Here is a 53,211-nt window from a genome sequence, read left to right as displayed (position 1 = left end):
CCGTAGTGGCCACCGCTAGAATGACCGCCGCCGTAGTGCCCGCCGGCCAAGGCCGGGGAACCGGCGATCGCCGCCGCGGCGCAAGCTCCGATCAGAAGTATCGCGCGCATGGCGCCCTCCTTGGCTCCGAGCGCTCCGATGGCGCACGGATTCCATCATGGTTAACAGATCGTATCGATACGCCTTTGGAAGGCCGCCGTCCGCTCTTTCAACCCGCCGGTGAATCGCCAGCCGATTGAAATGGGCGCGGCTGCTTCACATATTCGGGCAGTCGCTCGCCTCGCGCCGGATTCCGGGCGGGAAGGGCGGACACCAAGTCGCTTGGAAGAGGACTTTGGCGATGACGACACGCACCCTGGTGTTCGACAGCCCGTTCCTGCTCGGTTTCGAGCATACGCGCGCGCTGGTCGAGCGGGCGGCCAAGGCCGCCACCGAAGGCTATCCGCCCTACAACGTCGAGCAGCTCGCCGACGATAGGCTGCGCATCACCATGGCGGTGGCGGGCTTCTCGCCCGACCAGCTCCAGATCACCCTGGAGGATCGCCAGCTCGTGGTGCTCGGCCGACGTGACGGCGCGGACGGCGCCCAGGCCGCCTACCTGCATCGCGGCATCGCCGCACGCGGATTCCAGCGCACCTTCGTGCTGGCCGACGGCATGGAGGTCGAGGACGCCTCGCTCGAACACGGCCTGTTGCACATCGACGTCGTCCGGCCCGAACCTCCGCGGCAGGTGCGAAACATCCCTATCCGTACGGTCGGCTGAACTTGCGGCCGTTGCGGACGTTAATCCTTTAAGGAGGCGGTCATGCAGACGCACTCTCTGACTTTGAGCCAAGAAGCCTTCGCCGCCCTGGGGGCGCCGAACCTGGTCTATGTCCGGCCCGTGAAAGCGGAGGACGTGATGGCCAGCGTGGAGCCCGACGCCCTGGCCGAGGCCCACCTCTCGCCGAACCAGACGCTTTATGCGGTGCATAGCGCCGACGGGTCTCGTCTGGCGGTGCTGGCCGACCGGGATTCCGCCTATGCGGCGGCGAGGGCTTACGAGCTTGCGCCCGTTTCAGTCCATTAAGAGCGCGCTATCGGAGCCTCGACGCCCTGGGTGAGCGGTCACGCAGCCGAAGGCGCGGCGTCTCGAACCAACAACGCGTGTAGGGCGTCCGTCGTGCGCGCCTGGCGCAGGTGCTGGCGGACATCGGATCGCCGTAGCGCCCGCGCCGCCCGCGCCAGGGCGCGCAGGTGCTCGGTTCCTGCGCCTTCCGGGGCGAACAGGGCCAGCATCAGGTCGACCGGCTGATCGTCCACCGCGTCGAAGTCGACGGGCTTTTCCAGGCGAACGAACACCGCCCGCATCGCGGTGAGCGCCGGCAGGCTGGCGTGGGGAATGGCCACGCCCGACCCGACGCCCGTCGAGCCCTGGGCCTCGCGCGCCAGCAGGGCGTCGAGGATGTCGGCCGCCGGCATGTCGATCACGCGCGCAGCAACCTCGGCCAGGGCCGCGAGGGCTTGCCGCTTGCTGTCCGCACCGAGCCGCAGCGCTATGGCGCCCGGCTCAAGCCATCCACCGATGTCCATTCGTGAGGGTGTTCCCCGATCTTATTCGCAGACATGCCGCCCCACCTTAAGGAGTGAGGCGGCGCGTCGCATATCACATCCGCGCGCTTTGCGCGGCTCCGGCGGCGTCAACGCGCGAAGTTGGCGTCCGCTCGGGGTCGATCCAACCGATATTTCCGTCGGAACGGCGATAAACCACCGAAAGACCGCCATGGGCGGCGTTGCGGAACAGCAGAACCGGGCAGTCCGCCAGGTCGAGCTCCATCACCGCCATCGACACCGTCTGGGTCTTCACCAGGGTCTCGGTCTCGGCGATGATCACGCCGGCCGGCGCGGCGCTCCCGGCCGAGCCGTCGGAGCCCCAGTCATCGTCGTCGGCCTCGTCGTCCCCGTCCGGCGCCCTCAGCACCACCACCGAGGCGAACTCCGGATCGGCCTTGTCGACGCTGGCGTGGTGGTTCACCAGCCGTCGTTTGTAGCGTCGAATCCGGGTTTCCATTTTTATGAGCGCCGCGTCGAAGGCGGAGTGGGCGTCGCCGCCCTCACCCTTGGCCACCAGCTGCTGACCGGTCGGAAGCACCACGACGATGTCGGCGCAAAGACTGTGGCCGTTTTTTCGCACCACCACCTCGGCGCTGCCGCCCTGCCCGAAATACTTGCCGATCCCCGCCTCGAGCTCCCCGGCGATGCGACTGCGCAACGCCTCCCCGACGGCCATCTGGTGGCCGGCCACCTGAACGTTCATCTGAGCGGGAGCAGTGTTGAGGGTCTTGGAAGCCATTCGCGTCCATCCGTAAACTGAGGGTTTCGGGTAGGACGGCCCTGCGGTCGCCCCACCAAAGCGGAACGCCTCTCAGGGGCTGAAGTTCAGACCTGGCCCGGAGCCGAAAGTCCGGTCGGGACGAATCCGATCGAGGTTGTCAGAAGGCGGCTTGCGCGAGACGGCGACGCTCGACCGAAGAGGGAATGCGCATGGCTTCCCGATACTTGGCGACCGTACGACGCGCGATATCAACGCCCGTCTCCTTCAGGATCTCCACGATCCGATCATCTGAGAGCACGCCATCGCGGTTGTCGAGTTCCGAATCGATCATCACGCGGATGCGATGGCGGATCGCCTCGGCGGAATAGGCTTCGCCGCCGTCGGTGGCGGCGATCGAGGAGGTGAAGAAGAACTTCAGCTCGAACACACCGCGCTGGGTGGCCATGTACTTGTTGGAGGTGACCCGGCTGACGGTGGACTCGTGCATGCCGATGGCGTCGGCCACGGTCTTCAGGTTCAACGGGCGCAGATGCTCCACTCCCAGCGCCAGAAAGGCGTCCTGCTGGCGCACGATCTCGCTGCTGACCTTCAGGATGGTGCGGGCGCGCTGGTCCAGGCTCTTCACCAGCCAGTTGGCCTGGGCGAAGCAGTCCGAAACAAAGGTCTTCTCCGCGTCGCTGCGCGCGGCGCCCGAGACGCGGGCGTGATAGCGCCGATCCACCAGCAGCTTGGGCAAGGTGTCGGCGTTCAGCTCCACCTTCCACAGGCCGAGTCCATCCTCGCGCACGAACACGTCGGGCGTCACGCCCTGCACCGGTTCGGAGCCGAAGGCGGCGCCGGGGCGCGGGGTGAGGGCGCGGACCTCGGCGATCATCTCGCGCACGTCCTCCTCGTCTACCCCGCAGACGCGGCGCAGGCCCGACAGGTCGCGGCGGGCGAGCAGGTCGAGGTTGTCGAGCAGCGCCTGCATGGCGGGGTCGAGCCGGTCGCGCTCGCGTAGCTGCAGCGCCAGGCACTCGCGTACGTCGCGGGCGAACACGCCGGTGGGATCGAAGCCCTGCAACCGGCCGAGCACGATGCAGGCGCGCTGCGGATCGCAGCCCAGCCGTTCGGCCACTTCCAGCAGGTCGGCGCGCAGGTAGCCGCCCTCGTCGACCGCGTCGATCAGCACGCTGGCGATGGTGAAGTCCGGGCCGGTCAGCCCCAGCATGGCGAGTTGGTCGCGCAGATGCTCGTGCAAGGTCTTGTCGCGGCTGAGACCGGCGGCGAAGTCTTCGCCATCGGTTTCGAACGAGCCGCCCTTGCTGGCCTTGGACCAGTCGGTCATCGCGCCTGCATCTGCGCCGGGGGCCGTGGCCTCTCCGGCATCGCCGGTGGCGCGGTCGCCGGGGGAGGCGTCCACGTAGATGTCGTCGTGCCGGACGTCCATGTCGGCTTCGGCCGCGCCTCCCGGCTGGTCGTCGGGAGTGAAGCCGGGTTCGACTTCGGGGGCGTCGTCCGAACCGCGATCGGCCGTATCCGCCTCGGCGTCCTCGCGCGACAATAGGGGATTGCGCTCGAGCTCACCGTCCACGAAGGCGTCGAGCTCGAGATTGGAGAGCTGCAGCAACTTGATCGCCTGCTGCAGCTGGGGCGTGATGACAAGGCTCTGGCCTTGCCGGATCTCTAAACGGGGACTGAGCGCCACTGGCCCACCCTCCCTGGCCTGAAACTTGCTTCAGACTAGGCCGGTCATCCCCACCGATTGGTTAATGCGGTGGATTTTTCTCAGTTTTCGCTTTGACCGCCCTGCCCGCCATAGCCGCCGCCGTCGCTGCGACCATAGTTGCGGCGCGAGCGGGCGTGATAATCGCCGCCGCCCTCGGCCTCGCGCGCCTTCTGCGCCGCCCAGTAGGCCTTGCCTTCCTGCGGCTTGAGGATGGTGCGCGGCGCCCCGTCGCGGGTGAACACGCCGAACAGGTTGGCCTTGGGGTCGTACATCAGCCGGTCGCCGTTGCTGCGGGTGATGATCTCGGTCCCGTGGGGTGGGTGATCTCCGAACGCATGCACCTTGGTCAGGAAGTCGTCGAGCGTCCGCGCGCCCAAGGACTGCCCATCGCGTCGGAAATGGTATTCGGCCTGATCGCGGGCGTCATGCTCACGAGTCTGGCTCCACATCGGTTCGCCATGGAACATCGGGACCGGCGGACGTGGACCGTCGTCGCCATATCCACCACCCCCGCTGGAACGGTTGGCGTGGCGATCCGCGGCGTAGGCCTGGCCGCCATTGCTGGCCGAGGCGGCCTCGTTGCGATTGCATGCCGACAGCGCCCCCGCCGCAAGCACGCCCAACAAAGCCGCACAGCTCGCGGCGCGAAGAGATACCATTTCACAGCCCCAGGTTTGATATATGCCCCGGCGACCATAACTTGAGATTTCGCCTCCTGCATACCCTTTTTGTTCTCATTTGCCCGCGAAGGCTGACGGCCGCCCGGGAACGCGGTAATCAGCGGACCATGGACGAGGGATTCGGCCGATGAGCGCGCAGCGTGTGCTGCTGATCGTGGGGGGCGGGATCGCCGCCTACAAGGCGCTGGAACTGACGCGCCTGCTGCGCAAGCAGGGGATCGAGGTGCGCCCGATCCTGACCCGCGCCGGCGCCCAGTTCATCACGCCCCTGTCGCTGTCGGCCCTGTGCGAGGACAAGGTCTACACCGAGCTCTTCTCGCTCACCGACGAGGCGGAGATGGGCCATATCGAGCTGTCGCGCTCGGCCGACCTGATCGTGGTGGCGCCGGCGACCGCCGACCTGATGGCCAAGGCGGCGCACGGCGTGGCCGACGACCTGGCCTCGACCACCCTGCTGGCCACCGACACCGCCGTGCTGATGGCGCCGGCGATGAACGTGCGGATGTGGACGCACGCGGCCACCCGGCGGAACCTGGCGACGCTCAAGGCGGACGGCGTGAGCTTCGTCGGTCCAGACGAGGGTCCGATGGCCTGTGGCGAGTTCGGCGAGGGTCGGCTGGCCGAACCGCCCGCGATCCTGGACGCGATCCTGGCGGCGTTGAAGCGCGGGACCCGAGGTGCGCTGAGCGGCCGCCGCGCCCTGGTCACCGCCGGCCCGACCCGCGAGCCGATCGACCCGGTGCGCTACATCAGCAACCATTCCAGCGGCAAGCAGGGCTACGCCATCGCCGAGGCCTTGGCCGACCTGGGCGCCGAGGTGACGCTGGTTTCCGGCCCGACCGGCCTGCCCGCTCCGATCGGCGTGCGCCGGGTGGACGTAGAGACGGCGAGCGAGATGCAGGCCGCCTGCGACGCCGCCCTGCCAGCGGATGTCGCGGTGCTGGTGGCGGCGGTGGCCGACTGGCGGCCGGCGAGTTCGGCCCACCTCAAGATCAAGAAGGGGGCGAGCGGACCCGAGCCGATCGCCCTGGTCGAGAACCCCGACATCCTCGCCGCGCTGTCGGCGCCCGGCCCGACCCGTCCGAGGCTGGTGGTCGGCTTCGCGGCCGAGACCAACGACCTGGAAGCCAACGCCCGGGCCAAGCTGGCCCGCAAGGGCTGCGACTGGATCATGGCCAACGACGTCGGCCGCTCTGGGGTGTTCGGCGGCGACGACAACGAGATGGTGCTGGTGACAGCGTCTGGGATCGAGCCCTGGGGGGCGGCGTCCAAGACCGTCCTGGCGCGCCGGCTGGCGCAACGGATTGCGGAGATGTTTGCTTGACCCTGAAGATGGCCCTGTTGCGCCTGCCTCATCACGAGGGGCTGGAGACGCCCGCCTACGCCAGCACGGGGGCGGCCGGCATGGACCTGCGCGCCGCCGTGCCCGAGGACGCGCCGATCACGCTGAAGCCCGGCGCCCGCGCCCTGATCCCCACCGGCCTGCAGATCGCGGTGCCCGAGGGCTATGAGGCCCAGGTGCGCCCGCGTTCCGGCCTGGCGCTCAAGCACGGGATCACCTGCCTGAACTCGCCCGGCACCATCGACAGCGACTATCGCGGCGAGGTGGGCGTGATCCTGGCCAATCTTGGTCAGGAGGACTTCGTGGTGCGTCGGGGCGAGCGCGTCGCCCAACTGGTCGTCGCCGCCCACGCGCGGGTGGAGTGGCTGCAGGTCGACGCCCACGACGAGACCGGCCGCGGCGCCGGCGGCTTCGGCTCCACGGGACGCTGAAGGCCGCGTCTCCGGTCGGCTTTGCGCCCAATCGCCGGATAGCCTAGATAGGGGCCATCCTCCCCCTGTCACGTCGGAGACCGAGCCCACGGCTCGCGTCCCGGCGCGCGCTTACCTGGTTCCCTCGTGGCCTCCAAACCCAAGACCCTCGCTCGCCCGCCGATCGCTGCGCTGAAGGACGTGCGGCTAGCCGATGGGCCCATGCAGCTGTTCGAGGGCGTCGACCTGGCGCTCGAACCGCGCGTGCGCGCCTGCCTGGTCGGGCGCAACGGCGCGGGCAAGTCGACCCTGATGCGCATCCTGGCCGGCCTGGTGCAGCCCGACGACGGCGAGCGCTTCCTCCAGCCGGGCGCGCGGATCGCCATGGTGCTGCAGGAGCCGGAGATCACCGGCGAGACCCTGCTCGACTACGCCACCTCCGGCGGGGCGCTGGATTACCGCGCCGAGACCGAACTGCAGACCTTCGACCTCGACCCGACCAAGCCGACCAAGGGCCTGTCGGGCGGCGAGACCCGGCGCGCGGCGCTGGCCAAGGCGTTCGCCGAGGAGCCGGACCTGATCCTGCTCGACGAGCCGACCAACCACCTGGACATCTTCGCCATCCAGACCCTGGAGCAGGAGCTGTCGTCCTGCCGCGCGGCCGCCCTGATCGTCAGCCACGACCGCGCCTTCCTCAACCGCGTCACCCAGCGCTGCTTCTGGCTGTCCAACCGCAAGGTGCGGACCCTGGACGAGAGCTTCGCGGTGTTCGACGCCTGGGCCGAGAAGGTCGAGGCGGAAGAGGCCGAACAGCTGCGCCGCCTGACCAAGGCCATCGAGCGCGAGACCTACACCTTCTATCGCTCGATCACCGCGCGCCGCAGCCGCAACGAGGGCCGCGCACGGGGGCTGGAGGCCATGCGCGCCACCCGCGCGCTCGCCATGCGCGACCAGCCGCGCGAGCTGCAGATGGCGATGGACGCGGGTGAGAGCTCCGGCCGTCTGGTGGCCGAGGCCAAGAACGTCTCCAAGGCCTGGGGCGACAAGGTGGTGACCAAGAGCTTCTCCACCCGCATCCTGCGCGGCGACCGGGTGGCCCTGGTCGGGCCCAACGGCGCGGGCAAGACCACCATGGTGCGCGTGCTGCTGGGCGAGATCGCCCCGGACGCGGGCGAGGTGCGGCTGGGCTCCAACCTACAGGTCGCCTACCTGGACCAGACCCGCGCCGACCTGAACGAGAACACCACCCTGTGGGAGGTGCTGGCGCCGGGCGGCGGAGACAGCCTGCTGGTGCGCGGCGTCAGCAAGCATGTGGCCGCCTACGCCAAGGAGTTCCTGTTCAAGGACAGCCAGCTGCGCCAGCCGGTGCGGACCCTGTCCGGCGGGGAGCGCAACCGCCTGCTGCTGGCCCGCGCCCTGGCCACGCCGGCCAACCTGATGGTGCTCGACGAACCGACCAACGACCTGGACATGGACACGCTCGACCTCTTGGAAGAGCTGCTGGCCGACTATGACGGCACCCTGATCCTGGTCAGCCACGACCGCGACTTCATCGACCGGCTGGCCACCTCGACCATCGCGCTCGACGGGCGCGGCAACACGGTGGAGACGCCCGGCGGCTGGCAGGACCTGCTGCGGCAGAACCCGGACTTCTTCAAGGGCGGCGGCTCTCCGGCGCGCGCCTCGTCGTCCGCCGTCCCGGCCAAGGGCGCGGAGCCGGTCAAGAAACTCGCCAAGCTGTCGTTCAAGGACCAGCATCGGCTGGGCGAACTGGAGGCCCTGATCGAGCGCCTGCCCGGCGAGATCGTCAAGCAGGAGGCCGCGCTCGCCGACCCCGGCCTGTACGCCCGCGACCCCAAGGGCTTCGACGGGCTGATGGCCCAGCTCGACAAGGCCCGCGCCCAGCTGAGCGCGGCGGAGACCGAATGGTTCGCGCTGGAGGAGAAGCGGACGGCCCTGGTAGGGTAGGCCTGAATGCGCCCTTCGAGACGCCCCTTCGGGGCTCCTCAGGATGACGCAGGTTTTTGCATTCCGCTGAACTTCGTCATGCTGAGGAGCGCTCTATGAGAGCGCGTCTCGAAGCACGCAAGGAACCACCTCACCCCAGCATGATCGCCGACAGCAGCCGGCCATAGTCGCCCTCGCTGCGCTTCACCGCGCGGCGGTTAGAAAAGAAGAGCGCCTCCTCGGCGCAGGTGTCGTGGCCGATCCAGCTCGTCTGCCCCACCTTGGCGCGCGCCAGCCGGTCGAGCACGAAGGCCGGCAGGTCGAACATGCGCTTGTCGTTGGTCGCGCCCGGGCGGAAGCAGGCTTCGGCCTCCGGCGCCTTGGCCATGAAGGCGTCCAGGAAATCCAAGCCGACCTCGTAGCTCGCCGGGCCGATGCAGGGGCCGACCACCGCGGTGATCCGCGAGGGCTCCGCGCCCGCCTCGACCATCTTCTCCACCGTCGCCTGCACGATCCCACCCAAGGCGCCGCGCCAGCCGGCGTGGCAAGCGGCGACGACCCGCGCCTCCGCGTCGGCGAACAGCACTGGCGCGCAGTCCGCCGCCAGCGCGCCGCAGACCAGGCCCGGCGTGGTGGTGACAACCCCGTCCGCCTCGTGCTTCGCCGCGCCCCAGGGCGCGTCAGCCGACACCGCGATCGTGGAATGGATCTGGTAGCAGGTCAGCAGGTGGCCCACCTCGGCGCCGAAATGCCCGGCGGCGCGCGCCCGGTTCTCGGCCACCGCACCCGGATCGTCCCGCGAGCCGCGCCCGACGTTCAGGCTGGCGTAGATTCCGGCCGACACCCCGCCCTGGCGGCTGAAGAAGGCGTGCCTCACCCCCGGCAGGGCGTCGAGGCTGGGGTGGGTCAGGACGGGAAGCGGGTTCACGGACCCTCCTCGAAGCCGGGAACGGAGAGCCCGTTCTGATGGATCGCCAACGCCTTGAACAGGGCGCCCATCTGGTCGTTATCGATCAACCGGGCGAGTTGGCGGCCGATGCGGTCCTCCAGGTCCGGCCGCGCGCGGATCAACGCCGCCGCCCGCAGCTCGATCCCGAGCCGGCGCAGCAAAGCGCCCTGGCCCAGGATCGGGCTTACCTCCGCACCGGCGGCCAGGGCCGCGGCGACCACGGTGGGGAAGTCGGCGTACACGGTGATGTCCGCCTCGCCGGGGTCCGCCAGGGGATCGACCTTCCGGTGGCGGATCACGGCCTGCAAGGTGTCGCCCGCCTCGACCCGGTCGCGCCCATAGTCGATCAGCAGGGCCGCGCCGCCGTCCTGCGCCACCCGCGCGCCGACCTGAGCCCCGAACTTGGCCTGGGCCGGGGAAAGCTCCACCACCACCCCTTCGGACGTCTGCTCCAGGCCCGGCGGGGGTTGGAAGTCCGGCGGCGGAGGCGCAAGGCCGAAGGCCAGCCTCCCTTCGTCGTCCAGCCCGATCCGCCGCTCGGCCCAGGCTCCCCCCATACGCAGGAACTGGCGCGCGGGCAGGCAGTCCAGCAGCTCGTTGGCGACCAGGATTATCGGCGCGCCGTCGGGAACCTGGGCCAGTCGCGCCGCCCAACGCAGCGGTTGCCCGGCGAGCCGTTCGGCCTGGAGCTTGCGCAGCGGCTCGCTCGGCTCGACCAGCCACAGGTCCGCCGCCTCCAGCAGGCCCGGGGCGCGCGTCAAGGCGCGGAGCGCATCGCTCATCAGCTTGCCGTCGCCGGGACCCACCTCCACCAGCCGGAAAGACGACGGCCGGCCGAGCCGGACCCAGACCTCGGCGATCCAGGTCCCGATCAGCTCGCCGAACATCTGCGAGACCAGGGGGGCGGTGACGAAATCCCCGTCCGCTCCCAGACGCGGGCGGGTGGCGTAGTAGCCGTGCTGGGGATCGTGCAGGCAGGCGGTCATATAGTCCGCCGCCGTCATCGGACCGTCCTCGGCGATCCGCTCCGCCAGCCGGCGCGCCAGGGGCGTCATGGCCAAGGACGTCGAGAACCGGGTCAAGGGCGGCGAACCGTCAGCGGCCGGGCTGATCCAGCGGCGGGGCGGCGATCTCCGCCTCGGCCTCGCCATCCATCACCGGTGCGGGCGGAGCCACGGCGGCGGGACGCCGCGCGTAGAGGATCAGTGCGATCCCGGCCACCACCATGGGCGCCGACAGCATCATCCCCATGGTCAGGCCGAGCGGGAAATGGGGCATGTCGCGATCGGGCTCGCGCACATTCTCCAGGCTGATGCGGGCCAGGCCATAGAACAACAGGAACAGGCCGGTGATCATCCCGCGGCGCGGCAGCAGCTTGGCCCCGTGCGTGGCCCAGCGCAGGATCGAGAACAACACGATCCCCTCCAGCCCGGCCTCATAGAGCTGGCTGGGATGGCGCGGTTCCGGCCCGGCGTGGGGGAAGATGATCCCCCAGGGCACGCTGGTCGGCCGCCCCCACAGTTCGCCGTTGATGAAGTTGGCCAGCCGGCCGAAGAACAGGCCGATCGGCACGCAGGGCGCGGTCAGGTCGCCCAGGCGCAACAGGTCGATCTTGTTGGCGCGCGAGAAGAAGTAGAGCGCGATGATCACCCCGATCATCCCGCCGTGGAAGCTCATCCCGCCGTGCCAGGCCTTGAGGATCTCCAGCGGGTCGGTCCAGATGACGCTGGTGTTGTAGAACAGGATCGAGCCGATCCGCCCGCCGCCGACGATGCCCAGCGCCACCCACAGCACCAGGTCGTCGACCTGACGCTCGTCGGCGACGGCGGCGGTCCCGCGCCAGAGGCGTGCAGACTTGACCAGGGCCACGGCGTAGCGCCAGCCCAGCAGGATGCCGGCCACATAGGCCAGGGCGTACCACCGGATCGCCAAGGGCCCGATCTGGACCAGCACCGGGTTGAAGTGCGGAAACGGCAAGCGGCGCTCCGAGGCTCAAGCGATTCGAACGAGCTTTAGCAGGCGTCGGCGCTGGCGTCCCCCTCCGCGCGGAGACGCTAGCGTGACAGTTCGTAGAGCCCGCTGACCGAGACGCCGACGGTCAGCTCGCCAGCCTCCACCGGGGTCGCCACCTTGCGCGCGGCGAAGGCCATCGGCGCGGCCATGATGCGGGGCTGGTATCCGCCGCCACCTTCCGACAGCCGCACCAGCCGCTGGATGCGATAGCCGGTCGCCTGGGCGTAGAGATCAGCCTTGGCCTGCAACGCCTTCAGCGCCTCTCGGCGGGCGGCGTCCTCGGCCGCATGGGGCTCGGCGAGCTGGAAGCCGATGCTGTCGATCTGGTTGGCCCCCGCCGCGACCAGGGCGTCGACCACCGGGCCGACCCGTCCCATGTCGCGCAGCCGGACGGAGACGGTGTTGGACGCCTGGTAGCCGGTCAGCCGGCGCGGCGCCTTGCCGTCGTCGAAATACTGGGGGTCGAGGCTGAGGTTGGAGGTCTGGATGTCGGCCGGGGCCACGCCCTGGGCCTTCAGCGCCGCGACCGTGGCGGTCATCCGCGTGGCGTTGCGGGCGAGCGCCTCCGCCGCCGTCGCCCCCTCGGTGCGCACGCCCAGCCCGATCACCGCCAGGTCCGGCGCCGTACGCACCTCGCCCTCCGCCGACAGGCTGAGCGTGGTGGCGCGGAACTCGGCCGCCTGTTCGTCCTGAGCCCGAGCCATGGGGGCGGTCCCGACCGCCAGGACCAGCGCCAACGCGCCGACCGGTAAAAGCGCCTTCATGCCCTTAGCCTCCTGGACCCTGCTGACGACATCGCCACCGATTTGCGGCCGAAGTTGGAGCGGCGGCGCGGCGTGCCCGGCCCTTTGCGCGCGGCGGAGCAAAATGCTACCCGCTCCCCTCCCCACCTGGGGCCCGTAGCTCAATGGTTAGAGCCGGCCGCTCATAACGGTCTGGTTGCAGGTTCGAGTCCTGCCGGGCCTACCAACGCTCGGAACTGCATGGGGCTTGAGGCCTGCGACAAGCCCAGGCTTACAGATCGAGAAGTTGCCGTTTCTTCTTGGCAAACTCCTCGTCGGTCAGGACGCCTGACTTCCTGAGGTTTTCCAGTGCCGCGATCTCGGCCGCTACGCCGACGTTCGCCATCGCACCTATGTTGGCCACACTTACAGGGGCGTGATCGAATTCGTTCTTTATCCGCTCAAGCGCCCTCTCGACCGCTCGCCGGACCGATCCCTTTTGGGAGAAATAGAAAACGATCGCCAAAATCGAAAATATACCGAAAACAAACAGTCCGATGAATATCAACACCCAGAACATAAACGAAGGTCGGTAGTGGACATCGGCCAATACGAGATATCCGCCCTCCGCCGGCCTAATCTTTATCCGCGCCGTCGTCGCACGAGTGATTGACCCAAATGATTTTTCGATCCCGGTAAGAACCAGGGACTCGCCCTCCACCTGGGTTGTTTGGGCGATGGTCGAGAAATGAGATTTTATCTTCTTTCCGACCGCATTCATGTCTTCGGAAGACAGTAGCCGCGTGCTCAACTCGTAGCGCATTTATCCCCCAGCCCCAAAGCCAAGCAAAACCCCAAACCCAGCTTCCAGCTTACAACCGCAGACGGCAAGCCCGTTAGCGAACCCTCGAGTCGAGCTGGAGACGTGGTCAGGCGCTAAACGCCGCCCACCGCCGCCTTCTGCAGCCCGCACAGCTCCACCACGCCTGCCCGCGCCAGACTGAACAGGGCCTCGAACTCGGCCTGGCTGAAGCCGCGCTTTTCGCCGGTGGCCTGGATTTCCACGATCTGGCCCGCGCCAGTGAGGACGAAATTCGAATCCGCTTCCGCCCCGCTGTCCTCCTCGTAGTCCAGGTCCAGGCGCGGCTCGCCGTCGATCACGCCGCAGGAGATGGCGGCGACCTGGTCCAGCATGGGGTCGCGCTTGAGCACGCCCTCGGCCTGCAGGTAGTCGAAGGTCTGCTTCAGGGCGACCCAGGCGCCGGTGATGGCGGCGGTGCGGGTGCCGCCGTCGGCCTGGATCACGTCGCAGTCGACCACGAACTGCCGTTCGCCCAGCGCCTTGAGGTCGACCACGGCGCGCAGGCTGCGGCCGATCAGCCGCTGGATCTCCTGGGTGCGGCCGGACTGCTTGCCGACGGCGGCCTCGCGGCGGCCGCGGGTGTGGGTGGCGCGGGGCAGCATGCCGTACTCCGCCGTCACCCAGCCCTGGCCCTTGCCCTTGAGGAAACCGGGCACGCCTTCTTCCAGACTGACGGTGACCAGCACCTTGGTGTGGCCGAAGCTGACCAGGCACGAGCCCTCGGCGTAGCGGTTGACGCCGGTCTCCAGCGTGACGGGACGGAGGGAGGCGGGGGAACGGTCATGTGCGCGCATGTGCGCCACCTAGACGAACCTCTTCGCGTCCACCACCATATACTGACCATCATGTCGTTCACCGCCCCCCCGCGCCCGCCCCTCACCGCCGGCAGCCTGCTCGCCCTGGAGCGCGCGGCTTCGCTGGGCGTGCTGGACGAGCGCGCCCGCGACATCTTCCGCCGGATCGTGGAGACCTACCTGGAGACCGGCGAGCCGGTGGGCTCGCGCACGGTGTCGCGGGGCGGGGTGCAGCTGTCCTCCGCCTCGATCCGCAACACCATGCAGGACCTGACCCAGCTCGGCCTGCTGGCCGCGCCGCACACCAGCGCCGGGCGGCTGCCGACCCATGCGGGCCTGCGGCTGTTCGTCGACGGGCTGATGGAAGTCGGCGACGTCGGCGAGGAGGATCGCCAGATCATCGAGGCGCGGCTGGCCGGCCGTGGCCGCAGCTTCCAGGAGGCTCTGGACGAGGCCAGCATCCTGCTGTCGGGCCTGGCCGGCGGGGCGGGCGTGGTGGTGACGCCGGTGCGCGACTCAGGCGTCAAGCACGTGGAGTTCGTGCCGCTCAGCCCCGGCCAGACCCTGGTGGTGATCGTGTTCGACGACGGCTCGGTGGAGAACCGGCTGATGAACACCCCGCCGGGCCTGACCCCGTCGGTGCTGCAGGAGGCCTCCAACTTTCTCGCCGCCCGGCTACGGGGCCGCACCCTGGCCGAGACCAAGGTCGAGATCGCCTTCGAACTGGACCGCGCCCGGCGCGAGTTGAACGAGACCGCCGCCCGCCTGGTCGAGGACGGCCTGGCCGCCTGGAGCGGCGGCGAGGAGGCTCAGCGCGCCCTGATCGTGCGCGGGCGCGGCAACCTGCTGGCCGACGCCTCGGCGCGCGAGGACCTGGATCGGGTGCGGATGCTGTTCGACGACCTGGAGCAGAAGGAACAGCTGATCGGCCTGCTCGACGACGTGCGCGAAGCCGAGGGCGTGCGCATCTTCATCGGGGCTGAGACGCGTCTGTTCTCGCTTTCGGGTTCCGCCGTGATCGCGGCGCCCTATATGACCGGCAAGCAGAAGGTGGTGGGCGCGATCGGGGTGATCGGGCCCGCGCGCCTGAACTACGCCCGGGTCATCCCCCTGGTGGATTACACCGCCCGCGTGCTCGGCCGTCTGCTGGACGGCTGAAGGGCGCGCCTAAGACAGAGAGACAAGCCGAATGGCCGAATACGACGACATGGACGACGGCGCGGAACACGAGGACGACGCCATCGATCCGGGCTCGACGCTCGCCAAGCTGATGGCGGAGAACGCCGCGCTCAAAGATCAGGCCATGCGCTACGCCGCGGAGGCCGAGAACACCCGCCGCCGGGCCGAACGGGAGTCCAACGACGCGCGCGCCTACGCCATCCAGAAGTTCGCCCGCGACCTGCTCGACGCTTCCGACAACCTGTCGCGCGCGGTCCAGCATGCGCCGCGCGATGTCGCCGACCCGGCGGTGAAGAACTTCGTCATGGGCGTGGAGATGAGCGACAAGGCGTTGCAGACCGCCTTCGAACGCAACGGGCTGAAGCGCGTGAACCCCGCGCGCGGCGACAAGTTCGACCCGCACATGCATCAGGCGGTGACCGAACAGCCGGCCGAGGGCGTGCCGCCCGGCGGCGTGGTCCAGGTGCTGCAGGCCGGCTACGAGCTGTTCGGCCGCATCGTGCGCCCGGCCATGGTGGCGGTGACGCCCAAGGGCTCGGGAGCCGCCGCCGATATGTCGGCCGAAGCTTCGGCGACGAGCGAAGGGGCCAACCCCTACAGCCAGGACGACCAGGGCGCCGCCGGCTCGACGGTGAACGCCAAGGCCTGAAGCGCCAGGGCCTGAAGCGAATGGCTGGGAGATGGGGCGCCGGATGGACGGGACATCGCGTCCTGCTGGCCCTCCTGATCCTGGCCACAGCCTGCCCGGTCGCGGCGCAGGACAGGAAGAAGCGCCGCCCCGTCCCGCCGCCGGCGGCCAGCGTCCCGGCCGAGCCCGCCCCTGTCGCCCCACCGCTGATCCGACCCGCTGCGCCCCCGCAGTTGCGTTCGGCGGTGCGCTCGACCAGCTCGCGGACGGCGGTCGTGGGGCGCTCGACCACCGCCCAGTGCCGCGCCAGCTGCGCCGGAGGGCGGGTGAGCTGCCTCGCCAGTCCCGACGACACTAGCGGCTGCGGCCCGCGCTGGACCCAGTGCCTGTCGGATTGCGCGGGCCTGGGCTACAGCCGCGCCCCACCCCGCTAGGCGCGATTGGAGCCGCAAAGACGCACCCCGGCTGACGAAAGCGCGAAAATCCCTTATATCCTGCCGATGGACGACGCCGCCCAGACGTTCACCCTCGACCTGTCCCACCGCCCCGCCTCGCCTGCGGTCGCGCCCCTGCGCAATCTCGCCGGGCTGACGCGGGCCGAGCTGACGGCGGTCCTGGTGGAGACCGGGGCCGTGCCGGCGGACAAGGCGCGGATGCGCGCCAGCCAGCTCTGGCGCTGGATCCACCATTTCGGCGTCGCCGGTTTCGACCGCATGACCGACATCTCCAAGGAGATGCGCACCACCCTGGCCGAGCACTTCGTGGTCGCCCGGCCCGAGATCGTCGAGCGTCAGGTCAGCCGCGACGGCACGCGCAAGTGGCTGCTGCGTTTCGCGCCGGGCATCGAGGCGGAGACCGTCTACATCCCCGACGTCGGTCGCGCCGGCGCGCTCTGCGTATCCAGCCAGGTCGGCTGCACGCTGAACTGCACCTTCTGCCATACCGGCACCCAGGCCCTGGTGCGCAACCTGACGGCCGCCGAGATCGTCGCCCAAGTGCAGGTGGCCCGCGACGACCTGGAGGAATGGCCCTCGCCGCGCGAGGAGCGCCGCCTGTCCAACATCGTGTTCATGGGCATGGGCGAGCCGCTCTACAATCTCGACAACGTCGCCGCCGCCATCGACATCGTCTCCGACAACGAGGGCATCGCGCTTTCACGCCGCCGGATCACCGTCTCGACCTCCGGCGTCGTGCCGGAGTTGATCCCGCTGGGCGACCGGACCCAGGCCATGCTGGCCATCTCGCTGCACGCCACCAACGACGCGCTGCGCGACGAGCTGGTGCCGCTGAACAAGAAGTATCCGCTCGACCACCTGATGGCCGGCATCCGGGCCTATCCGGGCCTGTCCAACGCACGGCGCGTGACCTTCGAATATGTGATGCTGAAGGGGATCAACGACAGCCCGGCCGAGGCGCGCGCCTTGGTGAAACTGATCCAGGGCCTGCCGGCCAAGGTCAATCTGATCCCGTTCAACCCCTGGCCGGGCTCGCCCTACCAATGCTCCGACTGGGGGACGATCGAGACCTTCGCCGCGATCCTGAACCGCGCCGGCTACGCCTCGCCGATCCGCACCCCCCGCGGTCGCGACATCCTCGCCGCCTGCGGCCAGCTCAAGTCCGAGAGCGAGAAGGTCCGCGCCAGTGCACGGCGGGCGCTGGAGACGGAAACCGCCGACTGAGGCAAGGCGGTTGCGGCGCCGTCGCCCCACCGCTACACCGCCTGCAAGCTCAAGGGTTCCGCCATGGCCGCCATCCTGCCGATCTTCCTGTTCATCGTCGCCGTGATCGCGGTGAATTGCATCGAGTTCGGCCGCCCCGACTAGATGCCCGCCACACCCGTCGCTCTCGTCACCGGCGGCGCTCGCCGGGTCGGCCGGACCATCTGCCTGGCCCTGGCCGAGGCGGGCTATGATGTCGCCGTACACCATCGCGGCGCCCCCGATGCGGCGCTCGAAACCGTCGCAGGCATCCAGGTGCTTGGCCGCCAAGCCGCCCCCGTCGCCGCCGATCTGACCATCGAAGCCGAGACCCGCGACCTGCTCGCCCAGGCCGCCGGCAAGCTCGCCCCGCCTACCCTGCTGGTGAACTGCGCCTCGCTGTTCGAGGACGACCGGGTCGGCGCCCTGTCGCGTGACAGCTGGGACGCGCACATGCAGACCAACCTGCGCGCACCGCTGGTGCTGGCCGAGGCCTTCGCCGCCCAGGTCCCGACGGACGCGGAAGACGGCGAGGCGGCCATCGTCAACATCCTCGACCAGCGGGTGCTGAAACCCAACCCGCAGTTCTTCTCCTACACGCTCAGCAAGTGCGCCCTGTGGACGGCGACGCGGATGCTAGCCCAGGCCCTGGCGCCGCGCGTGCGCGTGAACGGGGTCGGCCCCGGCCCCACCCTGCCCTCGATCCACCAGGACGCCGCAGTCTTCGCCCGCGAAGCCGCCTCCATCCCGCTCGCCCGCGCCTCCAAGCCCGAAGAGATCGCCCAGGCGGTGGTCTATCTGGCCCGCGCCCGCGCAGTCACCGGCCAGATGCTGGCGGTCGACGGCGGCCAGCACCTCGCCTGGCGCACTCCCGACATCATCGACGACTGAGGCCGCGCCTTGCCCGATATCCATCCCACCCCGGTCCGGACCGAGGCGCTGTCCGTGTTCGTCGAGGGCTTGGCGCTCAGCGCCGAGGTCGGCCTGTATCCGCACGAGCGCGGCCGGTTCCAGCCCCTGTCGGTGGATGTGGAGCTGTATCTTAGCCCGGCCCACGTCGCCGGCATCAGCGGCACGGTCAATTACGAGACCCTGGTGGACAAGGCCAAGGCGCTCGCCGCCTCCGGCCACATCGAGCTGGTCGAGACCTTCGCCGAACGGCTGGCGGCGGCCTGCATGGACCATCCGCGCGCGCAAAGGGTGCGGGTGCGGGTGCGCAAACCCGAAGCCATCGCCGGCGCCGACGCGGCGGGCGTGGAGTTGACCGCCGTGCGCGCCTAGACGCCACAGCTTGCGCCGGCGCCGCGCGCACGCCATCTGAAGACGGCCTTCACGAGAGTTCCCGCCCGTGTTCATCCAGACCGAATCCACGCCCAACCCGCTGACCCTGAAGTTCCTGCCGGGCCGCGACGTCACCGGCGAGGGCAGCCGCGAATTCCGCTCGCCGGAAGAGGCCGAGGCCTCGCCCCTGGCCAAGGCGCTGTTCGAGATCGACGGCGTGGCGCGGGTGTTCTTCGGCCCGGACTTCCTCACCGTCACCCGCCACGCCGGCGACCTGGAATGGCGCCAGCTCAAGGCCCCGATCCTGGCCCAGGTGATGGAGCACTACACCTCCGGCCAACCGCTCTACGCCGAGGGGCTGTCGGAAGGCGGCGGTCATGACGACGAGATCGTCTACGAGGGCGACACCGCCCAGATCGTCACCGAGATCAAGGACCTGCTCGACACCCGCATCCGCCCGGCCGTGGCCCAGGACGGTGGCGACATCCTGTTCAACCGCTTCGATGCGGCGACGGGGATCGTCTACCTGCACATGCGGGGCTCATGCTCGGGCTGCCCGTCTTCGGCCGCGACCCTGAAGTCCGGGGTGGAGAACCTGCTGAAGCACTACGTGCCCGAAGTGACGGCGGTGGAGCAGTCGCTCTAATCGCCACTCAGTCCGACCCGTACAGGATCATCGCCGGGCTGACGCCGAGCGCCTGGGCGTAGGCGCGGGCGGCTTCGTCGGGGATGTCGTTGGCGCCGTTCTCGTGGGCGCGCACAGTGGCCAGGTTGACCCCGCAGATCTCCGCCAGTTGGCCCCGCGTGCGCCCGACCCGCTCGCGCAGGGCCTTCAACCGCTCGCCCTGGGAGCCGGTGGTCACCTTGCGCCGATCGTCGGCCAGCACGCCGAACCGGCGGGCGGTGGCGGAGATGATGCGGATGGCCTTGGCCACGGCCTCCTGCTCCGCATCGAAGCCGTACTGGCCGAGCAGAAGGTGCGCCCGCTTCAGCGTCTCCAGGTCATCCATGGGTCGGCCCCCTAGGGCGTGAACGATTCACCTTGCGATCATGCCCCAATTCGGCGGCGGGACAGAGGGGCGACGTGGCGGAGGCGGATGGGAATCGAACCCACCGCCCGCTGTTGGCGGGCCACTGGTTTTGAAGACCAGGAGGGCCACCAGACCCTTATCGCCTCCGTGATCGATGCTGGCATTTGAAGTCCGCCGCGTCGAGCCGCGCCTTATGTCGAAACCGTCACCCGCCAACGTTGCAAATGTGGTTTCCTGCCGCCTAAGCTAGCACGGGGGACAACTATGCATTCTGGAAGCCCGATTCCATCCTATCTCGTCTTCGGCGTCGTCATCCTGCTGATATTCGCATTCCGCATCCGGCGGATGAGCAAGCCTCGGCGCCTGCGGCTGGAGGTGATGTGGGTGCTGCCGGCGATCCTCCTGCTGGCGACCGTGGCGCTACTGGTCCAGTACCCGCCTCGGGGGCTGGAGTGGGCCTGGCTGGCCCTGGTGCTGATTGTCGGCGGCGGCCTGGGCTGGGTTCGCGGCCGTCTGATCCCGATCACGGTCGATCCGGAAACCCACCTGCTCAACACCCGCACCTCGCCGGCCGCCCTGGCCTTCCTCGCCGTGCTGTTCGTGATCCGGTTCGGCGCGCGGGCGGCGCTGACGACGCAGGCCTCCAGCCTGCACATAGCCACCGCCCTGATCACCGACGGCTTCGTCGTGCTGGCGACTGGCCTGTTCGCGGTTTCCCGCCTGGAGATGTGGCTGCGCGCACGACGCCTGCTGGCGCAGGCCAAGGGCGCCGGGTTCGGCGGCGCCGTGGTCAATCCCTAGTCGCCGGAGGGCGGGCCATCCGTCTGTGGGCCCAACATCCGCCGGTCCCCCTGGCGGCGGGTGAAGCGGAGCACGTCCAGGTATTCCAGCAGCGGCACGCTGAACTTGCGCGACATGCCGAGCGCCGCCCCGATCTCGCCCGTGGACAGGCCCTGGCCCCCGAGCAACGGTCGCAGCCGCTTCTGGGCATCGGCGACGGCGTCAGGATGGAAGAAGACCTCCCGCTTCTGCACCCGGTCGAAGGTGCGCACCGCGCGGCCGTCCTTGGCGAGCTGGTCGAGGACGCGGCGCGCCAGGGGCGTGGGAGCGAGCGCTTCGACGTCGGGCGGACCCAGGCCGCCCTGACGCAACAGCTCCACCAACCGCTGAGCGATGGCGACGACCTGGCGAGCCTGGCTCTCGGCGTCGGCGCGGCGCGGCGGCAGGCGCACCACGCCGCCCTCCAGGCGGATCACGCCCTCGGCGGCCAGCAGGCTCAACGCGTGATCCAGCACCGCTTCCCCGACGTGAGGGACCAGGGCGGCGAGCCGGCGGCGGGCGATCCCGTTCGGCTGGCTCTCCGCCTGTCCGGCCAGCACCTTCCGGATGCGGGCCTGGACCGAGGCGAAGGCGTCCACCGTGATGGCGATATCGCCCACGATGCGCGCGGACGCCTCACCGACCATGACCCTTGCACGCCCGGGCGACACGCCCGCGAGGCGGCTCAGCCGGTCGAGCGACGCGCCGGACGCGCCGGACGCTTTCAGGGCTTGCAACACGATCTGCTCGGGCGTGGCCTCGACCAAGGCGCCGAGTTCGGCCAGGACACCCGCATCGCGCCGACGCCGGCGACGGGCGGCCGGGTCCAGCACTATGCCACCCGCCACCGTGTGGGCGGGAGAGGCGATCCGCAGCACGAACCGTTCCCGCGCCAGCACCGACACCGGTTCGGTGCAGTCGAGCTGGGCCAAGGCGGGCATACCGGCTTCGAGCGTATCCCGGTCGAGCAGGCGCAGCCGCGCCTCGACCTCCGCCGTGCCGAACAGCAGCATCAGCCGCGTCCCATTGCGTAGCGACCCCGCCCCGACCACCGCGCGCAGCTCCACGCTCAGCCATGTCGAGAGCGGCGCCAGGCCGGGCGCGATCAGGGCCGAGCCACGCGGCGCATCGGCGGGTTCGACGCCCCTCAGGTTCACCGCCACCCGCTGGCCGGGCCACGCCACCGCCGCCGGCCGGCCATGCACCTGAAGGCCCCGCACCCGCGCCGGCCGCTCGCCCGGCGTCAGCACCAGCTCGGCGTCGGCCCTCAGCTCGCCGCGCCGCAGCGTGCCCGTGACCACCGTGCCGTGACCGGCGAGGGAAAAGGCGCGGTCGATCGGCAGGTAGGGGAAGCCGTCGTCCGGCTGGGGTTCGATGGCTTCGGCCAGATCGACGATGGCCTGATGCAGGGGCGCCAGGTCCGATCCGACGGTGATCGACATGGCCGGAAGAACGATGGGTTCGAGCCCCACCCGCCTGACCGCCTCGGCCGCCGCCTCACCCACCTGGGCGGCGGTCTGTTGCTCCACTAGATCGGCCTTGGTCACCGCCACCAACACCCGTTTCAGGCCGAGCAGGGCGGCGATGTCGAGGTGTTCGAGGGTCTGCGGCTTCACCCCCTCGTTGGCGGCCACCACCAGGAGCGCGGCGTCCACGCCGGTCGCGCCGGAGACCAGGGTGCGCACGAACCGCTCGTGGCCCGGCATGTCGATGAAGTCGACCTCCACCTCGCCGAAGCGGGCGTGGGCGAAGCCCAGCGCAATGGAGATGCCGCGCCGTTTCTCTTCCGGCAGGCGGTCGGTGTCCGTGCCGGTCAGGGCGCGCACCAGGCTCGTTTTACCGTGGTCGACGTGGCCGATGACGCCGAGCGTCAGTCGGCGCAAACGCTGTGGGTTGCTCATTCCACCAGCGCGGCGATCAGCGCCTCGGCCAGGATGTCCAGCTCCTCGTCGGCGACGGTGAGCATGTCGAGCGTCAGGGCGCCGTCGGCGATCCGTCCCACCACGGCCGGGACGCTAGCCCGCAGCCGCGCGGCCAAGGGCTCCGGCTTGGGACCCTCAAGACGAACCGAGACGCTCTGCATCGCCTCCCCCGGCAAGGCGCCGCCGCCCGCATAGGCGGTGGAGGGCTCGACACGCGCCTCGACCTCGCCCGCCAGGGCCGCCGCAAGCCGCTCGGCCCGCGCCTGGAGCTGGTCAGGCGTCTGCGCCAGCATGGCTAGGACCGGGATCGAGGCCGCCGCCCGCGCCGGGTCGCGATAGAGCTTGAGCGTCGCCTCCAGGGCGGCCAGCGCCATCTTGTCCAGTCGCACGGCCCGCAGCAGGGGATGACGCCTGAGCGGGTCGAGCGCGGCGCGCCGGCCCGCCAGCAAGCCGGCCTGAGGTCCACCCATCAGCTTATCGCCGCTGAACGCCACCAGGTCGGCGCCGGCGTCCAGGCTGTCGCGCACCGTGGGCTCGTATGGCCGGCCGAGGCCGCGCAGGTCGGTCAGCGCCCCGCCGCCCAGGTCGTGCATCAGCATCAGGCCCCGCGCCCGCGCCAGCCCCGAAAGCTCCTCCAGCGAGGCCTCGGCGGTGAAGCCCACCACGCGATAGTTGCTCTGGTGCACCTTCAACAGCACGCGGGTCTCGGGCGTGATGGCGGCGGCGTAGTCGGCGAGGCGTGTCCGGTTGGTGGTCCCGACCTCGACCAGCCGCGCGCCGCCCTGGCGGATCACGTCGGGGATGCGGAAGCCGCCGCCGATCTCGACCAGCTCGCCGCGCGAGACGATCACCTCGCCCCCGCCGGCCAGGGCGCTGAGCGCCAGCAGCACGGCGGCGGCGGCGTTGTTCACCGCCAGCCCGGCCTCGGCGCCGGTCAGCTCTCGGATCAGCGGCTCGACGCCCTGGGTGCGCGAGCCCCGCTGACCCGTCGCCAGATCGAACTCCAGGTTGGAATAGCCCCGGCCCGCCTGGACCACCGCCTCCAGCGCCGCCGCCGGCATGGGCGCGCGGCCGAGATTGGTGTGCAGCACCACGCCGGTGGCGTTGATCACCCGCCGCAGCACCGGCTTGGCCGCCCGGGCCAGTCGCGCCTCGGCCTGGGCTAGCAAGCCGTCCTCGTCGGGGGTCGTCGCCGTCTCGTCCGAGAGCAGGCCCTCGCGAACTGCGTCCAGTGCGCCACGCAGCGCCGCCACCACTTCCTCGCGGGAGTAGGTCGTGATCAGCACATGCGCGCGCGAATGCTCCAGCAGGCGCTGGACCTGGGGCAGGGCGCGCAGTCGGGTCGATCTGGAGCCGGTATCGTCCACGTCTTCGCCTATATGGGGGAGCAAGGCTCCGTTCCAGAGAGCATAACCCAGGGCCGACCGCCATGACCGAACCTCGTCCGCGCCTGACCGACCTCGCCCACGGGGGCGGATGCGGCTGCAAGCTGTCTCCGGCGGTGCTGCGCGAGATCCTGGCCCGGACCCCGGCGGCCGGGGGTTTCGCCAACCTGATGGTGGGGACCGAGAGCAGCGACGACGCGGCGGTCTGGCGGCTGAACGACAGCCAAGCCCTCATCGCCACCACCGACTTCTTCATGCCGGTGGTCGACGACCCGTTCGAGTTCGGCCGCATCGCCGCGACCAACGCCCTGTCGGACGTCTACGCCATGGGCGGCACGCCGATCCTGGCGCTGGCCATCGTCGGCATGCCGATCGGCAAGATCGCCATCGAGGACGTGCAGGCGATCCTGGCCGGCGGCGCCTCGGTGTGCGCGGCGGCGGGAATCCCCATAGCCGGCGGCCATTCCATCGACAGCGCCGAGCCGATCTACGGCCTGGTGGCGCTGGGCCTGGTGCACCCGGGCCGAGTCAAGCGCAACGTCGGCGCACGGCCGGGCGATGTCCTGATCCTGACCAAGCCGCTGGGGGTCGGCGTCTACAGCGCGGCGCTGAAGCAGCAACGGCTGGACGCGGAGGGCTACGCCGCCATGATCGCCAGCACGACCAAGCTGAACACCGTCGGCCGTGAGCTGTCCGCGCGCGACGACGTCCACGCCCTGACCGACGTCACCGGCTTCGGCCTGCTCGGCCACGGGCTGGAGGTTTGCCGGGGATCGGGCGTGGGCGCGGAGGTTCGCTTCGGCGACGTCCCCCTGCTGCCGGGCGTGGCGGCGCTGGCGCAGGCCGGCGTGCGCACCGGGGCGTCGGGCCGCAACTGGGAGAGCTATGGCGCAGGCGTGCGGCTGCCGGAGGGTTTCGCGACCTGGAAACAGGACCTGCTGACCGACCCCCAGACCAGCGGCGGACTGCTGATCGCCGCCGCGCCGGACACCGCCGGCGAGGTTCTGGCCCTGGTGCACGCAGCGGGTTTCGAGACGGCGGCGGTGATCGGCCGGACAATCGAAGGCGAAGGCGTTACGGTCCTGACCTGAACGACGCCGGGGTCAGCCCGGGGATTTGCAAGGGGGATCGCCAGATGATCCGGGTCCACCATCTCAACAATTCGCGTTCGCAGCGCGTGCTGTGGCTGCTCGAGGAGCTGGAGCTGCCCTACGAGATCGTCGCCTACGCCCGGGACGCCAAGACCATGCTGGCGCCGGACACGCTGAAAGCGGTGCACCCGCTCGGCAAGTCGCCGGTGATCCAGGACGGCGCCCTGACGCTGGCCGAGACCGGCCTGATCGTCGAATACTTGGTCGACTGCTATGGCCAGGGTCGGCTGTCGCCGGAGCGCGGGTCGGGCACCTATTGGCGCTACGCCTACTGGCTGCACTACGCCGAGGGCTCGCTGATGACGCCGCTGATCCTGAAGCTGGTGCTGAATCGGCTGGGCCTGCTCGGGCGACCGGCGCGGGGTTTCGTCGACGCCCAACTGAAGCTGCACTTCGACTATCTCGAAGGCGAGCTGGCCACCTCGCCCTGGTTTGCCGGCCCCGAATTCAGCGCCGCCGATATCATGATGAGCTTTCCGTTGGAGGCGGGATCGTCGCGGGCGGGCGTAGACGCCGTGTCGAAGCCGAACCTGCATGGCTTTCTGGAACGCATCCATGCGCGCCCAGCCTATCAGCGGGCGTTGGAGAAGGGCGGCAAGTACGCCTACGCCCGCCCCTCCCCGGCCGCCGCCTAGTTACTTCACCCGGTTCTTCACCAGCTCTTCCACGACCCCAGGATCGGCCAGGGTGGAGATGTCGCCGAGCTGGTCGGTCTGGTCTTCGGCGATCTTGCGCAGGATACGGCGCATGATCTTGCCGGAGCGGGTCTTGGGCAGGCCGGGCGCCCATTGGATCACGTCCGGCGCGGCGAAGCGGCCGATCTCGCGCCGGACCTCGTCGATCAGTTCGCCCTTCAGGGCGTCTGACGTCGTCTCACCCTGCTTCAGGGTGACGTAGCAGTAGATGCCCTGGCCCTTGATATCGTGCGGGAAGCCGACCACCGCCGCCTCCGCCACCGCCCTGTGCCCGACCAGGGCGGACTCCACCTCGGCGGTGCCGATGCGGTGGCCGGAGACGTTGATCACGTCGTCCACCCGCCCGGTGATCCAGTAGTAACCGTCCGCATCCCGCCGCGCCCCGTCGCCGGAGAAGTACTTGCCCGGATAGGCCTTGAAATAGGTGTCGATGAAGCGCGGATGATCGCCATAGACGGTGCGCATCTGCCCCGGCCAGCTGTCGGAGATGCACAGGTTGCCCTGGGCCTCACCCTCCAGCACCTGGCCGTTGGCGTCCACCAGCTCGGCCACGATCCCCGGCAGCGGCAGGGTGGCGGAACCCGGCTTGAGGTCCACCGCCGCCGCCGTGGGGGATATCATCAACCCGCCAGTCTCGGTCTGCCACCAGGTGTCCACAATCGGGCAGCGTTCGTCGCCCACCACCTTGTGATACCAGCGCCAAGCCTCCGGATTGATCGGCTCGCCAACCGTGCCCAGCACCCGCAGCGAGGTGCGCTTGGTCGCCTTCACCGGAGCGTCGCCGTCGCGCATCAGGGCGCGGATGGCGGTCGGGGCGGTGTAGAAGATGTTGACCTGGTGCTTGTCCACCACCTGCCAGAACCGCGAGGCGTCGGGATAGCTGGGCACGCCCTCGAACATCAGGGTGGTCGCCCCATTGGCCAGCGGGCCGTAGACGATATAGCTGTGGCCGGTCACCCAGCCGACGTCGGCGGTGCACCAGAACACCTCGCCTTCGCGATAGTCGAACACCGTCTCGTGGGTGAAGGCGGCCCAGAACAGATAACCGCCGGTGGTGTGCAGCACGCCCTTGGGCTTACCCGTCGAGCCCGAGGTGTAGAGGATGAACATCGGGTCCTCCGCCCCCATCGGCTCGGGCGGGCAATCGTCGGAAACCTCGGCCGCCTCGGCGTCGTAGGCGTAGTCGCGCCCTTCGGTCATGGCGACCTCCGTCCCCGTATGCCTGATCACCAGCACGGTCTTGACGCCCTTGGCGTGTTCCAGCGCCTTATCGACATTGGCCTTCAGCGCGAACTTGCGCCCGCCGCGCACGCCCTCGTCGGCGGTGATCACCGCCGTCGAGCCGCAGTCCTCGATCCGACCGGCGATGCTCTCGGGCGAGAAGCCGCCGAACACCACCGAGTGCACCGCCCCGATCCGCGTGCAGGCCAGCATGGCGTAGGCGGCCTGGGGGATCATGGGCATGTAGATGGTGACCCGGTCGCCCTTCTTGATCCCGCGCCGCTTGAGCACGTTGGCGAAGCGGCAGACCTGGGCGTGCAGCTCGCGATAGGTGATCGCCTTGGAGACGGAGGGGTCGTCGCCTTCCCAGAGGATGGCGGTCTGGTCGGCCCGCTTGGCCAGATGGCGGTCGATGCAGTTGGCCGAAACGTTCAGCACCCCGTCCTCGAACCAGCGGATATGCAGGTCCGACGCGTCGAAGGAGACGTCCTTGGTCTTGGTGAACGGCTTGATCCAGTCCAGCCGCTTGGCTTGCTCGGCGAAGAAGGCCTGCGGATCGGACGCGGCCTGCGTGCGCATGGCGGCATAGGCCTGCGGGCCAAGCCGGCTGGAGCGGGCCAGCGCCTCTGGAACAGGATAGACTTCCGGCTTGGCGGCGTCGTTCATGGCGTTCCTCCGATATTTTGCGGCGAGCTAAGCGTGCGGGGCGCCGGCAAGCAATCGAAACTCTTGTGACGATCCCTGCGCCTGTCATCCCGGCCACAGCAGAGCGGAGCGCTTGGACCTAGAGCGGCGCGCACGGGCCCCTGGGTCCTGGACCGGCCCCATGGGCCGTCCGGAATGATAGCTGGGGTGAGGCCTGCGGCCGCTCCGGCGCGGGCGAAGCCGGCGTCAACGGCCAGACGGGTCTTGCCGCCGACGTAACGGATCACGCCCTGCGATCGGCAGAACGAGGACGACAAACAGCGCCGCGCCAAGCTGGCTCAGACGCAAGGCTGCCCTGTGGTCAGGCCGGCTGCTTGGTGGTGCGCAGATAGGGCTTGTGGGTGGTCCAGCCGGCGGGGAACAGGGCCTTGGCCTGCTCGTCGCTGATGCTGGGAACAATGATGACATCCTCGCCGTGCTTCCAGTTGGCGGGCGTCGCCACCTTGTGCTTGTCGGTCAGCTGCAACGAGTCGATCACCCGCAGCAGCTCGTCGAAGTTGCGCCCGGTGGAAGCCGGGTAGGTGAGGGTGAGGCGCACCTTGCGGCTCGGGTCGATCACAAAGACCGAGCGCACCGTCAAGGTGTCCGACGCGTTGGGATGGATCATGCCGTAGAGGTTGGAGACCTTGCGGTCGTGGTCGGCCAGCAGCGGGAAGTTCAGCTTCGCGCCCTGCGTCTCCTCGATATCTCTGGCCCAACCCTGGTGGCTGTCGGTGGGATCGACCGACAGGCCGATCACCTTCACGCCCCGCTTGTCGAACTCAGGCTTCAGCTTAGCCACGGTCCCGAGCTCGGTGGTGCAGACCGGGGTGTAGTCCTTGGGGTGGGAGAACAGCACCACCCAGGACGAAGCCGCCCAATCATGGAAGTGAAGCGGCCCTTCGGTGGAGTCCTGGGTGAAGTCGGGAGCCGTGTCCCCAAGCTGAAGCGCCATCGCCCATTCCTCCGTCAAAGACAGTGGAGGGGATATAGACCCCACGTGCGCCCGAAGGAACGCGCGGGGCTGTCAGCTTTCCTGAAGGCAAAGACAGCGGCGCTGGATCGGCCGGGTCAGGCGTGGCCGACCGTGGGGGCCGGACGGGCGGCGGAGCGGCCGATGACCCGCTCCCAGTTGAACATCGAGGTCAGGTGCGCATAGCACTGGCGCAACACGCCGGTGACGTGCAGCTCGCGCAGGTCGGCGTCGGACAGCTTGCCGAGCTTCTCTTCCGAGACCGAGTAGTAGTCCGCCACCAGCACCGGCTCGCCCAGGGTGCCGTCGGGCATGCGCGGCTGGAAATTGGCCTGCTTGATCTCGAACAGGTCCAGTTCGTTGAGCCGGGCCACGAACAGCTCAGAGCGGCGGCGCTCGGTCTCGAACTCGCTGCAGAACTGCACCGCCTGCTCGGCGAAGGGGCTGAGCTTGCCGTCCTTGAACAGCTGAACCTGGCCGCCCTCGGCCAGCATCGGCGCATTGCGATCGATGCAGACCACCAGCTGTTCCTGGTTGTCGTTGTTGGCCAGGACGAAGGGATAGCGGCGCACGAAGGCCGGGATATAGGCGTTGGGATCGAACTGGCCGCTGGCGTCGACGAACACGTTCTCGCCGGCCCGCACCCCCAGGATCGCCATCGGGGCCTTCTGCTCACCCGCGAAGATGATCGGATAGCTGAGCGAGGCCGGGCCGAACTCGCTGACCTGAAGCGGGATGACGTGGGCGCCGGCGGTAAAGGCGAACGGCGCATCCATCGGCGTCAGGCCGAGCGTGCCGTGCGTTTCCGGGTTGAGGGGTTCGGGCTTGCTGTAGAACAGCACGGAGCCGGAGAGCTGGCCTGGCGGGGTTTGAATCTGCTCGATGGCCATGATCGGCTCCACTCGTCGGGATCGCGCCCGTGCGATGAAAGGCGCGGATTTCACGGCGTGTCTATGTCACGATGCGCGCCCAGACAACGGCGGTCGCCCAGGCCGCCGCAACCTGGACGCTTGGTCGCAGCGCTGCCCCGGGGAGCCACGCCGCCGACAGCCAACAAGCCTGCCACCAGTGGGCGGCGCGTAAATCCAATTGGTTCACGACGGCGCCCGGTTTGTGTTTCAGAGCGGAAGCGTTACATCTTACCAGCGATGAACACCTGCGAGCACGACCATGCGTCCGATCGGGGCCTGAGCGGCGGGGCGCTGAGCACCGCCTTGCTCGCGGCCCAGACGCGCTGCGCCGCCGCGGGCGAACGTCTGACCCCACCCCGGCAACGGGTGCTGGAACTGCTGCTGCAGACCGGACAGCCGGCCAAGGCCTACGACCTGATCGCCATCTACGGGGCGAACGGCGTCGCCGCCAAGCCGCCCACCGTCTATCGCGCGCTGGACTTCCTGGTCCGTCAGGGCCTGGCCCACCGGATCGAGAGCCTGAACGCCTACATGGCCTGCCACATGGGCGACCGCACCCACCTGGCCGCCTTCCTGATCTGCACCTGTTGCAACGACACCCTGGAGATCGAGCCCTTCGAACCGGAGCGCACCAAGGCTGCGGCGCATCGGGCGGGCTACGAACTGAGCGATGTGGTGGTGGAAGGCCGCGGCCTGTGCGCGGCCTGCGCCCGAGGCCGGGCGGCGGGCTGATCCGTCGGGCGTGGCCCCAACTTCAACCGCACCCTGACGGAACCCCCATCGCCATCGCCCGCTGCACGGTCTATGCGGGGACCTAGCTGCGGCGTCGAACGAACCGACCCACAGGCGCCGAGGGGAAACGTCATGGAGCGGGGCGAGGCGTTGGAGGTCTGGCGCGGCTGCGTGAACGCCTGGGAGTGCGACGAGCTCGGGCACATGAACATGCGCTTCTATCTCGCCCGCGCCTTCGACGGCCTGGCGGGACTGGCCGCCGCCCTCGGTCAACCGCGCGCCTTCGCCACCGAGGCCGCCGCGACGCTCCAGGTCGTGCGCCAGCATGTGCGTTTCCTCCGCGAAGCCAAGGCGGGCGACTCCCTCTTCATGACCGGCGGGGTGGCCGAAATGCAGGAGGAGGGCGCGCTCGCTCTGCAGGTCCTGCATCACGACGACGGCCGTCCCTGCGCCACGGTCCTGTCGCATCTGCTCCACGCCACGCCTAAGCGGGGACGCGCCTTCTGCTGGCCGGCGCGGGCCCTGGCGGCGGCGGAGAACCTGTCGGTCACGGTTCCCGAATTCGCGGCGCCACGCAACTTCGCGCAGGACGAACCGATCGATCCCACGCTCGCCTGGAGCCAGAGCCTGACCCGCATCGGGCTGGCGCCCGTGGCGGCGCGCGACTGCGACGTGTTCGGCTACATGACGCCCGATGGGGTGCTCGCGCGGGTATCGGACGGCATGAACCAGCTGACCGCGCCGCTCTATGCGGAAATCGCGGCTGCCGAGCCCGAACGCCGGCTGGGGACCGCGGCGCTGGAATACCGGATCGATCATCTGGGCCGCCCCCGCGCGGGCGACCTGGTGGACGTTCGCTCACGCGTCACGGCCTTGGCGGAAAAGGTGATCCTATTGGAGCACTGGCTGTGCGACCCGGTGGAACGTCGGGTCTGGGCGCGGGCCAAAGGGGTCTGCGCCAACTTCGACCTCGACACCCGCCGGGCGGCGCCGATCCCCGAAGCGGTGCGGAGCCGTTTTGCGCTTACGGCCTAAGGGATCGGAGCGGCCGGCTAGCCCTGCGAACCCGTATAGCGGCGTACCGCTTCGGACCCCAGCATGGCGGCCTTGCGCGACAGGCCCCAGTAATAGCCGGTCAACCGCCCATCGGCGCCGATCGCCCGGTGGCAGGGGATCAGGTAGGAGATCGGATTGGCCCCGATGGCCGCGCCGGTAGCCCGATAGGCGCCGGGTTTCCCGGCCAGGGCGGCGATCTGGCCGTAGGTGGCGGTGCGGCCCTCTGGAATCCGTAGCAGAGCCTTCCAGACCTGGACGTGGAATGGCGGACCCATCAGCGCCATCGGCGGGGTCTCGTCGGCGGCGAAGATGCGGCGGGCGTAGTCCAGGGCGACGGCGTCGTCGCGCAGCCACTCCGCCGCCGGCCAGCGCCGATGCATGTCCTCCAGCCCCGTGTCGTCCGCATCGTCGACGAAGCCGAGCCCGCACAGGCCCTTCGGCGCCACCACGACCAGCGCGCGCCCGAAAGACGAGGGGCCGTAACCGTAGCGGAGCGTCACGCCCTCACCTCGCCGCCGCGCCTGACCCGGCGTGACGCCTTCCTGGGCCACGAACAGATCGTGCAGCCGCGAAGGCCCCGACAGGCCAACGTCCAGGGCCGCATCCAGCACGCTGTCGCCATCGGCCAGACGCGCGCTGGCCTCCGCATGGGCCAGGGCGGCGACGAAGGTCTTGGGGCTGACTCCGGCCCAGCGGGTGAAGATCCGTTGGAAATGATGCGGCGACAGGCCGACAGCCGCCGCCGTCTGGTCCAGGGAGGGCCGTTCGCGCCAGTGCAGGGCGAGCCAGGCCAGCGCCGTGTCCATCCGCGCAAAGTCCTCGGCACGGCCTTGCAGGAGGTCGTCGACGGTTGGGACGGGGTCGAGGTCTTGGGCCATGGCGGCGATCCTAGCTTCGAGGCCCGCCTCACGCCGCCCGATTCTTGCGATCAGCGGAAGATGTTCAGACGGGCCAGCGTTCGGCGCGGGCAGACAGGATCGCCCGCTCCAGGGCCGAGCCGAAGTCGGTGCGCTCATTGGGGCTGAGGCTGGCGCCGACGCTGAGCATCCGGTCCGACAGGCGCAGGCGCACGCGTGCCTCATGCTCGCCGGCGTTCTCCACCGAGACGCGGGTGAAGGCGGTGGGCGAGGACCAGACGGTGCGCTCAAGCCCCCGGTCCCGCCGCAACACCCGCACCAGCTCGGCGCTGACCTGCACCCGCTCCACGAAGGCGCCACGGCGGTAGCTGACGCGGAAGGCGATCAGTACGCCGAGGAAATCCAGCCCCAGGAAGATCGGCACGGGAAAGGCCCCGATCAGCAGCAGGAACCCCATGATCAGCAGGTTGTAGGCCGCCAGCACGCCGAGCAGCACGTAGAACCCGCCCTTGGAGAGCGACCGGTTCGGCGTGATCAGCGCGTCCATGTAGAAGCGGGGCGAGGCGGCCATGACAGGGAATATGGACGCGGCGACGCGGGGCCGCCATCCTGAGCGCATGGTCAAAGCGTCCGTCGTGAAATCCCCCGCCGCCCGAGCCCGCAAGCCGACGGCGAGTAAGCGCGCACCAACCCTGAAACCCGCCGAGCGTGCGCGGATCGAAACCATCTTCGCGCGCTTCGCCGAGCTGACCCCCGATCCGCGGGGCGAGCTCGAATACGTCAACCCCTACACCTTCCTGGTGGCGGTGGCCCTGTCGGCCCAGGCCACAGACAAGTCGGTCAACAAGGCCACGGCGCCCCTGTTCGCGGTCGCCGACACCCCGCGCAAGATGCTCGACGTGGGTGTGGAGCGGCTGGAGGGTTTCATCCGCACCATCGGGCTCTACCGCACCAAGGCGAAGAACGTGATCGCCGCCGCCCACATCCTGGTCGACCAGTACGGTGGCGAGGTTCCGCTGGAACGCGTGGCCCTGCAGAGCTTGCCGGGGGTGGGGCGCAAGACCGCCAGCGTGGTGCTGAACCAGCTCGGGATCGAGCCGGCGATCGCGGTGGACACCCACGTGTTCCGCGTGTCCCACCGGCTGGACCTGTCCCAGGCCACCACCCCGGACGGGGTCGAGCGCGAGCTGATGGCCAAGGTTCCGGAGACCTACAAGACCCGCGCCCACCACTGGCTGATCCTGCACGGCCGCTACATCTGCGTGGCGCGGAAACCGAAGTGCCTATCCTGCCCGGTGATCGCCCTATGCCCATCGGCGGCTCTGTTCATAGGCGCCTAACCCTTGCGGCGTTTCAGGGCGACATAGTAGGCGCCTTCGCCGCCGTGATGGCCCCCGGCCGGGGACAGCCCGGCGACCACGGTGCGCAGGAGGGGATCGGACAGCCATTCCGGCGTGCGCCGGCGCAGCACGCCTTGGCCGGCGTAGCCCTTGCCGGTGATGACCAGCACCGAACGCGCGCCTTCCTCCTGCTGGCGGAGCAGGAAGTTGAGCAGCAGCAGCCGCGCCCGATCCTGATCCAGGCCGTGCAGGTCCAGCCGAGCGGCGATCTCGTCGCGACCGCGCACGATGCGCCGTTTGCGGCCCGGTTCGATGGACTGGGGTTCAGTGGGCGTCGGCGGTTTAGGTTTAGCGGGCGCGGCCTTGGCGACCGGCTTCGGAGAAACCGCCTTCTTGCGGAGCTTTCCGGGCGGGGCCGGCGGGCCGGCGGGGGCGGCGGGGATCGCGACGATGGGGGAGGCGGCAGGCTCGGCCGCACGGGTGTCGAAGGGGCGGACGGTGACGGTCACCTCCGTCCACAGATCAACCTCCTCCGGACGCAGGGATCGCTTCATGGCCTCCGTACCCGAGTTCGGTCGATCCGATCGGAATCAACCGCACCAAGGTTAAGGTATGCCTCACACGCCCAGCCTCAAGCCCCGCCATATCGCCTCGGCCGAGATAGAGGTCGGCGCGGGCCTGGCCCTTGATCGCCGATCCCGTATCCAGCGCCAGCACCAGCCGCCGGTAGGTCTTCGGCGCACCCGCCAGGACCGGCGCCACCGCGTCGATCCAGCACAGCTCGCCATAGGCATGGTAGGCCGGGTCCACCGCGACGCTGCGCCCCGCCGTCAACCGCACCCCGGAGGCGCCCGCCGGGTCGGTCCCGTCGTCCACTTGGAGGCTGAAGAAGACGTAGCGGGGGTTCAGGTCCATCACCGACTGGGCGTCGGCGCGATGCTGGCGCAGCCAGGTGCGGATCGAGGTGGCGGACGCCTGCTCGGCTGAAAGCAGCCCACGCCGGACCATGGCCGAGGCCAGGGGGACGAACGGCCTGCCGTTGTCTCCGGCGTAGACCGCGCGCATACGCCGGCCGTCGGGCATATCCAGGATGCCGGACCCCTGTATCTGCAGGAAGAACAGGTCTTCGGGCCGCATATAGGCCAGGGCCTCGACCGGCGGGATCAGCTCGATTCCGGCCCGGTCGGGATAGACCCAACTCTCCCCTTCGTCGCCGACCTGGCGGACCAGCTTGCGGCCCGGGACGTCGCCCTGACCCGACGGCAGGACGGTCATGTCGGCCGGATGAGGGCGTACGGCGGCGGAAAAGTCCGCGTCGGGCGTCGAGCGCGCCGGATATTCGGGCGCGAAGTAGCCGGTCAGGACGCCGCTATGGGCGGCGGGAGCCGGCCGGAAATTGGTTTCGAAAAAGACCCGCGCGCCCTTTTCGTCGACCGCGCCCAACGCACGCGCCCGGCTGCAAGCCGAGCGCATGGCCGGGTCCTGCGACACGATGCAGCCGCTTTGGAAGGCGGCCAAGGCTGCGACGTGGTCTTCCTCCGCCCAACCCGCGAGGTTGGCGAAGGAGGAGATCAATGGGGCGCGAGGCGCGATGGGCGGCCGCAGCGTAGGCGGCGGAACGGCGCTCGGAGGCGCGTATACGGCGTGACGGCCCTCGGTTTCCAGGGTCGGCGCGCAACCTGAAACTACGGCCGCGCCAAGACCCGCGGCGAGAACAACCGCCCAAAGGCGGCGCATCAGGCCTCCGCGGCCTCCACTCGGGCCAGAGTCCAGTTGGGGTCGCGGCTGGCGACCAGACGCTCGAAGGTCCAAAGTTCGGCAGTGCGGCGGTCGTCCACCGCCTCGCCCCGGGCGTCCTTGGTTCGGTTACGCAGTTCCGACAGGAAGCGCACCCGCACCCGCGCCGTGTCCCCGGCCACCGACGCGTCGTCGAGATCGGCGCGTGTGGGCTGTAGGAACTCGACCTGTTCGGTACGGTTGGCGGCGTCGCGGACGATCAAGGCGTTCTCGAACACCTTGTAGACCGTCGAGGAGGTCAGCCGCTTCAACAGGTCGCGGTCGCCGCTGGCATAGGCCTTGACGATCTGCTCGTAGGCCGTGCGCGCGCCTTGCAGGAAACGCTGGGGATCGAAGCTGGGATCGCGCGCCTTCAGGCCCGCCAGGCCCGGAGCCGGGAGGGCGGAAGGTTCCGGCCGCGCGGAAAGGCGCTCGGCGGCAGGGCGCAGGGGCCCGCCCTTGGCGGCGTCCTCCGGCTGGCGGCCCATACGCCGGCCCAGGACCGAGTAGAGCTGGAACAGCACCACGGCGGCCAGAACGGCAAAGATCAATAGCTCGACGACTTGCATGTATCGACCACGGTTGAGACGGTTCGAAGTCTAGCCTCTGAAATGCATATAGGCGCTTAACCGCCCCGCGTCAGTCCTAACCATCCACAACGTTGCGTGTAACGGCGCCTCATGTTAGCGACCCCGTTCCCTAAAAGTCCGACGCCGACGCCCGCCAGGGGCTAGCCAACGGACCAATCCCAGGACCAGCGATGACCGACACGCCCCCCATGCCGGCCCCGGACGGCCCCCAGCCGCAGATCCGCATCCTGGCGCAGTTCATCCGGGACCTGTCGTTCGAAAACCCCAATGCGCCGGACTCCCTGCGCGCCACCGAGACGCCGCCGAACATCGATCTGGGCGTGGAAATGAACGCCAAGGGCCGGCCCGACGGTTTCTACGAGGTCGACCTCAAGCTCACCGCCCGCGCGCTGCGCGCCGACGCCACGGTGTTCCAGATCGAGCTGCTGTACGGCGGCCTGTTCGAACTCAATGGTTTCGCGGAAGACCAGCTCGAGCTGGTGCTGCTGATCGAGTGCCCGCGCTTCCTGTTCCCCTTCGCCCGCCGCATCGTCTCGGACATGACGGCGGAAGGCGGCTTCCCGCCCCTGCATCTGGAGCCGATCGACTTCGGCGCCGTCTACGCCGCCCAGCGCGCCCAAGCCGGCGCCTTGTCCGAACCGACCGTCGGCAACGCCTGACAAATCCGGAATCCTCCTCCCCTGCGCGGCGGGGGAGGAGATCCTAAGCTTCCAGCCCCAACTGCAGCCAGATCGCCTTGTCCTTGAGCTGACCCTGGACGAACTTGAGGTGGGCTTCGCGTTCCGCCGCCGTCGACAGCGGGGCCAACGGTCGGGCGCGGGGCGGATAACCGACAGCTTCGGCCGCGACCGTCGCCGCGCGGGCGGCCTTGCTCGGTCCCAGGTCCAGCGCCCGTTCCTTGCCGCCCTGAAGTTCGAGATAGACCATCGACAACAGGCGGGTGTCGATCAGGGCGCCGTGCTTCTCCCGCTCGGCCAGGGAAATCTTGAAGCGCTTACACAGCGCGTCCAGGGAGTTGTACATCCCCGGAAACCGCTTCTTGGCCAGCTCGTAGGTGCAGGTCCACCGCGCCTCGGGCAGGGCGGGGCGGCCGACCCGCTCCAGCTCCATGTTGACGAAGCCACGGTCGAAGGCGGCGTTGTGCGCCACCAGCTGGGCGCCGGCGACGAAGTCGAGGAATTCCTCGCAGATGACCTTTTCGCCGAACTTGGGCTTGCCGATCAGCGAGGCGCGGGAAATGCCGTGGACCTTCTCCGCCTCCGGCTCGATGTCGCGCTCAGGATCGATGAAGCGGTGGAAATAAGCGCCCGTGGGCAACAGGTCTTCGATCTCGATGCAGGCGATTTCGATCATCCGGTGACCCGAGCGGGGGTCGATGCCGGTGGTTTCGGTGTCCAGGACGATCTCGCGGGCCATGCGACTTAAATGCGGCGCTTCGGGGCCTTCGTCCAGGGCGTCAAAGTTGCGCGCGGGGCGAAGTCCATGCGGGGTCGAGCACCGCCGTCATCACCGCCTTCACCTGCCGCCGCGCGACTTCCAGGCCCTCGCCGGTGTCGATTACGAAATCCGCGCGCGCACGCTTCTCAGCATCCGGAGTCTGGCGCGCCAGCAGCAGGGCGAATTTCTCCGCATCCATCCCCGGCCGCGCCAGCACCCGCGCCACCTGCACCGCTTCCGGCGCGGTGACGACGACCACCGCGTCCACCGACATTTCGCCGCCGGTCTCGAACAGCAAGGGGATGTCGAGGACAGCTACCTCGGCACCGTCCACCTCCGCCTGGGCGAGGAAAGCCGCCCGGCGCGTCGAGAGCAGGGGATGCACGATCCGCTCCAGGCTTTTCAGCGCCTCGGGATCGACCTTCACACGGCCGCTGAGCGCTGCGCGATCCACGATTCCGTCCGACACCGCTTCGGGAAACAGCGAAGCCAGATGCGACGCGCCTTCACCGCCCTTGGCGTAGAGGGCGTGGACCGCTGCGTCCGCGTCGTAGACCGCAGCGCCCGCCTCGGCGAACATCTGGGCCGTGGTGCTCTTGCCCATGCCCATGGACCCGGTGAGGCCGAGGACGATCACCGCCGCTCCGTCTCCCCCAAGGTCTTGAGCGCGAGAGCGCGGACGTCGACGCTCATCGGCGGCGCCACGCCGAACAGGGCCTCGAACGAAGGGATGGCCTGTCCGACCAGCATGGCTAACCCGTCGACGGTGCGAAAACCCCGGGCTTGCGCCTGCTGGAGCAACGGCGTGCGCAGCGGCTTGTAGATCATGTCCATCACCACCGCCTCGGGCGGGACGGCGTCAAACGGCAGATCGAGGCTATCGCCGCCACCGAACCCCGCCGATGTGGCGTTGACGATGGCGCTAGCGCCGCCCAGCGCCTTGGCCAGGTCCTCGATCGGACAGGCGGTCACGCCCTCGAACCCGTCCGCCACCGTTAGCGCGCGCGCGTGGGTGCGGTTGACCAGGCGAACCTCGGCCCCAGCCATGGTCAGGGCCACCACGGCGCCCTTGCCCGCCCCGCCGGCGCCCAGCACCACCACCGGTCCCGCGTCCGGTCGCCAACCCGGCGCCTGCCGCGCGAAAGCCGCCAACAATCCGATCCCATCGGTGTTGCGCGCCTCGATCTCGCCATCCGGGCCAAACAGCAGGAGGTTCGCTGCACCCGCCGCCCTGGCAGCCGTGTCTGCCGTGTCGGCCAAGCGGAGCGCGATCTCCTTGAACGGCAGGGTCACATTCAGGCCCCGCACACCGCTGCGCCGCAGACCGGCGACGAACGTCTCGAACCCGTCGGCGGGCGGTTCGAACGGGGTGTAGACAGCGTCCAGCCCCGCCGCCGCGATCCAGGTGTTGTGGATCAGGGGGCTGAGCGAGTGGCGAACCGGCGCCCCGACCACCCCGGCCACCATGGCGGCCCCGGAAACCATCGTCGTCATGCCGCCGCCAAACCTTCACGTCGAAGCAGGTCCAGCACCGGCAACAGCGGCAGGCCCAGGATGGTGAAATAGTCGCCCTCGATCCGCTCGAACAGCTGGGCGCCCAGACCCTCGAGCCGATAGCCCCCGACACAGGCCTGCGCCATCTCGCCCTCCGCCGTCAGATAGTCCTCCAGGAAGGCGTCGCTGAAGGATCGCACAGCCAGGACGGCTCGCCCCTCGTAGCGCCAGACCACCTGGCCGCCGCGCGCCGCGGCCAGGGCGGCGTGGAGGACATGCTCGCGTCCCCGCAGCTCGCGCAACTGGGCCTGTAGGTCATCCAGCGACACGGGCTTGTCGAACAGCCGCCCGTCCAGGTCCAGGGTCTGGTCCGCGCCCAGCACCAGACCGGATGTGCGGGCGGACACCTCGACCGCCTTGGCCTCGGCCAGAGCGCAGGCGACCTGCAGTGGCGAAGCGCCATCGGTGAGAAGCCGCGTCTTAATTGCGGCTTCGTCCACTCTTGGGCTTTCGGCGTCGAAAGCGACACCGGCGCCCTTCAGGATCGCCTTGCGGGCGGCGCTTTGCGAGGCGAGCGTGAAACCTGTGGTCATGAGGCGCCCCCGCCGCCGGCGACCCGGTTGGCCAGCAGGTTGATCACCGAGGCGGCGGTCTCCTCCACCGAGCGGCGGGTGACGTCGATCACCGGCCAGCCCTGTTTCTCGAACAGGCGACGAGCACGCACGGTCTCCTCGCGCACCGCGTCCACATCGACATAGGAGCTTTCGCGGTCTTCGTTCAGCGAGAGCAGCCGGTTGCGGCGGATTTGGATCAGCCGGTCGGGCGAGACCAGCAGGCCGACGATCAGGGCGCGCTCCAGGCCGAACAGCTTCTCGGGCAGGGGAGAGCCCGGCACCAGCGGCACGTTGGCCGCGCGCACGCCGCGGTGGGCCAGGTAGATGCAGGTGGGGGTCTTGGAGGTGCGGCTGACGCCGACCAGCACCACGTCGGCGGACTGCAGGTCCTGGCCGCCCTGGCCGTCGTCGTGGCCGATAGCGTAGTTCAGCGCCTCGATGCGGTTGAAATAATCGTTGTCCAACGCGTGCTGGACCCCGATCCGGGTGGTCAGCGAAGCGCCCAGATAGCGGCCGAACGCGGCGGTCATCGGGTCGAGCGCCGCCATGCAGGGCGATTCCAGCCGCCGGCAGCCTTCCTCGAGTTCAGTGCGCATCTCACGATCGACGATGGTGTGGACGATCACGCCGGGGGCCGCCTCGACCTCGCGCAGGATGCGCTCCAGCTGGCGGGGCGAACGGATCAGCGGATAGATGTGCTCGATCGGCAGCACGTTGTCGAAGCGCGCGCACACCGCCTTGGTCAGGGCGTTCAGCGTCTCGCCGGTGGAATCCGAGATCAGGTGGACGTGGAAGTAGGTGGCCAGGCGCGGCGGGGGCGAGGTCATGCAAGTCCTAAGAAGGTGTTCACACCAGACAGGCGCCACAGTCGGTCGCAGTCCAAACCTGGGGACCGATTTGTGGATATTGCCCCGCCCACCTGGGGATGGAAACACCCATACCGTCGTCGCGGCGCGGCCCAGCCGGGAGTCGTCCACCGGCGGTGCGCAAAGGCGCCTGTCCAAGCCCTGTTTGTCCCCAGGCGAACGGTTTCGCCTGCCTGGCGAAAAACTGTGGAATGAACCTGGTCGAGATCGTCGCGGATGCGCCGTCACCGATAGGTTAATAGATTGTTAATATTGCTTTTCCATTAAGCGGGAAGCGATCGTGCAGCGTCGGTGCGATACTCCGACAGTGGATCAATTTTGGGGAAAGGCGGCGCGTTCTTTCCCTTCGGACGGCGACTTTCCCATTCGTCCCCCGCCCCTCTAACGTCACTCCCTAAATTCATCTTTCATTAATCAGATTAGGAATAGGCGCCCGGCTTGAGCCTAGCCTCAGGGCAGGCTTTAAGTCGGTATGGACCCGAACGTGGACACCCCCCGATTGCTGCGCACCCTGGCTGGGGAACGGACATCGCGGCCGCCGATCTGGCTGATGCGCCAAGCGGGGCGCTACCTGCCGGAATACCGTGCGCTGAGGGCGACCACGCCGGATTTCATCGCCTTCTGCCTGGACCCGAAAAAAGCGGCGGAGGCGACCCTGCAACCGATGCGACGGTTCCCGCTGGATGGGGCCATCGTGTTCGCCGACATCCTGCTGATCCCGCGTGCGCTGGGACAGGACGTCTGGTTTGAAGCCGGGGAGGGACCGAGGCTTGGCGCCTTGCCGGAGCTTGGCGTCCTGCGCGATCATATCGAACAAGTGGCCGAGGCCCTGTCGCCCGTCGGGGAAACCCTGAGCCGGGTCCGCACCGCGTTGGAGCCTGATCGCGCCCTGCTCGGGTTCGCCGGCGCGCCCTGGACGGTGCTGACCTATATGCTCGAAGGTCGTTCCAGCGACCGCACCGCCGCACGCACAGCCGCCTATGCCGATCCGGAGCGGATCGATGCGTTGCTGAATGTGCTGGTGGAAGCGACCTGGCGGTATCTGGCCATGCAGGCGAAGGCCGGCGCCCAGGTTCTGGTGCTGTTCGAATCCTGGGCGGAAGGTCTGTCGGAAGACCTGTTCCAGCGATTGGTGGTCGAACCGCACCGGCGGCTGATCGACCGGTTGAGGCAGGCCGGGGTGACAACGCCGGTGATCGGCTTTCCTAGGGGCGCCGGCGCCTTGGTGGAAGGCTATGCCCACAGGGTCGATGTCCAGGGCGTGGCGCTGGACACCCAGGCTTCTGCGGAGCTTGGTCAGCGGGTGCAGGCGATGGGGAAGGTGATCCAGGGGGCGCTCGATCCGTTGCTGCTGCGCGCCGGTGGTCCTGCCCTGGATGCACGTGTGGACAGGCTGATGGAACAGTGGGGAGATGGCCCGCACATATTCAACCTCGGCCATGGGGTGCTGCCGGACACCCCGGTGTCGCACGTGGAACAGGTGATCGCGAGGGTGACCGGCCGATGAGCAACCCAGCCGGAACCTTGGGCCAGGGATCGGGGAAGCGTCGCCTTGCGGTGGTGCTGTTCAACCTTGGCGGCCCGGACAGCCTGACGGCGGTTCAGCCCTTCCTGTTCAACCTGTTCAACGATGCGGCCATCATCCCGCTGCCCTGGCCGTTCCGCGGGTTGGTGGCGACGATGATCTCCCGCTCGCGCCGCGAAGAGGCCAGCCACAACTATGCGCACATGGGCGGCGCCTCGCCCCTGCTGCCGGAAACGCAGCGCCAGTCCGAAGCGCTGCAGCAGAAGCTGAACGCAACGCTGGCCGGGTTCGAGACCCGCACCTTCATCGCCATGCGCTACTGGAACCCCTTCACCGAAGAGGCGGCGGGGGAGGTGGCGGCGTTTGCGCCGGACGAGGTGGTGCTATTGCCGCTGTATCCACAGTACTCGACCACCACGACGGGCTCGTCGGTCAAGGCGTGGAGCAAGGCTTACCGGGGATCCGGCCGTATCCGCGAAGTCTGCTGTTTCTTCGACGAGGCGGGGTATGCGTCGGCCTATGCGCGCCAGATTCGACAGACGTTCGAGGCGGCCGGACGTCCCCGCAATCTGCGTCTGCTGTTCTCCGCCCACGGCCTGCCGGAAAAGGTGATCAAGGGTGGCGACCCCTACCAGTGGCAGGTCGAGAAGAGCTGCGAAGCGGTGATGCGCCAGCTCGGCGACGGCTGGGACTGGAGCATCTGCTACCAGAGCCGGGTCGGGCCGATGAGGTGGATCGGTCCTTCGACGCCAGAAGCCATCGAGGCGGCGGCGGCGGAAGGCAAGGGCGTGCTGGTGGTCCCGATCGCTTTCGTCTCCGAACATGTGGAGACCCTGGTCGAGCTGGATCGGGACTACGCCTTGCTGGCCAAGGAGAAGGGGTGTCCAGTCTATCTTCGTGCCCCGGCGCTCGGCGTCGAGCCTGGGTTCATCGAGGGCTTGGCCAGCTTGGTCGGGGGCGCCTTGTTCAAGACCGGTTGCAGGCCTGGGAGTGGGGCGTGCGACCGTGGGCTGTCGAAATGTCCCTACTATCATGCAAGGGCCGCCGCATGAGCTATGACCTGTTCATTGGCCTGCACATCCTGGCGGTGATCGCCTGGATGGCGGGGTTGCTCTACATGCCGCGCCTGTTCGCCTACCACACCCGCGCCACGCCGGGTTCGGAGATGGACACGACCTTCAAGGAGATGGAGGCGAGGCTCTATCGCATCATCATGACCCCCGCCGCGATCGCAGTGTTCGTCCTGGGGGTTTGCCTGATCTGGATCGACGCCCATATACGCGGGGACGGGGTGCGCTTCCTGGCCTCGCCTTGGATGTCGACCAAGCTCACGGGCGTGGTGCTGATGTTCGGCTATCACGGGTTTCTGGGCAAGGCGCGGCGGGATTTCGCCAACAATCGCAACAAGCGATCCGAGCGGTTCTGGCGCCTGTCGAACGAGATTCCCTTCCTGTTGGCGATCATCATGGTGCTGGCTGTGACCACCAAGTTCGGTGGGGGCTGAAACGCCGCTCCTGTCCGATCTTGACCCTGCAACGCCTTTGTGTTGAACGTTATTCCGTACGGCGTGTCGCGTCGTTCCCCCGCCTTTACGACGCCTTCGGCCGCAGCTTTCAGCCGGTCGACAGCACAACCCATAGCGCGCCACGCGCCTGACGGCCTTCCGTGTCGTCTGTCTGTGCAAGAGTTCTATTCATGTCCGATGACGCCATCCTAGACCCGACCCTGGCCGCCCCGGTCGAGTCCCTCAGCGGGCTGCAGCGCATGTCGCTGCAGGAGCTGAAAGATAAGGCCAGCACCGAGCTGGTCGCCTTCGCCGAAAGCCTCGAAATCGAGAACGCCTCGTCCATGCGTAAGCAGGACATGCTGTTCGCCATCCTCAAGGTCCTGGCCGAGGACGGGGTCGAGATCATCGGCAGCGGCGTGCTGGAAGTGGTGCAGGACGGCTTCGGCTTCCTGCGCTCGGCCGAGGCCAACTACCTGCCGGGCCCCGACGACATCTATGTCTCGCCCTCGCAGATCCGCCGCTTTGGCCTGCGCACCGGCGATACCTGCGAGGGTCCGATCCGCGCACCGCGCGAGGGGGAGCGCTATTTCGCGGCCCTGAAGGTCGACACCATCAACTTCGAAAACCCCGAGGCCATCCGCCACAAGGTTCACTTCGACAACCTGACCCCGCTCTATCCCGAGAAGCGGCTGACCATGGAGATCGAAGACCCGACGCTGAAGGACCGCTCGGGCCGGGTGATCGACATCGTCGCGCCGCTCGGCAAGGGCCAGCGCTGCCTGGTCGTCGCCCCGCCGCGCGTCGGTAAGACGGTGATGCTGCAGAACATCGCCCGTTCGATCTCGGCCAACCACCCCGAATGCTATCTGATCGTGCTGCTGATCGACGAGCGCCCGGAAGAAGTCACCGATATGCAGCGCACCGTGAAGGGCGAGGTGATCTCCTCCACCTTCGACGAACCCGCCTCGCGTCACGTGCAGGTCGCCGAAATGGTGATCGAGAAGGCCAAGCGCCTGGTCGAGCACAAGCGCGACGTGGTGATCCTGCTGGACTCCGTCACCCGTCTCGGTCGCGCCTACAACACCGTGGTGCCGTCATCGGGCAAGGTGCTGACCGGCGGCGTCGACGCCAACGCCCTGCAGCGGCCCAAGCGCTTTTTCGGCGCGGCGCGGAATATCGAGGAAGGCGGTTCGCTGACCATCATCGCCACGGCGCTGATCGACACGGGCTCGCGCATGGATGAGGTGATCTTCGAAGAGTTCAAGGGCACCGGTAATTCCGAGATCGTGCTGGACCGCAAGGTCGCCGACAAGCGGGTGTTCCCGGCCATGGACATCCTCAAGTCCGGCACCCGCAAGGAAGAGCTGCTTACCCCGCGCGACGTGCTGGCCAAGACCTATGTCCTGCGCCGCATCCTGAACCCGATGGGTCCGCAAGACGCTATCGAGTTCCTGCTCGACAAGCTGCGCCAGACCAAGAGCAACGCCGAATTCTTCCAATCGATGAACACCTGATCGGACGGAGGCGCCGCCATGGCAGCGTCTCCGTTGTCCGTTCAGCTTGTTTGGGGACGGCGATCTGGAATTATTTGTTTGCGTTCAAATAGTTAGGACGCTTGCACCTGTGGTGTGACCCGCTTCCAGCGCCTCATGAGCGCTGCGGACGTCCGCAAGCGGCCAAGTCTGACCGATCTCGACCGTCACCGCACCGGACATGACCACCCCGAATAGGGCGTCAGCGGCGTCCCGTCGCTCCTGGGGGGTGACGAGGAAGTCGTTGAGGGTTGGGCGCGTCAGGTACAGCGAACCGTTCTGGGAGAGCTGCAGCGGCGCCACCGGCGCCGGTGGCCCGGACGCGTTGCCATAGCTCACCAGTAGTCCACGCCGCGCCAGCGACTTCAGACTGGCCTCCAGGGTGGCCTTGCCGACCGAGTCGTAGACCACCTTGACGCCCAGGCCCTGGGTGAACCGGCGTACTTGCTCCACCAGATCGCCTTGGTCGCGCACGATCACCTCGGCGCAGCCCTGCTTGCGAACCATTTCGGCCTTGGCTTCGGTTCCGACCACGCCGATCACCCGTATGCCTAGATGATCGAGCCACTGGGTTAGCAGCGATCCGACCCCGCCGGCCGCCGCATGGACCAGGACGGTGTCGCCCTTTTCCAGCGGCCAGATGCGCTGGACCAGATATTCGGCGGTTAGGCCCTTCAGGGTGATGGCGGCCGCGGTTTCGAAGCTGATCGCGTCCGGCAGTTTCACCAGCCGCTCAGCGGAGACCAGGTTGGCCTCGGCATAGGCGCCCGGCAGGCTGGCGTAGGACACCCGATCGCCGATCGCCACCGCGTCGACTCCTTCACCCACGGCTTCGACCACCCCCGCCGCCTCGTTGCCCAAGGTCGCCGGCAGCTTCATCGGATAGAGGCCGCTGCGCTGATAGGTGTCGATGAAGTTCAGGCCGATAGCGTGGTGGCGCACGAGCGCTTGGCCGGGCCCTGGCGAAGGTGTCTCCACCTCCGCCAGCTCCATGACCTCCGGACCGCCGGTCCGGGCGATCTGGATCGCGCGCATCAGCCCAGCGTCCGCTTAAACAGGGCCAAGGTCCGCGCGTCTGCCTTGGCGGCGTCGGCCGCGTGGTAGTGCTCGCCGCCCTTGCGGGCGAAGGCGTGGTCGCGGCCCTCATAGAGGAAGAGTTCGACGTGGGGGTGGTTCTTCAGGCCGACTAGCAGGCGTTCGCGCGCAGCGTCGTCGGAGAACTTGTCCTCGCCCGCCACGTGCAGCATCAGCGGTTGGGACAGGCGTTCGGCCTCGGCCAGATGGGTGTCGAGGCCGACGCCGTAATAGGAGACCGACGCATCGCTGTCGGTGCGGGTGGCGGCGAGGAAGGCCAGCTTACCGCCGAGGCAGTAGCCGACCACGCCGGCCTTGCCGCTGGCGCCGGGCATCTGGCGGGCGAAAGTCAGGGTGGTCTGGATGTCCTCAACTCCCTTGTCCACGTCGAAGGCGTTCATCAGGGCGAAGGCCTGGTCCCATTCCGCCTTGGTCTTGTCGGTGATGTCCACGCCCGGCTCGATGCGCCAGAACAGGTCCGGGACGATGGCGAGATAGCCCTGCGAGGCCAGGCTTTCCGCGACTTCACGCATGACGGCGTTGACGCCGAAGATCTCCTGGATGACCACCACGACCGGGGCGGAGCCGGCGGCGGGCCGCGCGACATAGGCCTTGAACTCGCCGTCGACGGTGGGGATGGTCAGATACTCGCCGGTCATAAGCCGCTCCGTTACAATTGCTTGCGGCGTTTAGCCTGTCGCGGCGATCTGTGCGCATAACAAACGCGTGCCCAGGAGTTATGGCGATGAAGTTCAAGGTCGAAGCGGAATGCACCCCGGAGGAGGCCCGCAGCTTCCTCGGCCTGCCGGACGTCTCCAGCCTCAACGAGCATCTGGTCGAAGAGATGAAGACGCGGCTGACCGCCAACATCTCCCTGCTCCAGCCTGAGGAGCTGATGCGCAACTGGATGAGCTTCGGCGGCCAGGCCCAGGAGCAGTTCATGCGCATGATGACCACGGCCGCGGCCGGTGCGGGGATGGGCGGACCCGCTGGCAAGCGATGAGGGACGGCGTCTTCGCCCTGGCCACCGCGCCAGGGCGCGCGGCTATCGCGGTGATACGGTTGTCGGGGGAGGGTGTCGGCGCCGTGGTGGAACGTCTCGTCGGCAAGCTGCCGCCGCCGCGGCGGGCGTCGACGCGGCGGCTGCGCGATCCCGATACGGCCGAATTGGTGGACGAGGCGCTGGTGCTCTGGCTGCCGGGTCCGGGGAGTTTCACCGGGGAAGATAGCGCCGAGCTGCACCTGCACGGCGGCGCGGCGGTGGTGGCCAGGGTCGCCGAGCTGCTCCTGCGGCTGGGTCTGCGGCTGGCCGAGCCTGGCGAATTCACCCGCCGCGCGTTCGAGAACGACCGCCTGGATCTGGCCCAGGCCGAGGCCGTGGCCGACCTGGTGGACGCCGAGACCGAGGCCCAGCGCCGTCAGGCCCTGGCCCAGCTTCGGGGCGATCTGTCCCGGCGTCATGAGACCTGGCGTTCCGCCCTGCTCGACGCCTTGGCCATGTTGGAGGCGGCCATCGATTTCCCCGACGAAGACCTCCCTGACGCTTTGGTCGCGGGCGCCCGCGAACGGTTGAGCGGAGTCGCGCGGGAGATCGCGGACTCGGTAGGGGACACGCGGGGAGAGCGGGTCAGGGAGGGCTATCGTATCGCCCTGATCGGCGTGCCGAATGCGGGAAAGTCGAGCCTGTTGAACGGGTTGGTGGGCCGGGATGTCGCCATCGTCACCGAGATCGCCGGCACCACGCGCGATGTGCTGGAAACGCCGTTGGTGCTGGGAGGCTATAGCGTGGTGCTCGCCGACATGGCGGGGCTGCGGGCGACGAATGATCGGGTGGAGGCGGAGGGCGTGCGCCGCGCCGGCGCCTGGGCGCAAGCCGCAGACCTCCGGCTATTGGTCGTGGATGGTGCGTCGACGGGATCGGGTTGGACCGGGCCGGCCGACCTCCTGGTCCAGGGGGACCTGGTGCTACTGAACAAGTCCGACTGTCCGCCCGGCGCAGACCGCCGCGCGGCGGAAGGGTGGGCGATCGAACGGGGCCTGGAGACCTTGGCCGTCTCCATCCGGGCCGAGGAGCTGGATATGCTGCGATCCCGACTGACGGAGAAGGCGACCGCCGCGATGACCGGCGCCGAATTCCCGGCCGCCACCCGCATGCGTCATCGCGAAGCTTTGTCGACCGCTTCCGGGTTCCTGGATCGCGCCCTACATGCCGAGAGCGATCCGGAGCTGGTGGCGGAAAATATCCGTTTGGCGGCCCGCAGCCTGGAGCGTATAGCCGGCCGCCTGGACCCGGAGTCCGTCTTGGATCGGGTGTTCTCGACCTTCTGCATCGGCAAGTGAGTTCCACGTGGAACGGTGCGGAAGAGAGATGAGGATGTTTCACGTGGAACGCGGGTGTCAGGTCATCTTGGATCAGTTGTCGTGAGCACCGCGGTCTCGTGGGATGTGATCGTCGTTGGCGCCGGGCATGCGGGATGCGAAGCCGCGGCGGCTTCGGCGCGCATGGGTGCTCGCACGCTGCTGCTGACCCATCGCCTCGACACCATCGGCGAGATGTCCTGCAACCCTGCGATCGGGGGTCTGGGTAAGGGTCACCTGGTCCGCGAGATCGACGCCCTCGACGGTCTGATGGGTCGGCTGGCGGATGAGGCCGGGATTCAGTTCCGGCTGCTGAACCGATCCAAGGGCCCTGCCGTGCGCGGGCCGCGCGCGCAGATCGACCGTAAGCTCTATCGCCAGGCGATGGCCCGCGCACTTGGGGAGATCCCTGGTCTGTCGATCCAGGCGGCGGCGGTCGAGGACCTGATCGTCGACGGGGGTCGGGTCGCGGGCGTGGTGCTCGCCTCCGGCGAGGCGGTGCGCGCCGCCTGCACCGTCCTGACCACGGGCACCTTCCTGGATGGCGTGATTCTTCGCGGGGAGGAGCGTATCCCCGGAGGTCGTTTCGGCGACAAGCCGGCCCTCGGGCTATCGAAGCGGCTCTACGGGCTGGCCCTGCGGATGGGTCGATTGAAGACCGGCACGCCTGCGCGACTGGACGGCCGCACCATCGACTGGAACGCGGTCGAGCGGCAGGACGGGGATGAGACGCCTTCGCCCTTCTCCTACCTGACGACCTCCATCACTACGGCCCAGGTGTCGTGCGGGATCACCACCACGACGGCCGAGACCCACAGGATAATCGCCGAGCGGCTGGGCGAGTCGGCGGTCTATGGCGGCCGGGCGACGGGGATCGGGCCGCGTTACTGTCCCTCGATCGAGGACAAGGTGGTCCGCTTCGCGGACAAGACCGGGCACCAGGTCTTCCTTGAGCCCGAGGGCTTGGACGACGACACCGTCTATCCGAACGGGATATCCACCTCGGTGAGCGCCGAGACCCAACTCGCCTTCCTGCGGACCATCCCGGGTCTGGAGCGGGTCGATGTCCGCCGTTACGGCTATGCCATCGAGTACGACTATGTCGATCCGCGCGAGTTGGAACCGACCCTGGAGATGAAACGGCTCGGCGGCCTGTTTCTCGCTGGCCAGATCAACGGCACCACGGGCTACGAGGAAGCGGGCGCTCAGGGTCTGATCGCCGGCATGAACGCCGCGCGGATCGCTGGCGGTGGGGCAGGGGAGACGTTCGCGCGCGACGAAGCCTACATCGGCGTGCTCATCGACGATCTGGTCACACGTGGCGTTACCGAGCCCTACCGGATGTTCACCAGCCGGGCTGAATTCAGGCTGACCTTACGGGCCGATAACGCCGACCAGCGGCTCACAGCGCGTGGCGTCGACCTCGGCCTAGTGGGCTCCGCGCGGGCGGAGCTCTTCGGACGTAAGGCGGAGGCGCTGGCCGCCGCGCGCGTGCGCAGCCGTGAGCTGTCGCTGTCCACCGCCGAGGTCGAGGCGCTGGGGGCCAAGGTGAATACGGACGGGCGGCGTCGAACCTTGACCCAACTTCTCGCCCATTCCGACATCCGCTTCGAAGCCCTGATCGGCGTCTGGCCCGAGCTTTCGGACTGGTCGCAGACGGTGCGTGAGCAGGTCGAGATCGACGCGATCTACGACGGCTATCTGGGTCGCCAGAGCGCGGATATCGCTGCTTTCCGCCGTGACGAGGACCTGTTGCTTCCGACCGGGCTCGACTATCGCGCCATCGGCGGCCTGTCGGGCGAGGCGCGCGAGAAGCTGGAGGCTGTGCGGCCGACCACGCTCGGCCAGGCTGGACGCATCGAAGGCGTGACCCCGGGTGCGCTCACCGCTCTTCTCGCACATGTTCGACGCCGTGTCGGAGCCGCTTGAGTCCGCAGCCCCGGCGTTCGGGGCGGAGGCGTTCGCCCAGGCGACGGAGGCTACGTCCGGGCAGATGGCCGACCTGGAGCGGTTCCGCGCGCTGCTGGACGTCCAGAACGCGCACATGAATCTCGTCGGCCCTTCGGCGTTGGCGGGCTTCTGGCTACGGCACGCCTACGACAGCGCCCAATTGTTGCACGTGGAACCCTTGGCTCTACGTTGGGCGGACGTGGGCGCCGGCGCAGGCTTCCCAGGTATAGTTCTGGCCATACTTCTGAAGGGCAAGGAGGGCGCGCGCGTCCATCTGATCGAAAGCATGGGCAAGCGTGTCCGCTTTCTTTCCGAGGTGTGCGAGGCCTTGGCCCTTCCGGCGGATATCCATCACGGTCGAGCTGAAGAGATATCGACGCCGACCGCTCTCGAGGTCGTAACCGCGCGGGCGTGCGCGCCACTTCCACGCCTGCTGGGCTATACGGAACATCTTTTCCGCGGCGGTGCGAAAGGCGTGTTCCTGAAGGGTCAAAACATCGAATCCGAGTTGACCGAAGCTCGCCAAAACTGGAAGTTCCATGCCGAACTTCTGTCCAGTCAAAGCGACCCCTCTGGGCGTATCGTCCGGATCGAAAGGCTCAGCCGTGCCTGAAATCTCCGCCAGCCCTCGGGTGCTCGCGATCGCCAATCAGAAGGGCGGCGTGGGCAAGACGACGACGGCGATCAATCTCGGCACGTCCTTGGCGGCGGTGGGCCGGCGGACCCTGTTGCTCGACATCGATCCCCAGGGTAACGCGTCCACGGGCTTGGGCGTACCGAAGACGGCCCGTAGATCGACCATGTATGACGTCCTGGTCGCGGAGCAGCCCTTGGCTGGGGCGATCGTCCCGTCCTCCGTGCCGGGCCTGGACCTGGCGCCTGCGGACGCCGACCTCTCGGGCGTGGAGATCGAACTCGGAACGCAGGCCCGGCGCAGCTATCGCCTGCGCGACGCCATCGCCGCGCTTGGGTCGGGTGGAGAGAGCTACGACTACATCCTGATCGACTGCCCGCCATCCTTGAACCTGCTGACGGTCAACGCCATGACGGCGGCGGACGCCGTCCTCGTGCCGCTGCAGTGTGAATTCTTCGCGCTGGAGGGACTGACCCAGCTGATGCGGACTGTGGAGTTGGTGCGCGGAAGCCTCAATCCCAAGCTGGAGATCCAGGGAGTAGTGCTGACCATGTACGATCGGCGCAACAGCCTATCGTTGCACGTGGAACAGGATGTCCGGGCGCACTTCGGCGACAAGGTCTACCAGACGGTCATACCGCGCAACGTGCGGGTCTCCGAAGCGCCGTCGTTCGGCAAGCCGGTGCTGGTCTACGACCTCCAATGCGCCGGCAGCCAAGCCTATATGAAATTGGCCAGCGAGCTGATCGCGCGTGAAAAGTCGCGCCGTACCGCCGTCAGCGCCGCTTAAGGAACCATGATGGCGGAAGCAAGCAGTCGCAGAGGATTGGGTCGGGGCCTGTCGGCCCTGTTGGGGGAGGCCGACCCCGCGCCGATATCGGCCGAGGAGCGCGGCGTGGCGGTGTCGCCAATGGAGACACCGGTCGAACTTCTGCGGCGCAATCCCGATCAGCCGCGACGTATCTTTGCTGAAGCCGAATTGGAAGAACTGACGAACTCCATCCGGGAGCGCGGCGTGTTGCAGCCGATCCTGGTGCGCCCCGCGCCCGGCGCGCCCGGCGAGTACCAGATCGTCGCCGGTGAGCGCCGCTGGCGGGCGGCGCAGCGCGCCAACCTGCACACCGTACCGGTGATCGTGCGCGCCTTCGACGACGCCGAGGTCGCCGAGATCGGCGTCATCGAGAACATCCAGCGTGCGGACCTGAATCCGCTGGAAGAAGCGCAGGGCTATCGGGTGCTGATGGACCGGTTCGGCCGCACCCAGGAGGCCATCGCCAAGTCGGTCGGCAAGAGCCGCAGCCACATCGCCAACATGCTGCGCCTGCTGAACCTGCCGACCCAGGTGCGCGAACTGGTCGAGACGGGTCGGCTGTCCGCCGGTCACGCCCGCGCTATCGCCACCTCGCCCGATCCCGGCCATCTGGCGCGCACCATCGTCGAGGGCGAGCTGAGCGTACGCCAGGCCGAGGCGCTGGCGCGCAAGGCCCAGGATCGCGTGGATCGTGCGCCGAGCCGGATGTCCGGAGCGAGCCGCCCCTCGGGCAAGGACGCCGACACGCGCGCCCTGGAACAGGACCTTTCCGACACGCTAGGTTTGGCGGTCGAGATCGTGGATCGCGATGGGGTAGGCGAGGTGCGTGTGCGCTACGCTAGCCTGGAGCAGCTCGACAGCATCTGCCAACGGCTGTCGAACGCGATCTGACGCTTGGGGCGGCCGCTTTTCGGGGAGTTCATTAAGGTGCGTAGGCCCGAACGAACCGGTGCGCACAATCTCGTGCACGCGCGGGGATGTCCTCCTGCGGGATTTCTGTCTCCAGACCCAGCAGCAGGCGGATCTGTACACCGCCGGTCACGATGCCTAGGAAGACGTCCGCCGCCTGCACCGGATCGTCCACCACCACTTCCGTGCGTGAGGCGCTGGCGAGGAATTCCGCAAGCCGGCGACGTGAGGCGCGGGTCCCAGCGTCATAGATGGTGCGCGCCAGGTCCGGCATCTCGCTGGCGCTGGTCACACCCATGCGCAGGAGCTGGATCGAGTTCGGCGAGACGATCAGTTCGAGTATGGCCTGGGCGTACGAGGTCAGAGTGTCTTCCACCCGATCGCCGGGGGCCGCGCGATCCAACGGGGTGGTGATGCGGCTGCGCCGTCGCTCGACCAGGGTGCGGACCAGCTCGGTCTTGGAGCCGTAGTGGTTGTAGATAGTCTGCTTGGAGACGCCGGCGCGACGGGCGACTTCTTCGATGGGCGCATGGACGCCGCGTTCGGCCAGCACCTCGACGGCGGCGTCGAGGATGGCTTCGTGCTTGCGAACGTCGATTTGGCCGAGAGCGCGTGGCATTCACCAAAGTATGGACGTCGGCGTCCAAAGACAAAACCGTTTATTGGTTTCGCCATCTTTCCTTCGGGGCGGGGAGACTACACATGAGCGCCATGACAGACGCATCGCTCCTGACCGCCGAGGCCGCGCAGACCGCTTTGGCCCAGATTCCCGTCACCGTGCTCACGGGTTATCTCGGCGCCGGCAAGACCACCCTGTTGAACCGCATCCTG

General features: G+C 68.6%; 59 protein-coding genes, 2 tRNA genes and 1 pseudogene (2 of these 62 cut by a window edge). 31 read left to right on the top strand and 31 right to left on the bottom strand.

Annotated elements, in window-relative coordinates; genetic code table 11:
- A protein-coding gene (locus tag GSQ87_RS16930) for a hypothetical protein (protein WP_158916495.1) crosses the window boundary here: on the bottom strand, positions 1-110 show its 5' portion. The gene continues 592 nt to the left of window position 1, outside the view; the window shows 110 of its 702 coding nt (coding positions 1-110); the start codon lies at positions 108-110; its stop codon lies beyond the left edge, outside the window.
- Between the two features lie 230 nt (positions 111-340).
- Here GSQ87_RS16930 and GSQ87_RS16925 point away from each other — a divergent pair, with 230 nt between their 5' ends.
- Complete coding sequence (locus GSQ87_RS16925; protein WP_158916494.1) at positions 341-763, top strand: Hsp20 family protein; 423 nt, start codon at positions 341-343, stop codon at positions 761-763.
- Between the two features lie 42 nt (positions 764-805).
- Positions 806-1,069, top strand: a complete 264-nt coding sequence (locus GSQ87_RS16920) for a DUF1150 family protein (protein ID WP_158916493.1) — start codon at positions 806-808, stop codon at positions 1,067-1,069.
- A 38-nt stretch (positions 1,070-1,107) separates the two neighbouring features.
- On the opposite strand, the gene GSQ87_RS16915 is transcribed toward GSQ87_RS16920, so the two are convergent.
- From GSQ87_RS16915 to GSQ87_RS16900, 4 genes are all read right to left on the bottom strand, one after another.
- Positions 1,108-1,572, bottom strand: coding sequence for a PTS sugar transporter subunit IIA (locus GSQ87_RS16915; protein ID WP_158916492.1), 465 nt, complete (start codon positions 1,570-1,572; stop codon positions 1,108-1,110).
- A gap of 73 nt (positions 1,573-1,645) precedes the next feature.
- Positions 1,646-2,296 (bottom strand): ribosome hibernation-promoting factor, HPF/YfiA family, encoded by a 651-nt coding sequence (hpf, locus tag GSQ87_RS16910; RefSeq protein ID WP_158917826.1) that lies wholly within the window; start codon positions 2,294-2,296, stop codon positions 1,646-1,648.
- Positions 2,297-2,471: 175 nt separating this feature from the next.
- The gene (gene rpoN / locus GSQ87_RS16905) at positions 2,472-4,001 is read right to left on the bottom strand and encodes an RNA polymerase factor sigma-54 (protein WP_158916491.1); all 1,530 of its coding nucleotides are present in this window, start codon (positions 3,999-4,001) and stop codon (positions 2,472-2,474) included.
- An 80-nt stretch (positions 4,002-4,081) separates the two neighbouring features.
- On the bottom strand, positions 4,082-4,681 hold the full coding sequence (locus GSQ87_RS16900; RefSeq protein WP_158916490.1) for a hypothetical protein: 600 nt from the start codon (positions 4,679-4,681) through the stop codon (positions 4,082-4,084).
- Positions 4,682-4,829: 148 nt separating this feature from the next.
- On the opposite strand from GSQ87_RS16900, the gene coaBC reads away from it, so the two are divergent.
- From coaBC to GSQ87_RS16885, 3 genes are all read left to right on the top strand, one after another.
- Positions 4,830-6,026 (top strand): bifunctional phosphopantothenoylcysteine decarboxylase/phosphopantothenate--cysteine ligase CoaBC, encoded by a 1,197-nt coding sequence (coaBC, locus tag GSQ87_RS16895; RefSeq protein WP_158916489.1) that lies wholly within the window; start codon positions 4,830-4,832, stop codon positions 6,024-6,026.
- 8 nt (positions 6,027-6,034) lie between these two features.
- Positions 6,035-6,475 carry a dUTP diphosphatase gene (gene dut, locus GSQ87_RS16890; protein WP_158917824.1) on the top strand — a complete coding sequence of 147 codons (441 nt, stop codon included), beginning with the start codon at positions 6,035-6,037 and terminating at the stop codon, positions 6,473-6,475.
- Between the two features lie 201 nt (positions 6,476-6,676).
- The gene (locus GSQ87_RS16885) at positions 6,677-8,422 is read left to right on the top strand and encodes an ABC-F family ATP-binding cassette domain-containing protein (RefSeq protein WP_158917822.1); all 1,746 of its coding nucleotides are present in this window, start codon (positions 6,677-6,679) and stop codon (positions 8,420-8,422) included.
- Between the two features lie 130 nt (positions 8,423-8,552).
- Here the strand turns inward: GSQ87_RS16885 and pgeF are convergent, their stop codons facing one another.
- From pgeF to GSQ87_RS16865, 4 genes are all read right to left on the bottom strand, one after another.
- Positions 8,553-9,329 carry a peptidoglycan editing factor PgeF gene (pgeF, locus tag GSQ87_RS16880; RefSeq protein ID WP_158916488.1) on the bottom strand — a complete coding sequence of 259 codons (777 nt, stop codon included), beginning with the start codon at positions 9,327-9,329 and terminating at the stop codon, positions 8,553-8,555.
- A complete protein-coding gene (locus GSQ87_RS16875) occupies positions 9,326-10,405 on the bottom strand; it encodes a class I SAM-dependent methyltransferase (RefSeq protein WP_158917820.1) in 1,080 nt (359 codons plus the stop codon). Before GSQ87_RS16875 ends, pgeF begins: the two co-directional genes overlap by 4 nt.
- Positions 10,406-10,445: 40 nt before the next feature.
- Complete coding sequence (gene lgt, locus GSQ87_RS16870; protein ID WP_158916487.1) at positions 10,446-11,327, bottom strand: prolipoprotein diacylglyceryl transferase; 882 nt, start codon at positions 11,325-11,327, stop codon at positions 10,446-10,448.
- 77 nt (positions 11,328-11,404) lie between these two features.
- Entirely contained in the window at positions 11,405-12,127 is a 723-nt protein-coding gene (locus tag GSQ87_RS16865; RefSeq protein ID WP_158916486.1) for an SIMPL domain-containing protein, read from the bottom strand.
- A 129-nt stretch (positions 12,128-12,256) separates the two neighbouring features.
- Here GSQ87_RS16865 and GSQ87_RS16860 point away from each other — a divergent pair.
- Positions 12,257-12,332: transfer RNA gene (locus GSQ87_RS16860), tRNA-Ile, on the top strand.
- 45 nt (positions 12,333-12,377) lie between these two features.
- Here GSQ87_RS16860 and GSQ87_RS16855 read toward each other — a convergent pair.
- Together GSQ87_RS16855 and rph are read right to left on the bottom strand one after the other, a co-directional pair.
- Positions 12,378-12,908: an SHOCT domain-containing protein gene (locus GSQ87_RS16855; protein WP_158916485.1), complete on the bottom strand. Its 531-nt coding sequence runs from the start codon at positions 12,906-12,908 to the stop codon at positions 12,378-12,380.
- A 113-nt stretch (positions 12,909-13,021) separates the two neighbouring features.
- Positions 13,022-13,741, bottom strand: a complete 720-nt coding sequence (gene rph / locus GSQ87_RS16850; RefSeq protein WP_158916484.1) for a ribonuclease PH — start codon at positions 13,739-13,741, stop codon at positions 13,022-13,024.
- Here rph and hrcA point away from each other — a divergent pair.
- The 7 genes from hrcA (at position 13,730) to GSQ87_RS16815 (ending at position 19,172) form a co-directional block, all read left to right on the top strand.
- Positions 13,730-14,899 (top strand): heat-inducible transcriptional repressor HrcA, encoded by a 1,170-nt coding sequence (hrcA, locus tag GSQ87_RS16845; protein ID WP_254063043.1) that lies wholly within the window; start codon positions 13,730-13,732, stop codon positions 14,897-14,899. The genes rph and hrcA overlap by 12 nt on opposite strands.
- A 49-nt stretch (positions 14,900-14,948) precedes the next feature.
- Positions 14,949-15,569 (top strand): nucleotide exchange factor GrpE, encoded by a 621-nt coding sequence (gene grpE / locus GSQ87_RS16840; protein WP_371416704.1) that lies wholly within the window; start codon positions 14,949-14,951, stop codon positions 15,567-15,569.
- A 20-nt stretch (positions 15,570-15,589) separates the two neighbouring features.
- On the top strand, positions 15,590-15,982 hold the full coding sequence (locus GSQ87_RS16835; protein ID WP_158916482.1) for a hypothetical protein: 393 nt from the start codon (positions 15,590-15,592) through the stop codon (positions 15,980-15,982).
- 66 nt (positions 15,983-16,048) lie between these two features.
- Positions 16,049-17,227: a 23S rRNA (adenine(2503)-C(2))-methyltransferase RlmN gene (gene rlmN / locus GSQ87_RS16830; protein WP_158916481.1), complete on the top strand. Its 1,179-nt coding sequence runs from the start codon at positions 16,049-16,051 to the stop codon at positions 17,225-17,227.
- Between the two features lie 144 nt (positions 17,228-17,371).
- Positions 17,372-18,136 (top strand): SDR family oxidoreductase, encoded by a 765-nt coding sequence (locus GSQ87_RS16825; protein WP_158916480.1) that lies wholly within the window; start codon positions 17,372-17,374, stop codon positions 18,134-18,136.
- Between the two features lie 9 nt (positions 18,137-18,145).
- A complete protein-coding gene (gene folB, locus GSQ87_RS16820; RefSeq protein WP_254063041.1) occupies positions 18,146-18,526 on the top strand; it encodes a dihydroneopterin aldolase in 381 nt (126 codons plus the stop codon).
- A 67-nt stretch (positions 18,527-18,593) separates the two neighbouring features.
- A complete protein-coding gene (locus GSQ87_RS16815) occupies positions 18,594-19,172 on the top strand; it encodes a NifU family protein (RefSeq protein WP_158916479.1) in 579 nt (192 codons plus the stop codon).
- 7 nt (positions 19,173-19,179) lie between these two features.
- On the opposite strand, the gene GSQ87_RS16810 is transcribed toward GSQ87_RS16815, so the two are convergent.
- Together GSQ87_RS16810 and GSQ87_RS16805 are read right to left on the bottom strand one after the other, a co-directional pair.
- Entirely contained in the window at positions 19,180-19,536 is a 357-nt protein-coding gene (locus GSQ87_RS16810; protein WP_158916478.1) for a helix-turn-helix transcriptional regulator, read from the bottom strand.
- 75 nt (positions 19,537-19,611) lie between these two features.
- Positions 19,612-19,704, bottom strand: a tRNA-Sec gene (locus GSQ87_RS16805).
- A gap of 117 nt (positions 19,705-19,821) precedes the next feature.
- Between GSQ87_RS16805 and GSQ87_RS16800 the strand changes: the two genes are divergently transcribed.
- The gene (locus tag GSQ87_RS16800) at positions 19,822-20,358 is read left to right on the top strand and encodes a CcdC protein domain-containing protein (protein ID WP_158916477.1); all 537 of its coding nucleotides are present in this window, start codon (positions 19,822-19,824) and stop codon (positions 20,356-20,358) included.
- Here the strand turns inward: GSQ87_RS16800 and selB are convergent.
- Together selB and selA are read right to left on the bottom strand one after the other, a co-directional pair.
- Entirely contained in the window at positions 20,355-22,277 is a 1,923-nt protein-coding gene (gene selB, locus GSQ87_RS16795) for a selenocysteine-specific translation elongation factor (RefSeq protein ID WP_158916476.1), read from the bottom strand. The two genes, GSQ87_RS16800 and selB, sit on opposite strands and share 4 nt — an antisense overlap.
- Positions 22,274-23,689, bottom strand: coding sequence for an L-seryl-tRNA(Sec) selenium transferase (gene selA / locus GSQ87_RS16790; protein ID WP_216839364.1), 1,416 nt, complete (start codon positions 23,687-23,689; stop codon positions 22,274-22,276). Before selA ends, selB begins: the two co-directional genes overlap by 4 nt.
- 38 nt (positions 23,690-23,727) lie before the next feature.
- Between selA and selD the strand changes: the two genes are divergently transcribed.
- Both selD and GSQ87_RS16780 read left to right on the top strand, forming a co-directional pair.
- Complete coding sequence (selD, locus tag GSQ87_RS16785) at positions 23,728-24,774, top strand: selenide, water dikinase SelD (RefSeq protein WP_158916475.1); 1,047 nt, start codon at positions 23,728-23,730, stop codon at positions 24,772-24,774.
- Between the two features lie 44 nt (positions 24,775-24,818).
- Positions 24,819-25,469, top strand: coding sequence for a glutathione S-transferase (locus GSQ87_RS16780; protein WP_158916474.1), 651 nt, complete (start codon positions 24,819-24,821; stop codon positions 25,467-25,469).
- On the opposite strand, the gene acs is transcribed toward GSQ87_RS16780, so the two are convergent.
- The 3 genes from acs to GSQ87_RS16765 form a co-directional block, all read right to left on the bottom strand.
- Positions 25,470-27,416, bottom strand: coding sequence for an acetate--CoA ligase (gene acs, locus GSQ87_RS16775; RefSeq protein ID WP_158916473.1), 1,947 nt, complete (start codon positions 27,414-27,416; stop codon positions 25,470-25,472).
- 340 nt (positions 27,417-27,756) lie between these two features.
- Complete coding sequence (locus tag GSQ87_RS16770; RefSeq protein WP_158916472.1) at positions 27,757-28,389, bottom strand: peroxiredoxin; 633 nt, start codon at positions 28,387-28,389, stop codon at positions 27,757-27,759.
- A 116-nt stretch (positions 28,390-28,505) separates the two neighbouring features.
- Positions 28,506-29,297 carry a SapC family protein gene (locus GSQ87_RS16765; protein WP_158916471.1) on the bottom strand — a complete coding sequence of 264 codons (792 nt, stop codon included), beginning with the start codon at positions 29,295-29,297 and terminating at the stop codon, positions 28,506-28,508.
- A gap of 258 nt (positions 29,298-29,555) precedes the next feature.
- On the opposite strand from GSQ87_RS16765, the gene GSQ87_RS16760 reads away from it, so the two are divergent.
- Both GSQ87_RS16760 and GSQ87_RS16755 read left to right on the top strand, forming a co-directional pair.
- Complete coding sequence (locus GSQ87_RS16760; RefSeq protein ID WP_158916470.1) at positions 29,556-30,050, top strand: Fur family transcriptional regulator; 495 nt, start codon at positions 29,556-29,558, stop codon at positions 30,048-30,050.
- A gap of 132 nt (positions 30,051-30,182) precedes the next feature.
- A complete protein-coding gene (locus tag GSQ87_RS16755; RefSeq protein WP_158916469.1) occupies positions 30,183-31,085 on the top strand; it encodes a thioesterase family protein in 903 nt (300 codons plus the stop codon).
- A gap of 17 nt (positions 31,086-31,102) precedes the next feature.
- Here the strand turns inward: GSQ87_RS16755 and GSQ87_RS16750 are convergent, their stop codons facing one another.
- Both GSQ87_RS16750 and GSQ87_RS16745 read right to left on the bottom strand, forming a co-directional pair.
- A complete protein-coding gene (locus tag GSQ87_RS16750) occupies positions 31,103-31,984 on the bottom strand; it encodes a methylated-DNA--[protein]-cysteine S-methyltransferase (protein ID WP_158916468.1) in 882 nt (293 codons plus the stop codon).
- A 64-nt stretch (positions 31,985-32,048) separates the two neighbouring features.
- Entirely contained in the window at positions 32,049-32,534 is a 486-nt protein-coding gene (locus tag GSQ87_RS16745) for a DUF2244 domain-containing protein (protein ID WP_158916467.1), read from the bottom strand.
- A gap of 46 nt (positions 32,535-32,580) precedes the next feature.
- Between GSQ87_RS16745 and nth the strand changes: the two genes are divergently transcribed.
- On the top strand, positions 32,581-33,303 hold the full coding sequence (nth, locus tag GSQ87_RS16740) for an endonuclease III (RefSeq protein ID WP_158917811.1): 723 nt from the start codon (positions 32,581-32,583) through the stop codon (positions 33,301-33,303).
- Here the strand turns inward: nth and GSQ87_RS16735 are convergent.
- The 3 genes from GSQ87_RS16735 to timA all read right to left on the bottom strand — a co-directional run bounded on the left by GSQ87_RS16735 (position 33,300) and on the right by timA (position 35,648).
- A complete protein-coding gene (locus GSQ87_RS16735; protein ID WP_158916466.1) occupies positions 33,300-33,857 on the bottom strand; it encodes a Smr/MutS family protein in 558 nt (185 codons plus the stop codon). The genes nth and GSQ87_RS16735 overlap by 4 nt on opposite strands.
- Complete coding sequence (locus GSQ87_RS16730; RefSeq protein ID WP_254063038.1) at positions 33,826-34,878, bottom strand: MltA domain-containing protein; 1,053 nt, start codon at positions 34,876-34,878, stop codon at positions 33,826-33,828. The genes GSQ87_RS16735 and GSQ87_RS16730 overlap by 32 nt, the downstream gene beginning before the upstream one ends.
- A 161-nt stretch (positions 34,879-35,039) precedes the next feature.
- The gene (gene timA, locus GSQ87_RS16725) at positions 35,040-35,648 is read right to left on the bottom strand and encodes a TIM44-related membrane protein TimA (protein ID WP_158916464.1); all 609 of its coding nucleotides are present in this window, start codon (positions 35,646-35,648) and stop codon (positions 35,040-35,042) included.
- 191 nt (positions 35,649-35,839) lie between these two features.
- Here timA and secB point away from each other — a divergent pair, with 191 nt between their 5' ends.
- Entirely contained in the window at positions 35,840-36,328 is a 489-nt protein-coding gene (gene secB, locus GSQ87_RS16720; protein WP_158916463.1) for a protein-export chaperone SecB, read from the top strand.
- Between the two features lie 43 nt (positions 36,329-36,371).
- Here secB and dnaQ read toward each other — a convergent pair whose 3' ends face one another.
- From dnaQ to GSQ87_RS16695, 5 genes are read right to left on the bottom strand one after another with little or no spacing between them, the layout of a single operon-like run.
- On the bottom strand, positions 36,372-37,085 hold the full coding sequence (gene dnaQ / locus GSQ87_RS16715; protein ID WP_158916462.1) for a DNA polymerase III subunit epsilon: 714 nt from the start codon (positions 37,083-37,085) through the stop codon (positions 36,372-36,374).
- 40 nt (positions 37,086-37,125) lie between these two features.
- Positions 37,126-37,743, bottom strand: coding sequence for a dephospho-CoA kinase (coaE, locus tag GSQ87_RS16710; RefSeq protein WP_158916461.1), 618 nt, complete (start codon positions 37,741-37,743; stop codon positions 37,126-37,128).
- The gene (aroE, locus tag GSQ87_RS16705) at positions 37,740-38,600 is read right to left on the bottom strand and encodes a shikimate dehydrogenase (protein ID WP_158916460.1); all 861 of its coding nucleotides are present in this window, start codon (positions 38,598-38,600) and stop codon (positions 37,740-37,742) included. The genes coaE and aroE overlap by 4 nt, the downstream gene beginning before the upstream one ends.
- Positions 38,597-39,193, bottom strand: coding sequence for a Maf family protein (locus tag GSQ87_RS16700; RefSeq protein ID WP_158916459.1), 597 nt, complete (start codon positions 39,191-39,193; stop codon positions 38,597-38,599). Before GSQ87_RS16700 ends, aroE begins: the two co-directional genes overlap by 4 nt.
- Entirely contained in the window at positions 39,190-40,041 is an 852-nt protein-coding gene (locus tag GSQ87_RS16695) for a pyruvate, water dikinase regulatory protein (protein WP_158916458.1), read from the bottom strand. The genes GSQ87_RS16700 and GSQ87_RS16695 overlap by 4 nt, the downstream gene beginning before the upstream one ends.
- Positions 40,042-40,564: 523 nt before the next feature.
- Here GSQ87_RS16695 and hemE point away from each other — a divergent pair.
- The 4 genes and pseudogenes from hemE to rho all read left to right on the top strand — a co-directional run.
- The gene (gene hemE, locus GSQ87_RS16690) at positions 40,565-41,587 is read left to right on the top strand and encodes a uroporphyrinogen decarboxylase (RefSeq protein WP_254063037.1); all 1,023 of its coding nucleotides are present in this window, start codon (positions 40,565-40,567) and stop codon (positions 41,585-41,587) included.
- On the top strand, positions 41,584-42,657 hold the full coding sequence (hemH, locus tag GSQ87_RS16685; protein ID WP_158916456.1) for a ferrochelatase: 1,074 nt from the start codon (positions 41,584-41,586) through the stop codon (positions 42,655-42,657). The genes hemE and hemH overlap by 4 nt, the downstream gene beginning before the upstream one ends.
- Positions 42,654-43,109 carry a CopD family protein gene (locus tag GSQ87_RS16680; protein ID WP_158916455.1) on the top strand — a complete coding sequence of 152 codons (456 nt, stop codon included), beginning with the start codon at positions 42,654-42,656 and terminating at the stop codon, positions 43,107-43,109. The genes hemH and GSQ87_RS16680 overlap by 4 nt, the downstream gene beginning before the upstream one ends.
- 221 nt (positions 43,110-43,330) lie before the next feature.
- Positions 43,331-44,626 (top strand): annotated as a pseudogene (gene rho, locus GSQ87_RS16675) (transcription termination factor Rho); the annotation flags it as partial.
- Positions 44,627-44,710: 84 nt separating this feature from the next.
- Here rho and GSQ87_RS16670 read toward each other — a convergent pair.
- Together GSQ87_RS16670 and GSQ87_RS16665 are read right to left on the bottom strand one after the other, a co-directional pair.
- A complete protein-coding gene (locus tag GSQ87_RS16670; protein WP_158916453.1) occupies positions 44,711-45,679 on the bottom strand; it encodes a quinone oxidoreductase in 969 nt (322 codons plus the stop codon).
- Complete coding sequence (locus GSQ87_RS16665; protein ID WP_158916452.1) at positions 45,679-46,377, bottom strand: dienelactone hydrolase family protein; 699 nt, start codon at positions 46,375-46,377, stop codon at positions 45,679-45,681. The genes GSQ87_RS16670 and GSQ87_RS16665 overlap by 1 nt, the downstream gene beginning before the upstream one ends.
- Before the next feature lie 86 nt (positions 46,378-46,463).
- Between GSQ87_RS16665 and GSQ87_RS16660 the strand changes: the two genes are divergently transcribed.
- From GSQ87_RS16660 to GSQ87_RS16635, 6 genes are all read left to right on the top strand, one after another.
- Positions 46,464-46,721 carry a DUF6489 family protein gene (locus GSQ87_RS16660; RefSeq protein ID WP_158916451.1) on the top strand — a complete coding sequence of 86 codons (258 nt, stop codon included), beginning with the start codon at positions 46,464-46,466 and terminating at the stop codon, positions 46,719-46,721.
- Positions 46,718-48,058 carry a tRNA uridine-5-carboxymethylaminomethyl(34) synthesis GTPase MnmE gene (gene mnmE / locus GSQ87_RS16655; RefSeq protein ID WP_158916450.1) on the top strand — a complete coding sequence of 447 codons (1,341 nt, stop codon included), beginning with the start codon at positions 46,718-46,720 and terminating at the stop codon, positions 48,056-48,058. Before GSQ87_RS16660 ends, mnmE begins: the two co-directional genes overlap by 4 nt.
- Before the next feature lie 81 nt (positions 48,059-48,139).
- Positions 48,140-50,005, top strand: coding sequence for a tRNA uridine-5-carboxymethylaminomethyl(34) synthesis enzyme MnmG (gene mnmG / locus GSQ87_RS16650; RefSeq protein ID WP_158916449.1), 1,866 nt, complete (start codon positions 48,140-48,142; stop codon positions 50,003-50,005).
- On the top strand, positions 49,977-50,639 hold the full coding sequence (rsmG, locus tag GSQ87_RS16645) for a 16S rRNA (guanine(527)-N(7))-methyltransferase RsmG (protein WP_158916448.1): 663 nt from the start codon (positions 49,977-49,979) through the stop codon (positions 50,637-50,639). The genes mnmG and rsmG overlap by 29 nt, the downstream gene beginning before the upstream one ends.
- A 1-nt stretch (position 50,640) precedes the next feature.
- The gene (locus GSQ87_RS16640; RefSeq protein ID WP_158917809.1) at positions 50,641-51,450 is read left to right on the top strand and encodes a ParA family protein; all 810 of its coding nucleotides are present in this window, start codon (positions 50,641-50,643) and stop codon (positions 51,448-51,450) included.
- A gap of 9 nt (positions 51,451-51,459) precedes the next feature.
- On the top strand, positions 51,460-52,362 hold the full coding sequence (locus GSQ87_RS16635) for a ParB/RepB/Spo0J family partition protein (RefSeq protein WP_216839362.1): 903 nt from the start codon (positions 51,460-51,462) through the stop codon (positions 52,360-52,362).
- Between the two features lie 31 nt (positions 52,363-52,393).
- Here the strand turns inward: GSQ87_RS16635 and GSQ87_RS16630 are convergent, their stop codons facing one another.
- Positions 52,394-52,999, bottom strand: a complete 606-nt coding sequence (locus GSQ87_RS16630) for a TetR/AcrR family transcriptional regulator (RefSeq protein ID WP_158916446.1) — start codon at positions 52,997-52,999, stop codon at positions 52,394-52,396.
- Between the two features lie 92 nt (positions 53,000-53,091).
- Between GSQ87_RS16630 and GSQ87_RS16625 the strand changes: the two genes are divergently transcribed.
- Positions 53,092-53,211 carry the 5' portion of a GTP-binding protein gene (locus GSQ87_RS16625; RefSeq protein ID WP_158917807.1) on the top strand. It continues 972 nt past the right edge of the window, so only the first 120 of its 1,092 coding nucleotides appear in the window; it begins with the start codon at positions 53,092-53,094; the stop codon falls past the right edge of the window.

Origin of the sequence: Caulobacter sp. S45 (genome assembly GCF_009765965.1) — a bacterium.
Classification (GTDB): Bacteria; Pseudomonadota; Alphaproteobacteria; order Caulobacterales; family Caulobacteraceae; genus CAHJWH01.
This window is presented reverse-complemented; position numbering and strand designations above follow the sequence as displayed.

What these genes read in the sequence shown, in the direction of transcription:
- GSQ87_RS16770 (WP_158916472.1), bottom strand. Translation starts at nt 28,389, where the DNA reads ATGGCGCTTCAGCTTGGGGACACGGCTCCCGACTTCACCCAGGACTCC.
- hpf (WP_158917826.1), bottom strand. Translation starts at nt 2,296, where the DNA reads ATGAACGTTCAGGTGGCCGGCCACCAGATGGCCGTCGGGGAGGCGTTG.
- GSQ87_RS16670 (WP_158916453.1), bottom strand. Translation starts at nt 45,679, where the DNA reads ATGCGCGCGATCCAGATCGCCCGGACCGGCGGTCCGGAGGTCATGGAG.
- mnmE (WP_158916450.1), top strand. Translation starts at nt 46,718, where the DNA reads ATGAGGGACGGCGTCTTCGCCCTGGCCACCGCGCCAGGGCGCGCGGCT.
- GSQ87_RS16915 (WP_158916492.1), bottom strand. Translation starts at nt 1,572, where the DNA reads ATGGACATCGGTGGATGGCTTGAGCCGGGCGCCATAGCGCTGCGGCTC.
- coaBC (WP_158916489.1), top strand. Translation starts at nt 4,830, where the DNA reads ATGAGCGCGCAGCGTGTGCTGCTGATCGTGGGGGGCGGGATCGCCGCC.
- GSQ87_RS16855 (WP_158916485.1), bottom strand. Translation starts at nt 12,908, where the DNA reads ATGCGCTACGAGTTGAGCACGCGGCTACTGTCTTCCGAAGACATGAAT.
- GSQ87_RS16735 (WP_158916466.1), bottom strand. Translation starts at nt 33,857, where the DNA reads ATGAAGCGATCCCTGCGTCCGGAGGAGGTTGATCTGTGGACGGAGGTG.
- dut (WP_158917824.1), top strand. Translation starts at nt 6,035, where the DNA reads ATGGCCCTGTTGCGCCTGCCTCATCACGAGGGGCTGGAGACGCCCGCC.
- GSQ87_RS16800 (WP_158916477.1), top strand. Translation starts at nt 19,822, where the DNA reads ATGCATTCTGGAAGCCCGATTCCATCCTATCTCGTCTTCGGCGTCGTC.
- dnaQ (WP_158916462.1), bottom strand. Translation starts at nt 37,085, where the DNA reads ATGGCCCGCGAGATCGTCCTGGACACCGAAACCACCGGCATCGACCCC.
- GSQ87_RS16825 (WP_158916480.1), top strand. Translation starts at nt 17,372, where the DNA reads ATGCCCGCCACACCCGTCGCTCTCGTCACCGGCGGCGCTCGCCGGGTC.
- rph (WP_158916484.1), bottom strand. Translation starts at nt 13,741, where the DNA reads ATGCGCGCACATGACCGTTCCCCCGCCTCCCTCCGTCCCGTCACGCTG.
- timA (WP_158916464.1), bottom strand. Translation starts at nt 35,648, where the DNA reads ATGCAAGTCGTCGAGCTATTGATCTTTGCCGTTCTGGCCGCCGTGGTG.
- GSQ87_RS16765 (WP_158916471.1), bottom strand. Translation starts at nt 29,297, where the DNA reads ATGGCCATCGAGCAGATTCAAACCCCGCCAGGCCAGCTCTCCGGCTCC.
- nth (WP_158917811.1), top strand. Translation starts at nt 32,581, where the DNA reads ATGGTCAAAGCGTCCGTCGTGAAATCCCCCGCCGCCCGAGCCCGCAAG.
- GSQ87_RS16875 (WP_158917820.1), bottom strand. Translation starts at nt 10,405, where the DNA reads ATGACGCCCCTGGCGCGCCGGCTGGCGGAGCGGATCGCCGAGGACGGT.
- acs (WP_158916473.1), bottom strand. Translation starts at nt 27,416, where the DNA reads ATGAACGACGCCGCCAAGCCGGAAGTCTATCCTGTTCCAGAGGCGCTG.
- GSQ87_RS16920 (WP_158916493.1), top strand. Translation starts at nt 806, where the DNA reads ATGCAGACGCACTCTCTGACTTTGAGCCAAGAAGCCTTCGCCGCCCTG.
- GSQ87_RS16925 (WP_158916494.1), top strand. Translation starts at nt 341, where the DNA reads ATGACGACACGCACCCTGGTGTTCGACAGCCCGTTCCTGCTCGGTTTC.
- GSQ87_RS16900 (WP_158916490.1), bottom strand. Translation starts at nt 4,681, where the DNA reads ATGGTATCTCTTCGCGCCGCGAGCTGTGCGGCTTTGTTGGGCGTGCTT.
- GSQ87_RS16660 (WP_158916451.1), top strand. Translation starts at nt 46,464, where the DNA reads ATGAAGTTCAAGGTCGAAGCGGAATGCACCCCGGAGGAGGCCCGCAGC.
- GSQ87_RS16700 (WP_158916459.1), bottom strand. Translation starts at nt 39,193, where the DNA reads ATGACCACAGGTTTCACGCTCGCCTCGCAAAGCGCCGCCCGCAAGGCG.
- GSQ87_RS16755 (WP_158916469.1), top strand. Translation starts at nt 30,183, where the DNA reads ATGGAGCGGGGCGAGGCGTTGGAGGTCTGGCGCGGCTGCGTGAACGCC.
- hrcA (WP_254063043.1), top strand. Translation starts at nt 13,730, where the DNA reads ATGTGCGCGCATGTGCGCCACCTAGACGAACCTCTTCGCGTCCACCAC.
- GSQ87_RS16750 (WP_158916468.1), bottom strand. Translation starts at nt 31,984, where the DNA reads ATGGCCCAAGACCTCGACCCCGTCCCAACCGTCGACGACCTCCTGCAA.
- GSQ87_RS16695 (WP_158916458.1), bottom strand. Translation starts at nt 40,041, where the DNA reads ATGACCTCGCCCCCGCCGCGCCTGGCCACCTACTTCCACGTCCACCTG.
- selB (WP_158916476.1), bottom strand. Translation starts at nt 22,277, where the DNA reads ATGAGCAACCCACAGCGTTTGCGCCGACTGACGCTCGGCGTCATCGGC.
- hemH (WP_158916456.1), top strand. Translation starts at nt 41,584, where the DNA reads ATGAGCAACCCAGCCGGAACCTTGGGCCAGGGATCGGGGAAGCGTCGC.
- GSQ87_RS16745 (WP_158916467.1), bottom strand. Translation starts at nt 32,534, where the DNA reads ATGGCCGCCTCGCCCCGCTTCTACATGGACGCGCTGATCACGCCGAAC.
- GSQ87_RS16635 (WP_216839362.1), top strand. Translation starts at nt 51,460, where the DNA reads ATGGCGGAAGCAAGCAGTCGCAGAGGATTGGGTCGGGGCCTGTCGGCC.
- GSQ87_RS16810 (WP_158916478.1), bottom strand. Translation starts at nt 19,536, where the DNA reads ATGGATGACCTGGAGACGCTGAAGCGGGCGCACCTTCTGCTCGGCCAG.
- rsmG (WP_158916448.1), top strand. Translation starts at nt 49,977, where the DNA reads ATGTTCGACGCCGTGTCGGAGCCGCTTGAGTCCGCAGCCCCGGCGTTC.
- GSQ87_RS16665 (WP_158916452.1), bottom strand. Translation starts at nt 46,377, where the DNA reads ATGACCGGCGAGTATCTGACCATCCCCACCGTCGACGGCGAGTTCAAG.
- secB (WP_158916463.1), top strand. Translation starts at nt 35,840, where the DNA reads ATGACCGACACGCCCCCCATGCCGGCCCCGGACGGCCCCCAGCCGCAG.
- GSQ87_RS16885 (WP_158917822.1), top strand. Translation starts at nt 6,677, where the DNA reads ATGCAGCTGTTCGAGGGCGTCGACCTGGCGCTCGAACCGCGCGTGCGC.
- GSQ87_RS16680 (WP_158916455.1), top strand. Translation starts at nt 42,654, where the DNA reads ATGAGCTATGACCTGTTCATTGGCCTGCACATCCTGGCGGTGATCGCC.
- GSQ87_RS16760 (WP_158916470.1), top strand. Translation starts at nt 29,556, where the DNA reads ATGAACACCTGCGAGCACGACCATGCGTCCGATCGGGGCCTGAGCGGC.
- grpE (WP_371416704.1), top strand. Translation starts at nt 14,949, where the DNA reads ATGGACGACGGCGCGGAACACGAGGACGACGCCATCGATCCGGGCTCG.
- aroE (WP_158916460.1), bottom strand. Translation starts at nt 38,600, where the DNA reads ATGACGACGATGGTTTCCGGGGCCGCCATGGTGGCCGGGGTGGTCGGG.
- rlmN (WP_158916481.1), top strand. Translation starts at nt 16,049, where the DNA reads ATGGACGACGCCGCCCAGACGTTCACCCTCGACCTGTCCCACCGCCCC.
- GSQ87_RS16630 (WP_158916446.1), bottom strand. Translation starts at nt 52,999, where the DNA reads ATGCCACGCGCTCTCGGCCAAATCGACGTTCGCAAGCACGAAGCCATC.
- GSQ87_RS16865 (WP_158916486.1), bottom strand. Translation starts at nt 12,127, where the DNA reads ATGAAGGCGCTTTTACCGGTCGGCGCGTTGGCGCTGGTCCTGGCGGTC.
- GSQ87_RS16835 (WP_158916482.1), top strand. Translation starts at nt 15,590, where the DNA reads ATGGCTGGGAGATGGGGCGCCGGATGGACGGGACATCGCGTCCTGCTG.
- selD (WP_158916475.1), top strand. Translation starts at nt 23,728, where the DNA reads ATGACCGAACCTCGTCCGCGCCTGACCGACCTCGCCCACGGGGGCGGA.
- GSQ87_RS16780 (WP_158916474.1), top strand. Translation starts at nt 24,819, where the DNA reads ATGATCCGGGTCCACCATCTCAACAATTCGCGTTCGCAGCGCGTGCTG.